Source organism: Viridibacillus arvi, assembly GCF_001274945.1.
GTDB classification, from domain to species: Bacteria; Bacillota; Bacilli; order Bacillales_A; family Planococcaceae; genus Viridibacillus; species Viridibacillus arvi.
In genome coordinates, this window is the sequence record NZ_LILB01000007.1 from 1 (window position 1) to 54256 (window position 54256).

Annotated in this window: 56 protein-coding genes and 2 tRNA genes; 4 read left to right on the forward strand and 54 right to left on the reverse strand. The window is 37.2% G+C overall.

The genetic code is table 11. The annotated features are described in order from the left end of the window. Positions 1–508 precede the first annotated feature (508 nt). From lysS to AMD00_RS17520, 15 genes are all read right to left on the reverse strand, one after another. A complete protein-coding gene (gene lysS, locus AMD00_RS17450; RefSeq protein WP_053418350.1) occupies positions 509–1993 on the reverse strand; it encodes a lysine--tRNA ligase in 1485 nt (494 codons plus the stop codon). A 285-nt stretch (positions 1994–2278) separates the two neighbouring features. Next, a complete protein-coding gene (locus tag AMD00_RS17455; protein ID WP_053418351.1) occupies positions 2279–2518 on the reverse strand; it encodes a helix-turn-helix domain-containing protein in 240 nt (79 codons plus the stop codon). Then, complete coding sequence (gene folK / locus AMD00_RS17460; protein ID WP_053418352.1) at positions 2470–2991, reverse strand: 2-amino-4-hydroxy-6-hydroxymethyldihydropteridine diphosphokinase; 522 nt, start codon at positions 2989–2991, stop codon at positions 2470–2472. The genes AMD00_RS17455 and folK overlap by 49 nt, the downstream gene beginning before the upstream one ends. Then, a complete protein-coding gene (folB, locus tag AMD00_RS17465) occupies positions 2988–3356 on the reverse strand; it encodes a dihydroneopterin aldolase (RefSeq protein WP_053418353.1) in 369 nt (122 codons plus the stop codon). Before folB ends, folK begins: the two co-directional genes overlap by 4 nt. A 50-nt stretch (positions 3357–3406) precedes the next feature. Beyond that, on the reverse strand, positions 3407–4258 hold the full coding sequence (gene folP, locus AMD00_RS17470; protein WP_053418354.1) for a dihydropteroate synthase: 852 nt from the start codon (positions 4256–4258) through the stop codon (positions 3407–3409). Continuing rightward, complete coding sequence (gene pabC / locus AMD00_RS17475) at positions 4258–5094, reverse strand: aminodeoxychorismate lyase (protein WP_053418355.1); 837 nt, start codon at positions 5092–5094, stop codon at positions 4258–4260. The genes folP and pabC overlap by 1 nt, the downstream gene beginning before the upstream one ends. Next, positions 5094–5687 carry an aminodeoxychorismate/anthranilate synthase component II gene (pabA, locus tag AMD00_RS17480; RefSeq protein WP_053418356.1) on the reverse strand — a complete coding sequence of 198 codons (594 nt, stop codon included), beginning with the start codon at positions 5685–5687 and terminating at the stop codon, positions 5094–5096. The genes pabC and pabA overlap by 1 nt, the downstream gene beginning before the upstream one ends. Continuing rightward, on the reverse strand, positions 5684–7063 hold the full coding sequence (locus tag AMD00_RS17485) for an anthranilate synthase component I family protein (protein WP_053418568.1): 1380 nt from the start codon (positions 7061–7063) through the stop codon (positions 5684–5686). The genes pabA and AMD00_RS17485 overlap by 4 nt, the downstream gene beginning before the upstream one ends. Before the next feature lie 216 nt (positions 7064–7279). Beyond that, positions 7280–8209: a cysteine synthase A gene (gene cysK, locus AMD00_RS17490; protein WP_053418357.1), complete on the reverse strand. Its 930-nt coding sequence runs from the start codon at positions 8207–8209 to the stop codon at positions 7280–7282. A 350-nt stretch (positions 8210–8559) separates the two neighbouring features. Beyond that, positions 8560–9441, reverse strand: a complete 882-nt coding sequence (hslO, locus tag AMD00_RS17495) for an Hsp33 family molecular chaperone HslO (protein WP_053418358.1) — start codon at positions 9439–9441, stop codon at positions 8560–8562. Positions 9442–9459: 18 nt separating this feature from the next. Beyond that, positions 9460–10224, reverse strand: coding sequence for a type III pantothenate kinase (locus AMD00_RS17500; protein WP_053418359.1), 765 nt, complete (start codon positions 10222–10224; stop codon positions 9460–9462). Positions 10225–10344: 120 nt separating this feature from the next. Continuing rightward, the gene (gene ftsH / locus AMD00_RS17505; protein ID WP_053418360.1) at positions 10345–12366 is read right to left on the reverse strand and encodes an ATP-dependent zinc metalloprotease FtsH; all 2022 of its coding nucleotides are present in this window, start codon (positions 12364–12366) and stop codon (positions 10345–10347) included. A 129-nt stretch (positions 12367–12495) separates the two neighbouring features. Next, positions 12496–13038: a hypoxanthine phosphoribosyltransferase gene (gene hpt, locus AMD00_RS17510; protein WP_053418361.1), complete on the reverse strand. Its 543-nt coding sequence runs from the start codon at positions 13036–13038 to the stop codon at positions 12496–12498. A gap of 29 nt (positions 13039–13067) precedes the next feature. Beyond that, on the reverse strand, positions 13068–14480 hold the full coding sequence (gene tilS / locus AMD00_RS17515; RefSeq protein WP_053418362.1) for a tRNA lysidine(34) synthetase TilS: 1413 nt from the start codon (positions 14478–14480) through the stop codon (positions 13068–13070). 16 nt (positions 14481–14496) lie between these two features. Continuing rightward, positions 14497–16911 (reverse strand): SpoIIE family protein phosphatase, encoded by a 2415-nt coding sequence (locus tag AMD00_RS17520; protein ID WP_053418363.1) that lies wholly within the window; start codon positions 16909–16911, stop codon positions 14497–14499. A 183-nt stretch (positions 16912–17094) separates the two neighbouring features. Between AMD00_RS17520 and AMD00_RS17525 the strand changes: the two genes are divergently transcribed. Together AMD00_RS17525 and AMD00_RS17530 are read left to right on the forward strand one after the other, a co-directional pair. After that, positions 17095–17168 (forward strand) — tRNA-Met (locus tag AMD00_RS17525). A 39-nt stretch (positions 17169–17207) separates the two neighbouring features. Beyond that, positions 17208–17279: transfer RNA gene (locus AMD00_RS17530), tRNA-Glu, on the forward strand. A gap of 243 nt (positions 17280–17522) precedes the next feature. Here AMD00_RS17530 and AMD00_RS17535 read toward each other — a convergent pair. The 7 genes from AMD00_RS17535 to AMD00_RS17565 form a co-directional block, all read right to left on the reverse strand. Next, positions 17523–17954 (reverse strand): S1 domain-containing RNA-binding protein, encoded by a 432-nt coding sequence (locus AMD00_RS17535; RefSeq protein ID WP_038179287.1) that lies wholly within the window; start codon positions 17952–17954, stop codon positions 17523–17525. 125 nt (positions 17955–18079) lie between these two features. Beyond that, on the reverse strand, positions 18080–18502 hold the full coding sequence (locus AMD00_RS17540) for an FtsB family cell division protein (RefSeq protein ID WP_053418364.1): 423 nt from the start codon (positions 18500–18502) through the stop codon (positions 18080–18082). A 78-nt stretch (positions 18503–18580) separates the two neighbouring features. Then, on the reverse strand, positions 18581–19045 hold the full coding sequence (yabQ, locus tag AMD00_RS17545) for a spore cortex biosynthesis protein YabQ (RefSeq protein WP_083446291.1): 465 nt from the start codon (positions 19043–19045) through the stop codon (positions 18581–18583). Next, on the reverse strand, positions 19042–19341 hold the full coding sequence (gene yabP / locus AMD00_RS17550) for a sporulation protein YabP (protein WP_038179281.1): 300 nt from the start codon (positions 19339–19341) through the stop codon (positions 19042–19044). Before yabP ends, yabQ begins: the two co-directional genes overlap by 4 nt. A gap of 461 nt (positions 19342–19802) precedes the next feature. Continuing rightward, complete coding sequence (locus tag AMD00_RS17555) at positions 19803–20093, reverse strand: RNA-binding S4 domain-containing protein (RefSeq protein ID WP_053418366.1); 291 nt, start codon at positions 20091–20093, stop codon at positions 19803–19805. Next, positions 20090–21562, reverse strand: coding sequence for a bifunctional methyltransferase/pyrophosphohydrolase YabN (yabN, locus tag AMD00_RS17560; RefSeq protein WP_053418367.1), 1473 nt, complete (start codon positions 21560–21562; stop codon positions 20090–20092). The genes AMD00_RS17555 and yabN overlap by 4 nt, the downstream gene beginning before the upstream one ends. A gap of 17 nt (positions 21563–21579) precedes the next feature. Further along, positions 21580–23184, reverse strand: a complete 1605-nt coding sequence (locus AMD00_RS17565; RefSeq protein ID WP_053418368.1) for a putative polysaccharide biosynthesis protein — start codon at positions 23182–23184, stop codon at positions 21580–21582. 235 nt (positions 23185–23419) lie between these two features. On the opposite strand from AMD00_RS17565, the gene AMD00_RS17570 reads away from it, so the two are divergent. Then, positions 23420–23737: a hypothetical protein gene (locus tag AMD00_RS17570; RefSeq protein WP_053418369.1), complete on the forward strand. Its 318-nt coding sequence runs from the start codon at positions 23420–23422 to the stop codon at positions 23735–23737. A gap of 40 nt (positions 23738–23777) precedes the next feature. Here the strand turns inward: AMD00_RS17570 and spoVT are convergent, their stop codons facing one another. The 23 genes from spoVT to metG form a co-directional block, all read right to left on the reverse strand. Beyond that, positions 23778–24314: a stage V sporulation protein T gene (gene spoVT / locus AMD00_RS17575; protein WP_038179271.1), complete on the reverse strand. Its 537-nt coding sequence runs from the start codon at positions 24312–24314 to the stop codon at positions 23778–23780. A gap of 82 nt (positions 24315–24396) precedes the next feature. Further along, a complete protein-coding gene (gene mfd / locus AMD00_RS17580) occupies positions 24397–27924 on the reverse strand; it encodes a transcription-repair coupling factor (RefSeq protein WP_053418370.1) in 3528 nt (1175 codons plus the stop codon). A gap of 145 nt (positions 27925–28069) precedes the next feature. Continuing rightward, complete coding sequence (locus tag AMD00_RS17585; protein ID WP_053418371.1) at positions 28070–28297, reverse strand: anti-sigma-F factor Fin family protein; 228 nt, start codon at positions 28295–28297, stop codon at positions 28070–28072. A gap of 61 nt (positions 28298–28358) precedes the next feature. Further along, positions 28359–28916: an aminoacyl-tRNA hydrolase gene (gene pth / locus AMD00_RS17590; RefSeq protein WP_053418372.1), complete on the reverse strand. Its 558-nt coding sequence runs from the start codon at positions 28914–28916 to the stop codon at positions 28359–28361. A 150-nt stretch (positions 28917–29066) separates the two neighbouring features. Further along, positions 29067–30242, reverse strand: a complete 1176-nt coding sequence (gene dltD, locus AMD00_RS17595; RefSeq protein ID WP_053418373.1) for a D-alanyl-lipoteichoic acid biosynthesis protein DltD — start codon at positions 30240–30242, stop codon at positions 29067–29069. After that, the gene (dltC, locus tag AMD00_RS17600) at positions 30239–30472 is read right to left on the reverse strand and encodes a D-alanine--poly(phosphoribitol) ligase subunit 2 (RefSeq protein WP_038179260.1); all 234 of its coding nucleotides are present in this window, start codon (positions 30470–30472) and stop codon (positions 30239–30241) included. The genes dltD and dltC overlap by 4 nt, the downstream gene beginning before the upstream one ends. A 17-nt stretch (positions 30473–30489) precedes the next feature. Next, entirely contained in the window at positions 30490–31659 is a 1170-nt protein-coding gene (gene dltB, locus AMD00_RS17605; protein ID WP_053418374.1) for a D-alanyl-lipoteichoic acid biosynthesis protein DltB, read from the reverse strand. Beyond that, on the reverse strand, positions 31656–33176 hold the full coding sequence (gene dltA / locus AMD00_RS17610; protein WP_053418375.1) for a D-alanine--poly(phosphoribitol) ligase subunit DltA: 1521 nt from the start codon (positions 33174–33176) through the stop codon (positions 31656–31658). The genes dltB and dltA overlap by 4 nt, the downstream gene beginning before the upstream one ends. Positions 33177–33193: 17 nt before the next feature. Next, positions 33194–33340, reverse strand: a complete 147-nt coding sequence (locus AMD00_RS22955) for a teichoic acid D-Ala incorporation-associated protein DltX (protein WP_083446292.1) — start codon at positions 33338–33340, stop codon at positions 33194–33196. Between the two features lie 232 nt (positions 33341–33572). After that, complete coding sequence (locus tag AMD00_RS17615; protein WP_053418376.1) at positions 33573–34184, reverse strand: 50S ribosomal protein L25/general stress protein Ctc; 612 nt, start codon at positions 34182–34184, stop codon at positions 33573–33575. Between the two features lie 84 nt (positions 34185–34268). After that, positions 34269–35228, reverse strand: a complete 960-nt coding sequence (locus AMD00_RS17620; protein ID WP_038179251.1) for a ribose-phosphate diphosphokinase — start codon at positions 35226–35228, stop codon at positions 34269–34271. Between the two features lie 22 nt (positions 35229–35250). Next, the gene (glmU, locus tag AMD00_RS17625) at positions 35251–36621 is read right to left on the reverse strand and encodes a bifunctional UDP-N-acetylglucosamine diphosphorylase/glucosamine-1-phosphate N-acetyltransferase GlmU (RefSeq protein WP_053418377.1); all 1371 of its coding nucleotides are present in this window, start codon (positions 36619–36621) and stop codon (positions 35251–35253) included. Positions 36622–37105: 484 nt separating this feature from the next. After that, positions 37106–37402, reverse strand: coding sequence for a septation regulator SpoVG (gene spoVG, locus AMD00_RS17630; RefSeq protein ID WP_053418378.1), 297 nt, complete (start codon positions 37400–37402; stop codon positions 37106–37108). Between the two features lie 275 nt (positions 37403–37677). After that, the gene (locus AMD00_RS17635; RefSeq protein ID WP_053418379.1) at positions 37678–38052 is read right to left on the reverse strand and encodes a RidA family protein; all 375 of its coding nucleotides are present in this window, start codon (positions 38050–38052) and stop codon (positions 37678–37680) included. Positions 38053–38069: 17 nt separating this feature from the next. After that, positions 38070–38882, reverse strand: coding sequence for a pur operon repressor (purR, locus tag AMD00_RS17640; protein WP_038179243.1), 813 nt, complete (start codon positions 38880–38882; stop codon positions 38070–38072). A gap of 56 nt (positions 38883–38938) precedes the next feature. Continuing rightward, positions 38939–39805 (reverse strand): 4-(cytidine 5'-diphospho)-2-C-methyl-D-erythritol kinase, encoded by an 867-nt coding sequence (ispE, locus tag AMD00_RS17645; RefSeq protein ID WP_053418380.1) that lies wholly within the window; start codon positions 39803–39805, stop codon positions 38939–38941. Positions 39806–40042: 237 nt separating this feature from the next. Then, positions 40043–40225 (reverse strand): small, acid-soluble spore protein, alpha/beta type, encoded by a 183-nt coding sequence (locus AMD00_RS17650; protein WP_053418381.1) that lies wholly within the window; start codon positions 40223–40225, stop codon positions 40043–40045. A 128-nt stretch (positions 40226–40353) separates the two neighbouring features. Then, positions 40354–40617: a biofilm formation stimulator Veg gene (gene veg / locus AMD00_RS17655; RefSeq protein WP_038179237.1), complete on the reverse strand. Its 264-nt coding sequence runs from the start codon at positions 40615–40617 to the stop codon at positions 40354–40356. Between the two features lie 157 nt (positions 40618–40774). Then, a complete protein-coding gene (gene rsmA / locus AMD00_RS17660; protein ID WP_053418382.1) occupies positions 40775–41656 on the reverse strand; it encodes a 16S rRNA (adenine(1518)-N(6)/adenine(1519)-N(6))-dimethyltransferase RsmA in 882 nt (293 codons plus the stop codon). After that, complete coding sequence (gene rnmV / locus AMD00_RS17665) at positions 41649–42215, reverse strand: ribonuclease M5 (protein WP_053418383.1); 567 nt, start codon at positions 42213–42215, stop codon at positions 41649–41651. The genes rsmA and rnmV overlap by 8 nt, the downstream gene beginning before the upstream one ends. 178 nt (positions 42216–42393) lie before the next feature. Further along, a complete protein-coding gene (locus AMD00_RS17670; protein ID WP_053418384.1) occupies positions 42394–43443 on the reverse strand; it encodes a 3D domain-containing protein in 1050 nt (349 codons plus the stop codon). Positions 43444–43573: 130 nt separating this feature from the next. After that, positions 43574–44344, reverse strand: a complete 771-nt coding sequence (locus tag AMD00_RS17675) for a TatD family hydrolase (RefSeq protein WP_053418385.1) — start codon at positions 44342–44344, stop codon at positions 43574–43576. Between the two features lie 341 nt (positions 44345–44685). Further along, positions 44686–46653: a methionine--tRNA ligase gene (gene metG / locus AMD00_RS17680; RefSeq protein WP_053418386.1), complete on the reverse strand. Its 1968-nt coding sequence runs from the start codon at positions 46651–46653 to the stop codon at positions 44686–44688. A 351-nt stretch (positions 46654–47004) separates the two neighbouring features. Here metG and AMD00_RS17685 point away from each other — a divergent pair, with 351 nt between their 5' ends. Continuing rightward, entirely contained in the window at positions 47005–47283 is a 279-nt protein-coding gene (locus AMD00_RS17685) for an AbrB/MazE/SpoVT family DNA-binding domain-containing protein (RefSeq protein ID WP_038179230.1), read from the forward strand. Positions 47284–47428: 145 nt separating this feature from the next. Here the strand turns inward: AMD00_RS17685 and rsmI are convergent, their stop codons facing one another. The 9 genes from rsmI to tmk form a co-directional block, all read right to left on the reverse strand. After that, positions 47429–48301 carry a 16S rRNA (cytidine(1402)-2'-O)-methyltransferase gene (gene rsmI, locus AMD00_RS17690; RefSeq protein ID WP_053418387.1) on the reverse strand — a complete coding sequence of 291 codons (873 nt, stop codon included), beginning with the start codon at positions 48299–48301 and terminating at the stop codon, positions 47429–47431. Beyond that, positions 48298–48561 carry a GIY-YIG nuclease family protein gene (locus tag AMD00_RS17695; protein WP_053418388.1) on the reverse strand — a complete coding sequence of 88 codons (264 nt, stop codon included), beginning with the start codon at positions 48559–48561 and terminating at the stop codon, positions 48298–48300. The genes rsmI and AMD00_RS17695 overlap by 4 nt, the downstream gene beginning before the upstream one ends. Further along, positions 48545–49294, reverse strand: a complete 750-nt coding sequence (locus AMD00_RS17700) for a tRNA1(Val) (adenine(37)-N6)-methyltransferase (protein ID WP_053418389.1) — start codon at positions 49292–49294, stop codon at positions 48545–48547. The genes AMD00_RS17695 and AMD00_RS17700 overlap by 17 nt, the downstream gene beginning before the upstream one ends. 64 nt (positions 49295–49358) lie before the next feature. After that, positions 49359–49724, reverse strand: a complete 366-nt coding sequence (gene yabA / locus AMD00_RS17705) for a DNA replication initiation control protein YabA (RefSeq protein WP_053418390.1) — start codon at positions 49722–49724, stop codon at positions 49359–49361. Positions 49725–49746: 22 nt separating this feature from the next. Then, a complete protein-coding gene (locus AMD00_RS17710) occupies positions 49747–50565 on the reverse strand; it encodes a PSP1 domain-containing protein (RefSeq protein ID WP_053418391.1) in 819 nt (272 codons plus the stop codon). Then, positions 50558–51562, reverse strand: a complete 1005-nt coding sequence (gene holB, locus AMD00_RS17715) for a DNA polymerase III subunit delta' (RefSeq protein WP_053418392.1) — start codon at positions 51560–51562, stop codon at positions 50558–50560. The genes AMD00_RS17710 and holB overlap by 8 nt, the downstream gene beginning before the upstream one ends. Before the next feature lie 67 nt (positions 51563–51629). Further along, a complete protein-coding gene (locus AMD00_RS17720; protein ID WP_053418393.1) occupies positions 51630–52067 on the reverse strand; it encodes a YaaR family protein in 438 nt (145 codons plus the stop codon). Between the two features lie 19 nt (positions 52068–52086). Continuing rightward, positions 52087–52416: a cyclic-di-AMP receptor gene (locus AMD00_RS17725; RefSeq protein ID WP_038179221.1), complete on the reverse strand. Its 330-nt coding sequence runs from the start codon at positions 52414–52416 to the stop codon at positions 52087–52089. A gap of 72 nt (positions 52417–52488) precedes the next feature. Then, entirely contained in the window at positions 52489–53115 is a 627-nt protein-coding gene (gene tmk / locus AMD00_RS17730; RefSeq protein ID WP_053418394.1) for a dTMP kinase, read from the reverse strand. Between the last annotated feature and the right edge of the window lie 1141 nt (positions 53116–54256).

Sequence of the window (54256 nt, forward strand, 5' to 3'; positions counted from 1 at the left end):
TTTTGATCCACCAACAGAGTTGATGTTCAAAACTATTTATTGATTAACGTCTTGCATGTTCAGTTTTCAAGGTTCATTATGTTTGCCACTTCATTAGCGACATTTAACATTATATCATAATAACATTTCGTTGTCAACAACTTTTTTAAGTTATTTTCAAATCGTTGTTTCGAAATTGTTATCGTCGCTTGTTTGTCAGCAACTTTTATATCTTATCAAATCAACCACTCAGTGTCAATAACTTTTTTAAGTTATTTTCAAATCGTTTTGTTAGCTAAATTAGCAACTCAATTAATATATCACTATATTAATTCTAACGCAACCCCTTTTTTTAAAAAAGTTAAATCTTATTTATTAGTTAGCGATAGATGCTTACAAAAATAGCTTATCTTCTATTGTAATGAACTTCTTAGTAATTTTCAAACAATAAGCTAAACACTCTAATAGAACGTAAATAAAAAAGACTCTAGTATTAACTAGAGTCTTTTCTATAAGAAAACCTTAGTATTTAATCGCGAGGACGCATTGTAGGGAATAATAATACATCACGTATAGTTTGTGAATTCGTTAACAACATGATTAAGCGATCGATACCGATACCTAATCCACCTGTTGGCGGCATACCATACTCTAACGCTTCAATGAAGTCATCGTCCATTTCGTGCGCTTCATCATTACCTGCTTCTTTTTCAGCAAGTTGCGCTTCAAAGCGTTCACGTTGATCGATTGGATCATTTAATTCAGTAAAGGCATTTGCATGCTCACGACGTACAATGAATAATTCAAAACGATCTGTGAATCGTTCGTCTTCAGGGTTCTTCTTAGCTAATGGAGAAATTTCCACTGGGTGACCATAGATAAATGTAGGTTGAACTAATGATTCTTCTATTTTTTGCTCGAAGAATTCATTAATAATATGACCTACTTCCATAGAGTCTTTAATTTCCACACCGTGCTCTTTTGCAAGTGCTCGCGCTTCTTCTTTCGACATTGGAGTCCAGAAGTCTACACCTGTTGCTTCTTTAACTGCATCTACCATGTGCAGACGAGTCCAACCTGGCGCTAAACTAATAACATCATCGCCATATTGAACATCAGTTGTGCCTAAAACTTCTTGGGCTACGTGAGATATTAAATTCTCTGTAAGTGCCATGATGTCACCGTAGTCAGCGTACGCTTCATATAATTCAATCATAGTGAATTCTGGGTTATGGCGTGTTGACATACCTTCATTACGGAATACACGACCGATTTCATATACCTTTTCAAGCCCACCAACGATTAATCGTTTTAGATGAAGTTCAATTGCGATACGCATATATAACTCCATATCTAACGAATTGTGATGTGTAATGAAAGGACGAGCGGCTGCTCCACCTGCAATTGTGTGTAGCATTGGTGTTTCTACTTCAAGATAACCATTGCCATCTAAGTAACGGCGGATAGCTTGAATAATTTTTGAGCGAGTAATGAAAGTTTGTTTACTTTCTTCACTCGTCATTAAATCTAAGTAACGTTGACGATAACGTTGCTCTACATCTTTTAAGCCATGGAACTTCTCTGGCATTGGGCGTAATGATTTAGTTAGGAAAGTAAATTCTAATGCTTTAACAGAAAGTTCTCCTACCTGAGTGCGGAAAACATTACCGCGAACACCTACGATATCTCCTAGGTCTGCTTGTTTAAACAATTCGTATGCTTCTTCACCAATAGCATCTTTTCGAACATAAATTTGTACTTGTCCACCTAAATCTTGAATATGCGCGAAACCAGCTTTACCTTTACCGCGTTTTGTCATAATACGACCCGCGATTACAACTTCATGTAAATCTTCTTCTAATTGTTCTTTAGTAAAATCTACATACTGTTCTTTAATTTCGTTTGATAAATGCGTACGTTCAAAACGGGCACCGAATGGATCTAAGCCGTTTTCTCTAATAGAAGCCATCTTTTGGCGTCTCACCAAAATTTGGTCATTTAATTCTTCAGACACGATATTCACTCCTCATTTTTTGTTCCGCTATGCAGTCCATAATGTACTTATTGTACACAATTTTGCTTGACGATTCACGTCTTTATCATCATTTACTAGTAAATACTTCATAATCCATTAGCTCCTAAAGAAAAAAGCCGTCACTTTAAAGGCGACGACTCGGAGTTTTATTAAATAATATGGATAGCTTTTTCTTACTTCTCGTTCTTCAAATTCTGCCACTAAGGTATTGAGCAATGTTCTTAATTCGTACGCCGTCTCTGTTGGTTAATGACATTAGCGCTGTCATACTTTGTTTCCACCTTGTATAGTTGAAGGCTTTTCTCCACCTTTTAATTCGTCCATATTTATATCAAGTGCTGTCGCTATGATTTGTAACTGTTCTTCTGTTGGCAAACGGTCCCCACGTTCAATTTTACCTAAAATAGAAGTAGACATACCAACTTTTTTCGCAAATTCGACCTGCTGAATTCTTTTTAGTTTTCGAAATGCACGAATTCTTCTACCCCAGCGATCGTTTTCCATTGTCGTACGCCTTCTTTCCCAACACTAGATAGCATCGATTGCAACGCTTCGTTTGTTTTAGGATAAATGAGATCTGGAGCGATTTCCAATAATGGTACAAGAACAAAAGCACGTTCATGCATTCTAGGATGCGGAACAATTAATGTCTCTGTTTCAATATTGTCGTGATTATAAAGCAAAATGTCAAGGTCTATCGTTCTTGGACCCCAACGAATTACGCGAACACGCTTTAACTCGTTCTCAATCGCTTGGCACAATTCAAGTGTTTTTTCCGGATTCAACGAAGTGCGAATTTGCACAACTATATTAAGGAATGCATCCTGGTCTGTAAAGCCGACAGGATCAGTCTCATATACAGAAGACACAGCAACAACTTCCACTTCTAGATGCTCAGTTAGTAACTTGACTGCATGTTGCAAAGTCTGCAACCGCTCTCCTACATTTGAGCCTAGAGAAATAAAGGCTTCGTTCATTGAAACTCACCTCTTGTCAACTCAACAGATACTTCCCGGTAATGACCTGGAATCGGCGGGTCAGGTTTAATCATTTCTACACGCAACCCTTTTACTCGTCCCTCATATGTAGCCAGAATGCGTGTCGCAATTTGCTCTGCAACAGCTTCGATTAATTTATATGGTTCGCCTTCAACTATTTCTTTGCAAATCATATAAACTTCCGCGTAGTTCACTGTATATTCAAGCTCGTCCGTCTCACCAGCTTGATGTAAATCTACCGCTAGTGTTATCGATACCCTAAAACGCTGACCAATGGCGGTTTCGGCAGCTAATACACCATGATAGCCATAAAACTCCATATCTTTTACATGGATATAATCCATAGTTAACACTCCACTTCATCATTAGAAATATTATTTTAAACTAAACCTTATCATTCTACATTTGGTTGTTTATCTAACAAGACATCCATCATTTTTGTCATACGGGTGATTTCCTTAACATCATGTACACGTACCATATGGCAACCTTTATCAATTCCAAAGCAGACTGTAGCACCCGTACCTTCCACCCGTTCTGTAACAGGGAGGTCTAAGACGTTACCAATCATTCTTTTGCGAGAAGTCGCAAGTAATACAGGATAACCCATTTCTACTAATTGCGGTAAAGATTGCATCATCAATATATTTTCATGGTGCGATTTCGCAAATCCAATCCCTGGATCTAGCCAAATATGTGCATCAGGTACCCCAGCAACTTTGGCGATTTGCAAACTCTTTTCCAGATCGGCTTTGGCTACCTCCCAAAAGTTTGCCCCGTATTCTTCATTTTCGCGGTTGTGCATTAAAATAATTGGTACATTTAACTCTGCAGCCACACTAGCAATTTCAGGATCGTACTTAGCTCCCCAAATATCATTAATTATATGTGCTCCAGCTAAAACAGCTTGTCTTGCTACTTCTGCTTTATATGTATCAATTGAGATCAATACATGCACCTCTTTACGAAGCTCTTTAATAATAGGTATAACACGAGATAATTCTTCTTCGACTGAGATTTGAGTATGTCCAGGACGGGTTGATTCACCGCCGATGTCAATAATTTTGGCACCATCCGCGACCATTTGCTTTGCTTGAGCTACCGCTGCTTCTAAATCATTATATTTTCCGCCATCTGAAAAGGAATCTGGCGTTACATTTAATATACCCATCACAAACGTCTCTTTATGGAAATCGAGTATATGCCCATCGATAGTTAATGGTGTTGTGTAATTGTCTAGGTTCATCAAGATCTCCCCTTCGCATCATTTATCCTTTTAACATACTGCTCATGAAGAGCTTTGTAAACCGGCCCGTTATTCCCCAGGAAATTTTTCCCTTGCAAAGAACGGATCGGGATAAGCTCTTGAATAGAAGTTGTTATAAAGCATTCATCCGCTTGTTCTAACTGCTCCCGAGTATAGAATCCTTCTATAACAGTAATTTGCTGCATCACTTGCCCACGCGTAATGCCTGGTAAAATACCTGTTTCAATAGAAGGTGTGTATACTTTACCATCCGTCACCCAAAAAATATTTGAAGTAATACCTTCTGCTACAAAGCCATCTCCATTCACGAAAAAACCTTCCAACTCTGCTAAAGATGGTACTTCAAATCGAGCTATTACATTATTCGCGTAATGATGAGATTTATGGCGGATTGATTGCTCCGGTGAATTACGTTCTGTATTCAACCATACCGCTGATTTCTCTTCCCCTCTCACCATTGTAGGTAACGGCTTACGGAATACAATAACAGTCGGTTCAGTATAACTTGTTGGTTTTAATCCAATATCATGCACCCCCGCCGATACATTCAAACGAAAATAACCATCTTCTCCATTACAACGATTATCCAACTCACGAATAACTGCTAACAATTCATCAAAGCTATAAGGTAAAACGATATGGTAATCATCTAATGCTCGTTGCAGCCTTTTACAATGATCTTCCCATAGAAATACATACCCGTCATACGTACGAAATGTTTCAAAGAATCCTAATCCATACAAAAAGCCGTGATCAAATGGCGAAATCCTTAAATCCTCACTGTGCACATACTCCCCGTTCATCCAACACCACATTAGTTACCACTTCCTTCAGTAACCTCGCAATAGCACTCAATAAAGTTCTTTAATATCTTCTTACCATCCTCTGTCATAATCGATTCCGGATGGTACTGAACACCTTCAATCGGATAATCCTTATGACGAATCCCCATAATCTCACCTTCTGCTGTCGACGAAGTAATTTCTAGGCAATCAGGTAAAGTTTCACGTTCAACAATTAATGAATGATAACGCGTTGCTTGGAACGAATTTGGTAACCCTCTATTTACACCTTTATTATCATGCTGTACAGGTGACGTTTTACCATGCATTAATCGTTCTGCACGAATAACCTTCCCACCAAACACTTGCGCAATCGATTGATGCCCTAAACAGACACCAAAAATCGGAATGCTCCCCGCAAAATGAGCAATGATTTCCAAACTCCTACCCGCTTCATTTGGACTACAAGGTCCTGGAGAGATAACAATCATAGCAGGCGAAAGCTTTTCAATCTCCTGCACTGTTAACTCATCATTTCTTTTCACAATAAGTTCTTGTCCAAATTCACCAAAATATTGCACGAGATTATAGGTAAATGAATCGTAGTTATCAATCATTAAAATCATACGTTACACTCCTCTGCCATCGCCTTCGCTTGCCATAAAGCTTTTGCCTTGTTTAGCGATTCAATATATTCATTTGCAGGAATAGAATCTATCACGATACCAGCACCCGCTTGTATATACGCCATCTCTTCTTTAATAAAAGCCGTACGGATGACGATATTAAGTTCTAAATCACCATTGTATCCTAACCAACCGATCGATCCTGTGTATAATCCCCTACGAACCGTTTCCAGCTCCTCAATAATTTCCATCGTACGAATTTTAGGTGCACCTGTTATCGTGCCACCAGGGAATAGCGCTCTTACAACATCTGCATTCGAACAATTTTCATCTACAATGCCCCTTACATTTGAAACAATGTGCATAACATGCGAATATCTCTCAATCACCATAAACTCATTTACTTCAACTGTTCCATATTTTGAGACACGCCCTAAATCATTACGCTCTAGATCAACGAGCATAACATGTTCAGCGCGTTCCTTTTCATTATCAATTAATTCCTGTGCCAATCGTTCATCTTCTACGACATCTTTCCCTCTCGGACGAGTTCCAGCTATTGGTCGAGTTGAAAGCTCTTGCCCTTTTTTCTTCACAAGTAATTCAGGAGAACCTGAAACGACAGCAAATTCAGGGGAATGGATAAATGCCATATACGGAGAAGGATTAAACGAACGTAACGCCTCATACATTTGCATAGGTTCCGCACCAAGCTCTTTTGCCTGTCTAACGGAAAGATTCACTTGGAACACATCACCTTGCGCAATATAATTTTGCACTTTACGGACAGCCTCTTCAAAAACATCTGACGATAGTGATACTTGTAGCTTTGTTACATCATGCACAACATCAGTAGCCGCTCCCGCCGCAAACATCTGCGATTTCAGACCACTTTCTACAGCATGTTGCCAATCACGCGCACGTTGTTCAAGATCTACATTGCTAGATGAAAGCTTCATCAAATGCACTTGTTCCTCTACTACATCAAATACAGCCCATTCATCAAATAGATAAAAATATAAATCCGGTATTTGCAGATCATCCTCTGCTAGATTTGGTAGGTTCTCTATTTTTCGTGCATAATCATATGAGATAAATCCTGCTGCACCACCCTGGAAATCCGGAAAATCTGCATTAGCAGGCAATTTATATTCTGCTATTAAATCTTCCAACAAATGCAACGATTCACCTACCCGTTTTTCTTCTTGTCCATCACGCCAAGAAATAAGTATGCCGTCATCTGTTGAACGTACTACAGCCATCGGGTTCCACCCTACTACTGACTGCTGTCCACCTCGGCCACTCTCTAATAACAAATGATATTGTTCACTTTTTACAAGCTCCTTAAACGCATAAAAGAATGACTGCTTGTCCATCGAAAAAGATGGATGATTGATTAACGATAAACTCAAGAACTCTTCCTCCAATTAATTAAATTTATATTTTAATTTCACAAATTTTGTTTTAAAAATTGCACCAACATCTAACAGTATATGAAAATGAAAGTCAGAGAGCAAAGTTCTAGAGAAAATATAGACAAAAATAAAAAACGGAGCACATAAATGCCCCGCTAAGAATTTAATGAAGTTGAATTAGTCGTCAAAGTGGTAAAGAGGCGTACTTAAGTATCTTTCACCATTCGATGGAAGAATCGCTAAAACGTTTTTACCTTTACCAAGACGTTTTGCTGTTTCGATTGCTGCGAAAATAGCTGCTCCAGATGAAATACCACCTAATACGCCTTCTTCTTTAGCAATTTTACGCGCCGTATCAAATGCAGCGTCATTTTCTACAGGGAAGATCGAAGTATAGATTTCTGTATTCAACACTTTGGGAACAAAACCTGCTCCGATCCCTTGAATTTTATGAGGTCCCGGTTGTGCCCCAGCCAAAACTTGAGAATCTTTTGGTTCTACTGCGATAATTTCAATTTCAGGATATTTTTCTTTTAATACTTCTCCTACACCTGTAATTGTACCACCAGTACCAACACCTGCAATAAATGCATTGAGATTTAAGCCATCAAATGCTTCAACTATTTCTGGACCAGTTGTTAAACGGTGAACTTCAGCGTTTGAAGGATTTTCAAATTGCTGAGGAACAAACCAGCCATTTTGTTCAGAAAGCTCATTCGCCTTTGCAATTGCACCTTTCATCCCTTCAGCGCCAGGTGTTAAAACAAGATCCGCTCCGTAAGCACGTAGTAAATTGCGACGTTCCATACTCATTGTATCAGGCATTACTAACACCGCTTTATATCCTTTAGCAGCTGCTACCATTGCAAGACCAATACCAGTATTACCACTTGTCGGCTCAATTAATGTGCTTCCTTCTTTTAACTTACCCGCTTTTTCAGCAGCTTCAATCATCGCTAAAGCAATACGATCTTTAACACTACTGCCCGGGTTAAAGTATTCTAGTTTTACGTAAACATTACCGTCATTTGGTCCTGTAACATTATTCAATTTCACGATTGGTGTTTTACCAATTAAATCTGTTACTGAATTAACTAATCTACTCATCTTTTACTCACTCCTAATTCCTAGTAATTTTATAGGTTTTAAATTATCTTAATTTTACAACCTATTGGTTATGTTTGTCAAACAAAAAACTATTTACTCTACTAAAAATGTAAACTATTTTCCTGAGTGACATATTCTGCTCAATAAACCCAAAAGATTATTCCTTGTAGACGTTATATTCATTCCACTCGTGTAAAAAAAAGACTACTCCACACGCAGTAAATGTAGAGTAGTCTAGAAATCAGTATTTTTTTATCATGTATCAATATGTCTCCACAATATAAACATTGTAGGCAATTTAGATACAGACCAACTTAAATCACAGTTATCAGAATAGATTTACTAACTTTTTAAGAATTAATTTCTGTTATAAATCCTTCTAATTCTTCTTTTGAGTATTGGTACTTTTCTTGGCAGAAGTGACAATGCGCCTCTGCTTTTCCATCTTCTTCGATCATATCACGAATTTCTTTTTCGCCTAAACTAATAATCGCCGCACCAAAACGCTCTTTTGAACAGTTACATTCAAATTTCACCGGTAATGTATCTAGCATTTGAACATTATCTTCACCTAACACGGCTTTTAAGATTTCTTCAGGAGTGAACCCTTTTTGAATCATTTTAGAAACCGGTTCGATTTTCGATAATTGATTTTCAATTTGCGTAATCGTTTCATCATCTACACCAGGTAATAGTTGTATGATAAATCCACCAGCCGCCAGAATAGAATCATCTGTATTTACTAACACACCAAGACCTACTGATGAAGGTACCTGTTCAGATGTAGCAAAATAATATGTGAAATCTTCTGCAATTTCCCCAGAAACGATCGGCACTTGTCCAGAGAAGAAATCACGTAAGCCTAAGTCTTTCACAACTGTTAATGCGCCCTCAGTACCCACAGCACGGCGAACATCCAGTTTTCCTTGTGGGTTCAAATCAAATTCTACATGAGGATTTGTAACATAACCACGAACTTCACCTTTTGCATTCGCATCTACGATCATCGAACCAATTGGTCCATTACCTTCAACTTTAACAGTGATTTTATCTTCACCTTTTAACATAGCACCCATCATCACTGATGCAGTCATTGTACGACCAAGTGCCGCAGAAGTTGTTGGCCAAGTATCATGACGACGTTGCGCTTCCCCAACCGTTTCAGTTGTACTCACCGCAAATGCACGCACACTATTATTAAATCCTAATGCTCTTACTAAATAATCTCCCACTCTAATATTCCTCTTTTCTTATTGATTTCTCTTATATATTATACGCAATCCCTTTAAAGTTAAAAACGGATCAACAATATCGATAATCGTGGATTCTTTCGCAATTAATGAAGCAAGTCCACCGGTTGCAATTACAAGCGGTTCCTTCTTACTCTGCATCTTTATTCGACTAACGATGCCTTCGACTTGACCAACATAACCATAAACGATACCGGATTGCATAGCAGATACCGTATTCTTTCCAATAACATTGCCCGGTCGCATAATTTCAACACGCGGCAATTTAGAAGCACGTGCAAATAACGCTTCTGTAGAAATATTAATCCCTGGAGCAATCGCCCCACCCATATAGTCACCTTTATCATTCAAATAACAATAGGTTGTTGCCGTACCGAAATCTACAATAATCAGTGGCGATTCATACTCATGAAGTGCAGCTACAGCATTCACGATACGATCAGCACCAACTTCTCTAGGGTTTTCATATTTGATATTCAGACCAGTCTTCACACCCGGCCCAACAATCAAAGGCTCTAGCGAAAAATACTTACGACACATTGCCTCTAATGAAAACATTATCGGAGGCACTACTGAAGAAATAATAATACCATCTATATCAGTAAAAGATAAATCCACATGTGTGAACAATGATTTAACCTGCATTGCATATTCATCTTCTGTCTTATGCGGGTCTGTCTCCATACGCCAATGATGCATAAGTTTGTCATCATTAAATATACCAAGGGAAATATTCGTATTCCCTGTATCCATTACTAAAATCATCGAACCTAGCCTCACTTACATACAGTTTTCTGAAAGAATCATACCATATATAGGACTAATAAAAGAAGCTGATTGCCTTATGCGAGAGCAAAGGTCAATCAGCTTCTAATTTAATAGCTATTATTTTCGTTCTTCTTGAATACCATCATTTGATGTTCCATCCTGCTTTTCAGTAGGTAGGTCACTTGATGTTGGATCAGCAGTTCCAAATACATCAAGCTTTTCTTCTTTAACTAAAGTTACATTTTTAGATTCATTACTTTCAATTACTAGATCAGCCTTTTTACCATTACTTTGGTTATAAGGTCTGTCTGGCAATGTTCCGTGCTCTTTTAGATGTTGAATCTGTTCTGCATCTAATGTTTCAACTTCAAGTAAAGTTGTAGCAATTAAATTTAGAAGATCACGATTTTCAGTAAGAATACGTTTTGTACGGTCATATTGCTCTTTTACCATGCTTTGCATCTCTTGATCAATTTCGTAAGCAATTTTATCTGAATAATTTTGTTCAGAATTGATATCTCGGCCTAAGAAGACGTTGCCTCCTTGACTTGAACCAAATTGCAATTGACCAAGTTTATCACTCATACCGTATTCGGTAACCATTGAGCGAATAATACTCGTTACGCGTTGGAAGTCATTATGAGCACCTGTTGAAACTTCACCAAAGACGATATCCTCAGCTACACGTCCACCAAGTAAACCTGCTACTTTATCTAGAAGCTCTGGTTTTGTCATGAAGTAACGATCTTCTTTTGGAAGCATTACAGCGTAACCGCCAGCTTGACCACGAGGTACAATTGTTACTTTATGAACTTTTTCAGCTTCATCTAATATTAATCCAATAACAACGTGTCCTGCTTCATGGTATGCAACAATATTACGTTCTTTTTGTGAGATGACACGACTCGTTTTAGCAACACCAGCAATTACACGGTCAGTTGCTTCATCGATATCTCCCATGTCAATTTTCTTCTTATTAGTACGAGCAGCGACAAGTGCAGCTTCGTTTAATAAGTTTTCTAAATCTGCACCAGAGAATCCCGGTGTACGTTGAGCAATTGCTTTTAAGTCCACTGATTCATCTAAAGGTTTTTTACGAGCGTGTACTTTAAGAACCGCTTCACGACCTTTTACATCTGGGCGTCCAACTGTAATTTGACGGTCAAAACGACCTGGACGTAATAATGCAGGATCTAGAATGTCCGGACGGTTCGTTGCAGCGACGATAATGATACCTTCGTTTTCACCGAAACCATCCATTTCAACAAGTAATTGGTTTAATGTTTGTTCGCGTTCATCATGACCGCCACCTAAGCCTGCGCCACGTTGACGACCAACTGCATCAATTTCATCGATGAATATGATACATGGTGCGTTTTTCTTCGCGTTTTCGAATAAATCACGAACACGTGAAGCCCCCACACCAACAAACATTTCAACGAAGTCAGAACCACTAATAGAGAAGAATGGTACACCAGCTTCACCGGCTACCGCACGCGCTAGTAAAGTTTTACCAGTACCAGGAGGTCCTACAAGTAGAATCCCTTTCGGAATACGTGCTCCAATATCATTGAATTTAGTAGGATCTTTTAAGAAATCTACTACTTCAACAAGCTCTTGTTTTTCTTCGTCGGCACCAGCTACATCTGTAAAACGAACTTTTTTCTTCTGATCGTCATACAGCTTAGCTTTACTTTTCCCGAAGCTCATTACACGATTACCGCCACCTTGTGCCTGATTCAATAAGAAGAAGAACAGGATAAAGATGATGATGAATGGAATAATTCCAGTAAAGAACTGAATCCATCCGCTCGTTTCAGGAGCAGGTAAAAAGTTGATTTTCGAGTTGTTTTTTGCCGCAGCATCAATTTTATCCATTACTGCTTGGTTATCACGAGGTACATTTGTTACGAAAGATTCACCTTTTTTGTAACCCTCTAATTCACCTTTAACGACATAAACCAATTTGTCAGGCTGTAACTCCGCACGGGTTACTTTGCCTTTATCTAGTGCTGTTATAAACTCGTGATACTGTATTTCTTTCGTCGGTTGGTTCGAGTTATTAAACGTACCAAAAATCCCGATGATCACGAGGAAAATTAATAAATATAATATGGTGTATCGAAATATTCGATTCATCCCCAGCCTCCTCACAAGGTAAACAGAAAAACTATAGTAAATCTTAACATATGAACATTAAGGCGTACAACGAAAAGCATTTCGAAAAAGAAGTTTCAATGTAAAATTGTCAAAATTTTAACATTGTTATTAAAATGAATAAACTTCTTTCTTTAGCACCCCAATGTATGGTAAGTTACGGTATTTTTCTGCGTAATCTAATCCATATCCTACAACAAATGCATCTGGTACTTCAAAACCTACAAAATCAGCTTTTAAGTCTACTTTGCGACCAGTTGGTTTGTCTAATAATGTAACGATTTTAATTGATTTTGCTTTGCGATATTTGAAAAGGTCTACTAAGTAGCTTAGCGTTAGACCACTATCAATAATATCTTCTACAATTAAAATGTCGCGGCCTTCAACACTTGTGTTTAAGTCTTTAACGATTTTCACTTCACCAGAAGATACAGTAGCATTACCGTAACTAGTTACATCCATAAAATCTACTTCAACGTAAGTGTCGATTCGTTTCATTAAATCCGCCATGAATGGCATCGCACCCTTTAGTACACCAATCATTAAAGGAAACTTCTCTTGATATTCCTCAGTTAAGGATTCCCCAATCTCACGGATTTTAATTTGTAAATCTTCTTCTGAAATTAATACTTTTTCGATGTCTTTTTGAAGCATCTTAGTTCCTCCTTGATTGTATATAGACACTACAAAGTTTGTTGATCTACGATGAAGAACGCATCATCAGTAGATCGTTCGCAATAAGAAAAACAATTACCTATACGAAGACCAGGAAGTGCAATGACCTCATCTTCTTGCGTAACAATAACTGGCCATTCATCTCTAAGCGCCATTGGTACCTTCTCGTCAATAAAAATACGAGATATGCGCTTATGTTGATTCAAACCAAGTAAATTGATGCGGTCTCCATTCATTCTCGTTCGGACATATAACGGCAATGACAGCAGCTCAATTTGAAAAAAATACGTCTTTGCGGACGGGGTAGTATCAGATGGCCTTTCATCAGATAGCTTTCCTATGTATACACGCAAATTGTTCGTCAAATTCGTCCATGTATTAAGCGTAACCATTAAAGGCGACTTTTCTACATTTAAAATTTGTTTTTTCTTGATAATTAGCTCATCATATTGACGAATTGCTACAACACCTTTCGGTAAATGCAAAATTGCATTTCCCGCCGTTGATGAAGTCTGTTCGAGAATAGAGTTCCACAGGGTATAACTTTGTACAATGGTTGTATCTTTATATAGATATTTTAATAGTAGTAGAATGATTCTTCTTTGTAAAGCGAGTGGCTTATTTTGGAATGCTTTTATGCAAATTCTCCATGAATCTTCATCTATTTTAGCCACAACTTCATGAAAAGCATCATGCGCTAAACTTTGCAATAAATCTTCATCTGCTTGTGCCTTTTCGGTATACTGACGAACTGCATCAGCAACACGTGGATTTTCACCTTCTAATAACGGCACAACATGATGGCGAATTCGATTACGTGTATAAGAATCCTTTTTGTTACTAGAATCTTCTCGATAAGCCTGTTCATTTCGTTGTAAATAAGTATGAATGTCATTCTTTGTCACTGCTAAAAATGGACGTATTAGATGCCCGTTTGCAAATGGACGCTCTCTTTTAATACCCGTTAGACCAGAAGCACTTGTGCCTCTTGTAAGCGCCATTATGACACTTTCTACTTGATCATCTGCATGGTGAGCAACAACAAGATGCGTACTTGAACTTTCTAACATGATTTTCTCGAAATAATTATAACGCTCTCTACGGCATATATCCTGTAGATTCCCTTTCTCATGTTGTAAAATTTCAGGAATAGGTATGTCAATAGCATAAACAGGAATCTCTCGTTCTTGGCAAAAAGCTTCAACAAATCGACGATCCCCCTCAGCATCTTCCCCACGCAACATATGATTCACATGAATTGCTGCAACAGAGACACCCAGACGGTCTTTCTCTTTATACAAAAAATGCAGAAGTGCCATTGAATCAGCACCTCCCGAACAAGCTACGAGAAGACGGTCACCTTCATTACATAAATGATACTGTTTCATGTATTGATAAGCTTTTTGTTCGAGTTGTTCCATCTTCTCACCTCATTCACTATCTTACCATTCTTTGCTCAGAAATAGCCGCCGAAGATGGTTTAAATAAAGACCAATTCGATATTTTATGTTCAATTCGGATTGCGACGAGTGTACAATCATCATTCGGTACATCCGGACCTCGAAATGCACGAACAATAGATGCACACATTTCCTCAGCTGGACAATTCTCTAGCTCTCGTAAATGGCGAATTAGTTTACTTTCTTGCTCTTCCCAAGGCTTATTTTCAAAGAACAGTCCATCAGTACACATGAAAATAATATCACCTGCTTTTAGCGACACTTGATCTGCTTCTACTGAAAATGATGTTAAAAATCCTACTGGCTCACTCTTACTCTCTAGTCGAATACACTTTTCCCCTCGCACTAAATAAGTTGCCATACTTCCTGCTTTCCAAGACCATAAGGTGCCGACTTGTAAATCAACAAGCGCAAAATCCATTGTCGCGTACATATCACTATCATTTTTCAAAGACATGACATAATGCAATGTATGCATCGCTGTTTCGGGTGCCATTTGATGATGCATGCATTCTCGCATTAATCGAATGAGACGTCTGCTCTCCTGATGCGCCTTTTTACTATGTCCCATTCCATCTGATAACATAACGGCCGTAAGCCCTTGATGAAGAGGAAAAACGGCGTGTGAATCACCAGAGTAAATCGTATTCTGCTTTGAAGACGTATATACATCATAAGACATATGGAAACGAACTGAAGATTGGAATGTCATCTGTAAATGTGGATACGGACTGTCCTTCATAGCAGTTCGTGCGATTTCAAACGGCTCATTAAACACACTTTGTAGAATAGGTAATACTAAGCGTTCTGCTAAAGTTTGATCTGTTTCCCACATGGCCTTTTTCTCTGGTAAACAGCAAACAATTTTTCGATTCCCTGCCTCATTTGATAAAATATCTACTTGAAAATGTTCGATACCAGCAAGCTTTAGCTCTTCTGATAGCTCGTCCTCTTTATGTTGAAAAGACACTGCTTCTCCCGTCATATCATTCATCACCATATCGATATGCTGACACATATCTCTCAATTGCAATGCAATCATCTTACGGCCGTGGTAAAACTGGCCACTAAGTTGCTTTTTCGAAACTTTTTCCTCAAGCGCTGACAAAAACGGAGCGGACTTCACACATTTATAACGAATCTTCTCATCAAGTTGTAGTCTTGTAGCTGCATTTGCAGTAGCACTTGCATCAAGCCATCTCTGCGTTAGGTCTGGCATCTCACTTTTACTATTGCTCCAACATTTGTCATACTTAAAACAAGATTGGCAAACTGCGAGCGGCTGCTCTTGCCTCTCTTCCGCTACATGTTTATTAACATTCCCAAAACGATCATGTACAAGTTCTTTCATAAAATCTACGAAGTGATGAAAATCTTCAAGCTTTGTATTGAGCCTTTCCGTTAACCACTTCTGCCTTTCTAAAAGTACTTCATCCCTATTTGGATATAGTTGATTTTGCCAATACAGAACCCATTTCTGTGGGAAGATAAAAAATAGTAATGTAGCAAATGCAATAGACATAAAAAATGTGTAATCAAGTGGCAGTGTCGCATCATACAATGCAAAAAAGACGCTAGCCATTATGCCACCTGTGGCGATCCAAAACCTACCGACATTTTTACAAACTCCTGCAAATAACCCTGTTACCGCGTAAACTGCCATCATTCCACTAAAAGATAATTGAGATAAACTAAGTATCATACCGGTTAGCACTGCAACAGCCGTTGCTAATGTGACACCACCAACTAATGCTGATACAAGTATGAGTAAATGCATGGCGATACGCGATACTGATAAGAAGCTAAGTACAACACCATCCATAGCCGTTAATACCACAGCGCCTACGATCAATGCTGCACCGAGTCGCTCAAAAGACCATTTGGCGGTCATTAACTGATGCATCGGTAAGAAAATGAGACCCAAAAAAAGTGTCATAAAGATAGCTAGTGCACCTTCATATCCGACGTATAGCCATACAAGAATTGGAGGATGACCACTGTACGAAATATATTGCCAAACTATTTGAACCGTCAAAATACTAAATCCGACTATTACAGGAAGTGGCAATCGTTTAAAAGGGGTTTTTAAAAGGAGTAATAAAAACAACAATTCCAATATATGAATTGTTGTTTGCCCGAAACCTAATGTAAGACTTCCACATAATCCCCCTACTAATGTCCAACTCATCCACCTTGGATATCTAGTAAATGCAATTGCTGCAATCGGTAGGAAGAATGGTACCGTTGCTTCAAATAACACGGCCTGAGATAAGTAAAAGGAACAAAATAAAAACAAAACAGATAGCCATATTCGGTATTTTCTCTTAGCTACACTTGCCCATGTATTCTTGATTGCTTGATTTTGCGCTATTCCTTCATGCCACATCTTCATAAAACAACCTCCTCCTGAACATTGCCATCATTATAGACTGAATATTCCAGAAAGTTTGTCTTTTTGTGTTTTCATGAAAAAAAACTTTTCGACGAGAAATTGCTTTTTTAAAGAAAATATTTTCATAAAACAGCTTGACACTTACATACTTTATCTTGTATTATTTATTATGTTGTTTAAAACGGCGGCGTAGCTCAGCTGGCTAGAGCGTACGGTTCATACCCGTGAGGTCGGGGGTTCGATCCCCTCTGCCGCCATAATTTTTTCATTTAGGCCATCTGTGCCAATATTTTTTTGGCCCCTTGGTCAAGCGGTTAAGACACCGCCCTTTCACGGCGGTAACACGGGTTCGAATCCCGTAGGGGTCATCATAATAAGCAACTTTCTTATCATGAGAAAGTTGCTTTTTTGTTTGTCAAATTAAGTACTATATATAAATATAAGTGGCAAATCATCTGCAGAGGTGTCGTTATTAGCGAATTTTAGTTTGTTTGTATTGCATTTAATAGTACAATTCGTCAGGTATAAACAATAAAAAAGCAATCCACGAAGTACTTGGATTGCTCAAAAATCGATTTCACACTTTTTCTACGATTAAAATAGCCAGCAAGTTACCCTCTTCTTGCGCCACGGCCACCACGTTTAGATTCTGTAGCGCGTTTTAATGTTGCAAGACGATCTTCACTGTCTTTTAAGAAACGTGCCATTTTCTGTTCAAAATTTTCCTTCGGTTGATGACGATTATCATTGCGATCATTTGAACGATTATTATGACGTGGGCGCTGAGGACGCTCTGGTCGTTCTGCTTGAGGTTTTGCTTTTCGAATAGACAAACCAATTTTGCCATCCGCTTCGACATTCATTACTTTAACCTCAACCATTTCTCCAACTTTCAAATGTTCGTTGATGTCTTTTACATAATTGTCTGCAACCTCACTGATGTGCACCAGACCTGTTGAGCCATTTGGCAGCTCTACGAATGCTCCAAAATTTGTGATACCTGTTACCTTACCTTGTACCTTGCTGCCTACTTCAATTGACATAAAAAAAATGCTCCTCCTTAATAAATAAAGCGACTTTGTAAGTCATGTAATCAATTTATGAATCTTAAAAAAAGGTTAGATTCTCACTTCTAATTATAGCCAACAAAAAAAGAGTGTCAATAAGACTACTCTTTCGATTTCCCATTTTTCTCATCTTTTTCAGTATTTTCTGGAATCGAGAAAATGATCTCACCTTTTTCAGAAAGGAAAAGTTCTTTACGTGCTAGTTTGGCGATATAATTATCGTCATTTAGCTTCGAAATTTGAATTTTCAATTCCTCTTGTTGGTCTTGGGCGTCTGAAAGTTTTTGGGTTAGCTCGATTTTTTTTTGTTCTTTAATAGCGAGCGTCTTCTTTTGATTTATTAATGTAAATATTAGGGATCCCATAACGAGAACAAACGCGATTGCGAAAAGTGCCAGTCTTCGATAAAGACGTATTTTCATGGCTCTTTTTTTCTTTTCCTGCCGTTCCATGGACTCGATGTATTCTCGACGAATGGCAGCAACTGAATTTTCTCCACTAGCTTTTTTGTTACGATTATTCATCCTCGTTATCCCTCCCTAATTAATAATACTTCTAGCTTCTTAGTTGTTATTGTATGTGTATTCTCCATTATAGCGAATTTACCCTTTTTTTTTAAGTCTTAACTGTTTAGTTTTTTTAACCAATGGCCTAAATGGTAACAGCAGGAGCCTTACAACACGCATTAGGGCGCGGATTATCCACCTTATGATCGAAACGAAAAAATTAAAAATCAACCATAATGGTCTAAGCAAAATGATGTATATTAGACGACCTCCAAAGCGAAATACCGATTGGAAGTATAATTGATAACAATAAAAACCTGCGAGCTGCGCTATTGGATCAACAATACGCCATTCACCAGCTCGCACTTTAAATAGTAAATAAAAACTAGCTATACCGAGTATAAGCCAAGTTATCAACTCTAACGCAATATAGCCTTTTCTTCTAATTGACCTCGGTGGTGCATAATATTTAATCGTACGTACTAGGTCTATACATGCTGCTCCTACAATTCCACTAGCAATCATGACGAGAAGGCTGAGAAATTGCGCTGTTAAGGTCATCCAAATATTTTATGAAGGAAGCTTTTAGACAAGCCGTTGTCTTCGTCATCATACTGTAGCGTCTTCACTGTTCCTTCAAGTGTCAATAAACCCTTATCTACATCCAAATGGACAATACGTAATTCCTCACCTCTGATGAGTAAATGTCCTTGCGAAGTGTGCACTAAAAACTCTTCTTGATCAAAGCGCTCGATTGATTTCACCGAAGTGACATCCATTCGTTTGCGATTTCTGACCGTTAGCAAATGATCCCCTGTTGGAATTGTGTACGTTGCATTATCCGGCTGTAACGTCAATGATTCCCCTCCCTTGTCCTGTCTTTAAACTATATGCTGCGGACAAACCCTTTATGATAAAACTGCTAATTTCCATTCAGAAATTTGTTTATAGATAGTTTTTCCTTATCGATTTGCAGGCATTTCTATACTATATTTAACGTTAGATCTTACAACATTCACTCTTCACATAGATAGAAGAAATCCCTATAAAGATGCATTACTGCATATATCTGCTCATTTCTATGGATCCTTATATAAGATATTCTTATCCACTAATAATTTGTAACTTCTACCCTATCGTGTTTACTGATCAGTGATACTTTGAAAAAATAGCTTTGGAATTGTCTAATTAAAAAGATTGTCCTAAAATTTAGCGAATACTAATTTTCAGGACAACCTCATATAAGATCATTCAAATAAAACATAGATCAATGCCTAAAATACTACTTCTCTATAAGCAAAATTACTCTCAAAATCAGCTAGTTCTCATCATCGATAAATTGCGGTTCAATCTTCTCTAATTTTTCTTCTTTTAAAATCGTAAACATTCTTGCAGCGTCTTCTTTTTTCACTGTATCTTTCAACTCTTCAACACGTGCTGTTACTACTTTTTGACCGAAGCGGATTGCGAGTTCATCACCTGCTTTTACAGCAGTACTTGCCTTCACTACCTTACCATTAATTGTAATACGCCCTTGATCAGCAACTTCTTTTGCTAATGTACGACGTTTAATCAAACGCGATACTTTCAAAAATTTATCTAATCTCATACTTTATTCCCTCCTTGTAATTTAGCCTCATTCCAAAAGGCATCCAGCTCTTCAAACGTATAAGCTTTAAAATCTTTTTTTCCAGCCATTACTTGAGCTTCAACATACCCAAAGCGACTAGCAAATTTTCTGTTAGCGTGGAGCATGGCATCTTCAGCTGAAATTTTATATACACGTGCGATATTCACTAATGTAAATAGCACATCGCCAAATTCATCGAGACGTGTTTCATTCGTTCCATTCGTTACCTCAGTTCGGAATTCCTGCCATTCTTCGGAGAATTTTTCCCACACACCATCTGTCGAAGACCACTCAAATCCGACTTTTGCCGCTCGTCTTTGATAGTTATAAGACGTTTGTAGTGAAGATGTTGCGCGGTACTCACCTTTCAATAAAGGTTCCGGTATCTCACCATTAGCATTTTCTTTTCTTTTAATTTTCTCCCAGTTAGCATTTACTTCTTCCACACTATCTACAGTAGTATCACTAAATACGTGAGGATGTCGACGAATCATCTTTGTGCTTATAGCTTCTAATATATCTTCAAGGTTGAAGAATCCTTCATCTTCACCGATTTGTGCGTGTAAAAATACTTGTAGTAGAACATCACCAAGTTCTTCAATCATATGCTCATCGTCTTGTTCATCGACCGTTTGCAAGAACTCATGCACTTCCTCTAGCATATATCTTTTCAAACTTTCGTGCGTTTGCTGTTGATCCCAGGGACAACCATTAGGGCCACGCAATGTTGAAATAATCTCACGGAAAGTTGACCATTCACGAAGGGCTTCATCACGATTCGTTACTGGAGGTACGTAGACAGTTGTTAAGTTATCAATTTCGGCTGCACGGTCCAATTCGTATAAAGGAACTGTACGTAGCTTTTCGTCTTTTGAGCCTGCTGCAGTAACAATTGTAACTGGATAATCCTCACTGTATTTTTCCATCAAAGTCAGTTTTACTTCTGAAGCGCTAAAAGTATCATATACTTGTGCAATTAATAGATGTTGCTTCATATTCACTTCATGTGCTGAGAAAGTTGTTCCATCTACCAGTTGGAAGCCATCGATTGGGTCGATACGTAATGCGCCGAAGATTGGATCTAGAAAACTTTGACCTCCCTCAATATTCAGTTTTACTTTCCCTTCTTTTTCAGCTTCGATTAAAAGTTGAACAGTTAACTCTGCTACGAGTGGATGTCCGGGTACTGCGTACATTATATCTTCTTTCTCCACGTAACTTAAAAGAGTGGCTACAATTTCTTCATAAACTGGTCGAAAATCATCGTGCTTTTCATAAACATGATCAAAGCTTTCAAATTCGATTCCTTCAGTTGCTAACTCATTTAATACCGGGTGGTCTATCGTTCGTACATATATTTTCTTAGCCTGCTGTAGCTTGCGATAAACACCTATTTGTAATTGCTCAAAGTCACTAGCTCCAAGACCTATTATTGTTAATTGATGCATAATTTTTCCACCTATCCTTATTTCTTTCTTTGAAGCCATAATTGATAACTAGCCATTCTGCGCCCAAACGGTAGTAAAAACCAATCCCTACTTGTTAGAACTCTATACTTTGCAATGATTGTCAAAAAGACAAAGGCTCCTATCAACGCTGCTGAACTACCAGTCAACGCAGCATTCAATCGCGAAGGTAAAGATGCAAAGAGCATCTGCTCAGCAAAATAACGCCACAACACCACAAAAGCTATCATGGCGACTGAAGCAAATCCCGTGCATATATAAAAACGTAAAGGTGCGAAGCGAATTGGTCTAATTTTTTTAAAATAATAGATCAACCCAATAGCTGAACATATTAAACCTAAATTACTAGCATACACCGCGCCTATGATACCCCATCTTATAATAAACGACTCATTACAAATCACTTTCACTATAAAGCCTACTATTAATATTAATGTCGGTATTTTTAATTTCCCTAACCCTTGAAGCATAGCTGTTAATGTTAAAATAAGCGACAGCCATATAATTTGCGCCACAAAGACTATTAGTACGTTAGATAATTCACGTGTTTCAAATAGCATCTCATTTACATAAGGCATAACAAGCATTAAACCAAGCGTCGCAGCAAAACCAAATAACAAGGACGTGCGATAGGTCAGTTGAATAAACCGTTCAGTTCTTCGCCCATTATCCTTTTTTGATGTATGAGCAACAAGAGGTACAATGGCAAGGGATAGCGATGTCGCAATGACAAGTCCTACTTGCACAAGTGGCTGCCCTCTATCATAAATCCCCTTCGTTTCCATTGCCTCTATGGTTGGTACGCCACTTTTTGTAAGGGTTTCAAAAACAGTAAATGAATCAACTAGTTGAAAAAATAATAGTAAAAGTCCACTCATACTGACCGTAATACTTAAAACTGTCAATTCCTTTAATACAGGAAAAATAGCTACCTTTTTTCTTACAACTATTTTGTCCCTCTGCTTGAACTTTTTATAATACATCCACAATAAAATAATACCTGCTAATTCGCCAACAACAGTGCCTGCCATAGCCATTTGTCCAGCTTGATAAAGGGAAGAGGTTGTCGTCATCACAAGCCATGTGCCACCTAAGATGACAAGGACACGTACAGTTTGTTCTACCACTTGTGCATAGGCAACTGGCGTCATCATGCCACGCGCTTGGAAGAACCCTTTATAAACAGCAATTGCTGGCATACATAGCGTAACAAACGCCCCTGTACGTAAAAGGGAAGCCAATTCAGGATCTCCCATCCATTTTGCGAATAGATCAGCGCCACCAAATAAAATTGCGAAGAAAAGGATGGATAAGATACTTAAATAATAAAATACCACTCGCAATAATTCTTTACGCCATACTTCATCGCGCTCTTCAGCCTCAGCAAGAATTTTAGAAATAGCGACAGCAAAACCACTCGAAGTCCAAACAACGAAAATTGCTACAAATGGATACACTTGTTGATAAATATAAAATCCCTGGTCCCCCACTAAATTTTGAAAAGGGACTCGGTACAACATGCTCAGTACTTTGACAAAAAGAGCAGCAAGCGTTAATAACGCGACTCCCTTCACATATACCTTCATTCCCCACTTCTCAGGCATTTCAAATCCTCATTCCTATACATCGTTCACTAAAATCCATAATAATCTAAATGTCATCAGTATAGCATATTGATGCATATCCATAAAAAACAGGTTAATGTATATCCAAAGGACTATACTTATTAGAAAATCATTTCTTTATATAGTAATGGATTATAAATAAGTGACTTTTAGTTCAATTTTAGTAAAAGAATCCGATAAAATCCTTAATTAAGAGTATAGAGGAGAGATTACTTTGAAGATGAATGTCACGAATATCAAAACATTTCATAACGCGGCGAAATTTAATCAGCCACATATTCTACAAAGCTCATATATCTATGCTGCATTAAAATCAAAATCTAAAAAAAATCAGGTTATAACTGAAAAAGAAAATGGTTATGTACGCCAGTATCTCGTCAAAGAAGACGGCACTAAAATATTGATTTCCGAAATGCGGGAAGATACCACAAAACAGGCCCCTATTCATAATGAATCAAATACCAATGATTTAATGAAGATGCTTAATTTTTCAACAAATGTACATCCTTCTAATATTAAAAAGATAAAATAAAAAAGTCTTCCTCGCTTTTGCGAGGAAGACTCTTTTCATGTTAATCAAGCATTTGCTTCGCAAGAAAGTGAGCTGCGGTTTCAGCTACTTTTTGCTCCGAGTCGCCAATAAAGTGTACCTTTGACAATATATAAACAGCGCCAATTGGGTCACCTGATACGATAATTGGTGCCACACAGTAAGATTTTATTTGCTCAACTTGACCTGGAACTAACTCTACAGAGCTTTCATGCTTCTCTACAAGAATGGATCGTTGCATAATACTTTCTTCAGCAAATGACGATAGCTGTCTATTAACATAATCCTTCTTTGATACACCTGCTACAGCAATCATTTCATCTCGATCACTAATTAAAGCAGCCGTACCCAGCGTTTCATATAACGTTTCTACATACGAAGTTGCAAAGTCACTCAATTCGCTAATAGGTGAATATTTCTTTAAAATAACTTCCCCTTCGCGATCCGTGAAAATCTCTAACGGGTCGCCTTCACGAATGCGTAAAGTCCTTCTTATTTCTTTTGGGATAACGACGCGCCCTAAATCATCAATACGTCGTACAATGCCAGTTGCTTTCATTCGTGTTGCCTCACTTTCGACAAAATATAGTTATACTTGTCCTAGTATGGTTCACAAATGGGCAATCTATGCAAAAAGGGTATTACTCAGCAACAGGTGCAGATTCTTCCCTTTTTGCAGTTGGCAAAAGTTTCATGATTTCTTCTAAAATATCAAACGGTAATTGTTTATCCGTTTTGCGTTCATCTATTGTAAGTAATAGCTGTTGCCCATCCATCCGGAAGCCCACAGCACGCCCGAACTTCAATGATTCTGAGACAACTTTTGCCCCATCTATATTCGCTGTACCCTGCTCTGAAATTTGAATAGTAATCACTTTATTCGTTTCCTTAATTGAAGTGACTCCTACTTCTTTCGCCCAAACTTTCATTCGTGCAATACGCAATAAACGTTCGGTCTCAAAAGGTATATCACCAAATCGATCTTGTAATTCATCAATGATTTCAAGATAGTCATTTTCATTTTCCATCGCTTTTACACGTTTATACATTTGAATTTTTTGATAGCCATCTGGAATATATTGATCTGGAATATATGCGTCATACGGTAAAATTATTTCAATTTCAGGAATATCTTCTTTTTTCGTACCACTACGTCGTTCTTCTATTGCTTCTTCAAGCATTTGTGAGTACAAGTCAAATCCGACAGAATCGATAAAGCCGTGTTGTTGAGACCCAAGTAAATTTCCTGCACCCCTAATTGATAAATCACGCATGGCAATTTTAAATCCAGAGCCAAGTTCAGTAAATTCTTTGATCGCTTGCAAACGTTGCTCAGCTACCTCTGTCAGTACTTTATCACGTTGATACATGAAATAGGCGTAGGCTACTCTATTGGAACGCCCAACGCGTCCTCGTAATTGATAAAGCTGAGATAAGCCCATACGATCCGCATTGTGTACAATTAATGTATTCACATTAGGAATATCCATACCTGTTTCAATAATTGTTGTCGTGACTAACACATCATAATCTCCGTCCAAAAATCCAAGAATAACAGATTCTAGCTCAGACTCAGTCATTTGGCCATGTGCAAAGCCGACACGCGCTTCAGGTACGAGCTCTTGAATCTCTTGCACCTTTTTCGCCATATCTTCAACACGATTATATAAATAGAACGTCTGCCCACCGCGTGACATTTCACGCTCAATAGCTTCACGCACCAGCGCACCACTATGCTCCATGACATACGTTTGGACTGGGAAGCGATTTGCAGGTGGTGTTTCGATAACAGATAAATCACGAACACCAACCATCGACATATGCAATGTACGAGGTATTGGTGTTGCTGTTAACGTTAATACATCTACGTTCGTTTTTAATTGTTTGATCTTTTCTTTATGCGTCACACCAAATCGTTGTTCTTCATCGACTACGAGTAATCCTAAGTCACGATACACCACATCCTTAGATAAGAGACGATGCGTACCGACAACAACATCTATCGTGCCGTCTTTTAACCCTTTTAGTGTTTCTGCTTGCTGTTTTTTTGTACGGAAGCGGCTAAGTAAACCAATAGAAACTGCCTGCTCTTGGAAACGTTCTACCATCGTTTCATAATGTTGCTGAGCTAAAATGGTTGTAGGTACAAGGAAAGCTACTTGCTTACCATCCATAATTGCTTTAAAGGCTGCACGAATGGCAACCTCAGTTTTACCATAACCAACATCACCACAGACAAGTCTATCCATTGGGCGCTCACGTTCCATATCGTGTTTAACTTCACGAATAGAACGTAATTGATCTTCCGTTTCCTCATATGGAAACGCCGCTTCAAAGGTGCGCTGTTCATCGCCATCTGGAGTAAAGGCAAAACCTTTTTCAGCTTCACGTTTTGCATATAGTTTGATTAAATCATCGGCAATATCTTGTACTGCAGATGAAACTTTACTTTTCGCACGTTTCCACTCTGCTCCACCTAGCTTATGTAGCTTCGGTTCACGGTCTTCAGAAGCAACATATTTTTGGATTAAATCAATTTGATCGACTGGTACGAATAGTTTATCATCTGCTCTGTAGCGGACATGCAAATAATCTTTATGTGACCCTTTTACTTCTAAAGTTTCGATACCGATATATTTCCCAATACCATGGTGAATATGAACGACATAATCTCCAGGTTTGATTTCTGTATAACTTTTTATACGCTCGGCATTTGTCATTTTTTTAGGGCGCGATTTCTTTTTTTGCTTTTGCTTAAATAGCTCCTCTTCCGTAACAATCGCTAAACGCTGTAACGGGAGTTCAAAACCAGCTGTTAATGCTCCTTCAATTGCATAAACACCTGCTCCATTCGGTTCCCCGAGTTGTATATGAATATCGTAATCATCCAGCACTGTTTGCATTTTTCGTAGACGATCTTTACCTTCCGCCACAAAGAGCACCGTAAATTTCCCTTGCTCCCATCGCTCCATCTCATTTTTCAATAGAGGTATTTGTGCATGGAAATGTTGCATTGGTTTGCATGAAAAACTTGTAGTTTTCTTAAACTGCACACCAGAAAATGCACGCGTAAATAGAGCAAAGAATAGTTTCGGTTGTTTTACCATCGCTAAAATTTCTTTTAGTGAATATGAAGGTTTCACGGCATGCACCATTTTCCCTTCTTCTAGGAGGCTCAAGAACCATTCTTTCTCTTCTTTCTCCCACGCATCCATTACTTCTTGAACTCTGCCTAATTCATCAAATACAACGAGAGCATTTTGGGCAAAATAATCGCCTAAATAAGATGGCTTATCATATAAAAGCGAGCCATACTTATTGGCGTAATCAGGTAAGTTACCTTGCTTTAGCATTTCAATATCTGCTTGGATATTTTGGTAGAGTGCTTCTTTAACATCTTGCGCTTTCACTTTACGTAAACTTTCTGCCAACGCATTCTCTAGTTTTTCAGCCAGTATTACTCTATCAGCTTGCGTTAAAACGAATTCTGTCGCAGGCAAAATACGTACATCTTGTAGTTTATCAATTGAACGCTGATCATCCGCAGAAAATGTTCGTATTGAATCTACTTCTGTATCGAACAATTCAATACGCACTGGCACTTCCATATAAGGTGGATAAATATCTAAGATACCACCACGTAATGCAAATTCTCCTGGTGTTGTCACCATCTGGCCACGTGTATAGCCCATTACAATAAGCTGATTCAACCAAGCTTCTACATCGACATCGTCACCGATTGCCGTTTGAAGACGTAAATCAAGCCATTGCTCTTTTGGAGACATCATTTTACGTAGACCTGCTACTGGAATAATGTAAATTCCCTTTTGTTCATGTAACATATGGTCAATTGTTTCAATTCGTTGCGCTCTTAACTCAGGACTTGCTATCGACATATCAGCTGCAATAAATTCATCAGCTGGATAATAATGCACAAGTTCCTCGCCCATCAACTTCACTAAATCATCATACATTTTCTGCGCTTGCAATAGATTTGGCGAGATGATATACACTGGTTTTTCTATCGCCCCATAAATCGTATCTAAAAAAGCTGGACGCGCACTCCCAGAAAGGCCCGTAATTAACTGAGGACCATTATTTTGCTGCAAATCTTCCAATAATTTTGTTATATGCATATCTTGAGAGAACAATTTACGTAATATCTCCAAATGAAGCCCTCCTTCCTTCAAAAAATATAATGAAACTATTTGCTCTATCTATATTTTACGAGTAAATAGTCTATCTATTTCATATTTCTTTTCATTCGTATACAGAAAAAGGCCTTGGACGCATAGCGCACCAAAGCATCTTTCATTATTGTAGCCATTTTTTTAACGCGTAATAGTCTGGAAATTGTTTTAAAGATTCTTCACAATGTTCACAAATACAATCGACCGTTGTATCTCCATTATGGTCTTTATGAATGTATTGTTCTGCCTCTTCTTCATTTAATTGATGTAACTTGCGGACACTTTCCTCTGAATCGAAAGGCAGTAGCCCAACCTCAGTTTCACAGTGCCGACAGCGATAATGAATTGCCATATGCAACATGCCCTCCTTTATAAAAAGTATAGACAGTCACATAGCAATTTATGCTCATTCATTAATTAAATTGATTCATAACATCTATAAACGGCTTGTTCAGTGCATACTCACAAGCATCCGCCGCTTTTTCAAAAGCATCTTGCATTACAGGCTGATCTTCCTTCGAAAATCTTGCAAGAACATAATCCGAAACCTTCATACCCGCAGGTGGGCGGCTAATACCAATACGAATACGGTTAAAGTTTTGAGTACCTAAATGCTGGATTAATGATTTTATACCGTTATGACCGCCCGCACTGCCTTTTTGACGCAAACGTAATTTTCCTTTATCCAAATCTAAATCATCATAAATAACAATGATATCCTCTACATCGATATCAAAATAATCCATGATTGGACCCACACATTCACCAGAAATATTCATATACGTAAGTGGCTTCAATAGCATGACTTTGCCTTCTGGACGGTGAATAGTACCGTACATACCATTAAATTTTGATTGATTTAATGATACGCCCCATTTAGCTGCCAATATGTCGATGGTATCAAAACCGACATTGTGATGTGTATGTTCATATGTTTTGCCCGGATTGCCGAGACCAATTATTAGTTTCATAATAGCATCTTCCTTTTCTGCCTAATCCATGCTATTTTATCACATACCGTTGGATATTATGAAAAAATGCAATTATTAGTGGTTTTTCGACTTTTTCCTAAGAAAAAAATCGCTCTATCATAAAATGATAAAGCGATTTTCTCTATTCGACTATTGTTTCCAATAATCGGCCATTTCTCGGTCGAGATATACCCAACCTTTCCAAGAAATATGAATTGTATCACTAATAAAATGCGGTTCGTACTCGTAACCAGTAAAATCAACAAGTGGGAAACCAGCACTTTGCACCTGCTTATTAATTTTCGCATAATATTCTTCTCGACGTTCTTGTGGGAACCCTGCATAATCGTACCATTTTCCATTCACAGGAATAGATACGAACATTGGCTTAGCACCAGCATCTTTTAATACATCCAAGACCATTTGAAAATCTTCATATTCAGGCGACTCTGTATAGCTTTCGTGTTTACGGAAGCCTTTGAGTTCATCTAACTTAAACTCTAATTTCTTTTTATAATATTTATCGTTAATAGATAAATTATTTGTTGTAATTCGCTGACTACCATATTCATTTGCATACTTCGTCAACTGCTCAAAAGATTTTCCCGCAACCATTTCTGGATTTGCATGCAATTTTTCACGCGGCTTTCCCATGATGGAGTAATACAAATCTTTTTTCTCCATTAACTTTTTATTTATTAAAGCTACTGGTTTTGCTAAAGCTGCTTTTATCGGATATTTTGCACCATCTGTTACTTCATTTTCATAAATTGTTGATAAAACAAAGTCTCTTTGTACACTATCAAACTGCAAAAGACGCTCCATAGCTTTTTTCTTCAACTGAGGATCCATCTTATTATTTAACGCTAAATCGTAAGATTGCAACATTGAATAGTTAGGTGAGAAATGGAATTCATCAACGCCTGTTTCTGTAAACCATTGCGGCGAAATAATAAATACTAATTTCTTGTTTTTTAAATTTTCCTCGTGCGCAGCAAAGTTCAAAAAGTGATGAATCGATTGCGTACCACCACGGCCATATAAATATGACGTAAAGCCTTCATCATTCGCTTTAAAATAGTTATATGGATGGAATGGATCAAAGCGATTTAACTCAGACGAGCCATAGATTGGGAACATATTCGGCTCTTGTAGTAAACGATCTTGGAAATACTCCCCTTGGAACATTAAAGGATTCAGAGCTGTTTTAGCATGTTCTACATCTTTATCTGAAATTAAAAAACCTAGCCATTTATTTGGTATAAACAAAAATACTAAAAACAGAATTACCGCAATGAAAAGCGGTAAGAAGGCATACTTTCTCATACACGCTCAGCTAACTGCTCTGCGATACGATTCGGTGTATTCCACTCCTCGCGCGTAAACTCTGTAATTGATACTGAAATACCAAACTTCTCTTCTACTTCAACTAGAAACGTAATGATACCAAACGAATCAAGTAAACCTTCTTCAAATAAATCGATATCAGGTTGCTCAACAACAACATCTTCCTGACATACCTCTGCTAATAATTCATATACTTTTTGTTTTTCCATCTTAATCTAACTCCTTATTATTTAAATAGTTGTCCAGAGAAAATATAAAATCCAAAGCAAATAAAGTTGAATGTTATAAACACGGATACAACATGTGTAAATTTATTTTTCGGCCATAGTTTATGTTTTCGATTCCATCGATCGAAGTAGTCATATCCAATGATTAGGGCTGCTTGGTACAAGCCATAAATAATAAAATGCCATTCTAATCCATGCCAAACACCCATGATGAAGAATAATAGGAAATAACCAATATTAGAAACTGTATAGCGATTTTTAATCCATTTTTTCTTCGTCATCCAAAATACAAAACGCATATATACATAGTCTCTAAACCAGAATGATAGACTCATATGCCAACGATTCCAAAAGTCTTTAATATTTTTACTAATGAATGGCATGTTAAAGTTTTCTGGTGTTTTAACTCCCATCAAGTAGCTGACCCCTATAGCAAAGGCACTATAACCCGCAAAGTCAAAAAATAGATAGAAGCTGTAAGTATACATATACGCTACATTAGCCCAAAATGGCGAATGAATATAAGTTGCGTGATCTGGTAAGTAAACAAGAATTTTGTTGTAAATTAAAAACGCTAAAATAAATTTGTATAAGAACCCTCGGAAAATACTATTAATCCCTAAATATAAAAGCTCTTTATACTCCTCTTTTGAAAAGGTCTTATTAACATCCTTTTCAAATCTTCTCCAACGATCAATTGGACCTGATGATACAGTTGGGAAAAATAGTAGGAAGTAAATAAGCTCACCAATCGGTAGTGTCTGCTTCTTCATCATGCCGTCACGTGTTTCAATAACTATCTGTACGGACTTAAATGTAATATACGAAACACCCAGGAATCCAAATACATGATTCAAACCGAGTAATGGTAGTACTTTCACAAGCACTAATGGTAATATCGCTAATACAACCATCATACAAAATACAACTGTATTATTACGTTCTTTTCTATAATGATGGTAACCTTTAATTAAAACAATTTGAAAAATCGTAAACAAAATAATAGATATTGCACCGGTCTTCGAATTCCCAAAGATGACGGCCAATATAACAATAGACACAAGCATATTATAAATTTTTGATGATTTACCTAATAACCCAAGAACGATAGTAGGTAAAAGAAAAATACCAATTAAAAAGAAAAATATAAACGAGCCATATGGAATCATACCATAACCTCAGCTATTAATTGTTTTCGATTTATTTTACCATTAGATGTCATAGGTAACTGATCACAATAATTAAATTTTCTCGGAATCATATATGCTGGTAAACTTTTTGCTAGTTCTTTTTTTATAGCGCTTGATAATTGATATTCTTTTTCAAAAGAGTGTTCTTTAGGCACGATATATGCTGCTAAAAAATCAATAGCCTCATTTTTATAAACTGGTACAACTACACACGAATCTACATACTGGCATTGCAATAGATTGTTTTCGATTTCTTCGATTTCCATTCTATAGCCATGAACCTTCACTTGGAAATCCACACGCCCACTATAAAAATGTAATCCTTTTTTCTGATATCCAACATCACCTGTTCGATACGCTTGTTGTCCTTTATATTCAAAAAAGGCCTTTTCAGTTAATGTTTCTTCTCCTAAATATCCTTTACTAACACTTGGTCCAACAATAATCATTTCACCTTTTTCGCCATCAGATAATATTTGATCATCCTCATTGATAATAAGCATCTGAGTATCACCTTTTATATAACCTATTGGTAAAGAACTATGATCATTTAATAATTCTTCGGTTACTTCTATTGCTGAAACTGCTACTGTTGCCTCTGTTGGTCCATATGTATTGAAAATGCGTGCGTCCGGGAACAATTTCAATAACTTATTTGCAACTTCTGTCGGCAATACTTCTCCACAAAATAGGAAAGTATTTAATGAAGGCAGCATCTCACTAGTAAATTCAGGATTCATTAAACACATTTGTACAAATGATGGCGTAGATGTCCAAACATTTGTTTTTGACTGTGTTAATTGCCCAAATAAAATCTTAGGATTTGCTATCATCTCTTTTGTAATTGCGAATAATGTAGCACCCGTCGTTAGTGCAGGATAAAGGTCCATTACCGACAAATCAAATGAAAATGGTGCTTGATTTAAAAATACCTTGCCCTCTGTTATCGGGAAATCTTCATGCATCCAACTAACAAAGCTCTCTAAATTTCGAGCTGAAATTTGAACACCTTTAGGATTCCCTGTACTACCTGAGGTGTAAATAATATAAAAATCATCATTCTCTTTCACCCAAGTAGATGTTGATGCTCCATTGGAGTGTTCAGCAACTATATTTGTTAATTGACCTTCAGACATATAGGGAATTGATGACTGCTGAAGTGAATCTCTTTCTAGATTCTCTGTTTCAATGAGAAAAGCTGCACCTGATCGCTCTATAATTTTTTGAATGCGTTCTTTTGGAATTGATACATCTACCGGAATATATGGGTGACCTGCTTTTACTACTCCTAAAAAGGAGCTAACCATCATGGGTGCCATATGACCATATACTATAATAGGTGCTTTCTTCGGGAGATTTAAAGTGGTTAAATACGCGGCTAATGATTCTGACTGTTTCCATAAATCTCCGTAACTTAATGTCGCATCTCCATTTTGAAATGCAATAGAATCTTCATTATTCAAGGCTATATTTTGAATAGCCGAAAGTATATTCAATGGAAACCCTCCTAACTTTAAAATTCTGTATATATGAATGGACCGGCATTCATATCATGAAAACCATATAAGAGAACGAGTAAAATGAGAATCGCCAAGTAATAAATCGTCCGCATACCCACATACGTTACAGTATGATTCCAAAGCTTTCTTACTTTCTCCATCCTATTTACCTCACATTTCTACAATTTAATCATTTACGATACACCATTTCTTCTATTATTACAATATCATGTCAATACCATTACATTAGACGTAATATAGCAAAAGTTGTTCCTACCCACAACAAGAAGAAGACCTAAAGACTACATTTTTTCAAATAAATAGTAGCAAGGGTAAAGAAAAAGGCTTACCATCGTTATCGATAGATGGTAAGCCCTTTTTTTGAAATTTATTTTATCTAGCACCTATAATCTCTTCAGAAGTTGCTTTTTCATCAACTTCTGTTGACTCAACCTCAACTGTAGGCACAGATACGGTAACAAGAAGAAAGTCATCCGTATCAAGAATTTCGAATGTTGAAGTGCTACGAATATCACCAACAGCTAAAGTGTCACCTATTTCTAAAGTTGAAATATCAACCTCTATAGATTCTGGAATATCTGATGGTTTTACCTTAACTGTTACTTCACGATTAGGCTGTTGGAGAATGCCGCCCTCTTTTACTCCTACTGAATCGCCAATAAGATTTACTGGTACACTCACTTCTAATGCATCTGACATATTAACCGCTAAAAAATCTAAGTGAACTAATGTCCCCTTCAATGCACATTTTTGAGCTTCATTTAATACGGCGTTTAATTTTTTACCATCAATTTCTAATGTTACTATGGAGTTTTTACCATCTAAACGTAATGCTTTTTCATACTCTCTTGCATTAATCGTAATTGGAGTTGCCTCTGTTTTATAACCATATACCACAGCTGGCACAAAACCTCTTTGTCGAAGTTCAGTTAGTGCAGAATGATTTTCAACCTTACGCTTTTTTGCATGAACTACAGTACTCATATAGATACATGTCTCCCTTCCTAGTTAACATAGTCACATTAATATATGTACCCTGTTAGCTAGGAATTCAAACATTTACCATTATTAATCGAATAAAGTACTTACTGATTTGTTCTCGTAGATTCTTACAATTGCATCAGCTAATAAAGTTGCTACAGATAGTTGTTTAATTTTCGGTGATTTTTTCTCATCCGGTAATTGGATAGAGTTTGTAATCACTAATTCTTTAATTACAGAGTTATCAATACGCTCGATAGCTGGACCTGATAATACAGGGTGCGTACAGCAAGCGTAAACTTCTTTAGCACCTGCTTTAACTAAAGCGTCAGCACCGATTGTAATTGTACCTGCCGTATCAATAATATCATCGATTAAGATTGCTACTTTACCATCAACACTACCAACAATATTCATAACTTCTGCAACATTTGGACGTGGACGACGTTTATCGATTATAGCTATTGGAGCTTTTAAGCGATCAGCCATTTTACGTGCACGTGTTACACCACCGTGGTCTGGTGATACGATAACAACGTCTTCTGATTTGAAGCCTTTTGCTTTGAAATGATCAGATAATAGCGGTACACCGATTAAGTGATCCATTAAGATGTCGAAGAAACCTTGAATTTGTGGAGCATGCAAGTCAAGAACGATTGCACGAGTAGCTCCTGCAGTTTCTAGTAAGTTAGCCACTAATTTAGCCGTAATTGGTTCACGTGCACGTGCTTTACGATCTTGGCGAGCATAACCATAGTAAGGTAATACTACGTTTACTGTGCGCGCTGAAGCACGTTTCACGGCATCAACCATAATAAGTAATTCCATTAAGTTTTCGTTTACTGGAGCTGAAGTAGACTGTACGATAAATACGTCACACCCACGAATACTTTCCTCAATATTAATTTGAATTTCTCCATCACTGAAATGTTTAACGGAGCATTTTCCTAGCTCGACACCTACTTCTTTAGCAATTTCTTCAGCTAATGGTATATTCGAGTTTAATGAAAAGATTTTTAACTTTGAGTTGGCATATTGATACGGCATGATGGCCTCCTGGTAATTTTAATTATTTTAATTTTAGTTTGGTAACATAATTATCTTTGTTTTCTTGTCTAGAACGTGCAATTGCTAGTGCGTCAGCGGGTATGTCTTTTGTAATTGTTGAACCAGCTGCTACATATGAGCCTTTTCCTACCGTTACGGGTGCAACTAAATTAGAGTTACAACCCACAAAAGCATTATCTTCAATCACTGTTTTAAACTTGTTTTCACCATCATAATTGACAGTAATCGTACCGCAACCTATATTGACTTCAGTACCTACTTCAGCATCTCCTAAGTACGATAGGTGAGACACTTTACTACCATTATCTATCTTTGTTTTCTTCACTTCAACGAAGTTTCCAATTTTCACATGATCGCCCAAATCAGAATCTGGACGTATATGCGCAAATGGACCAACAGCTGTATCCTCACCGATAATGCTTTCACGTACTACAGAAGAATGGACAGTCGTACGATTTCCAATACGGCTATTTTGAATATGGCTATTTGGACCAATGATGCAATCTTCTCCAATGCTAGAAGCACCTTCAATGATAACACCTGGTTGGATAACTGTGTCTCGACCAATTTGTGCATCAACACTTATATATGTGTTATTAGGGTTAATAATCGTCACCCCATTACGCATATGTTGTTCGTTAATTCTAGCACGCATTGTTTCTTCAGCTTGAGATAAAGCAATACGGTCGTTAACACCAAGCGTTTCAGCAAAGTTTTCAGTTACATATGCCGCAACTACTTCACCTTGTTTTTGTAAAATTTCAATGACGTCAGGTAAATAGTATTCACCTTGCGCATTATCATTTTTCACAAGTTTCAACGCAGCAAATAACGCTTTATTATCAAAGCAATATGTGCCAGTGTTGATTTCTTTTACTTGTCGTTGTTCAGGTGTTGCATCTTTTTGTTCAACAATTTGAGCAACCTGTTGATCTGTAGAGCGAAGAATTCGGCCATAGCCAGTAGGATCTTCAGCGATAGCAGTTAAAATTGTTGCTTTTGCATGATTTGACTCATGATGCTCGAACAACGCTTTCATTGTTTCGGGGCGAATTAAAGGTGTATCCCCACAAATAACAATCGTTGTGCCTTCTAATTCTCCAAGGATCGGTTCCACCTGTTGAACGGCATGTGCAGTACCAAGCTGTTCAGCTTGTAATACATACTCACTTTTTTCACCAAGTTGTTCCTTTACCTTTTCAGCACCATAACCTACGATTGTTACTATACGTTCTACATCTAATGTTTGAATATGATCAACTACATGCTCAACCATTGGTTTTCCACAAACCGGATGAAGAACTTTATATAATTTGGACTTCATACGCGTACCTTGGCCGGCAGCCAGTATAACGGCATAAACATTCGTCATTTCGCAAGTCCTCCATTTTAGCTGATTTTCTCTTTTGACTATAAAGCAAATTTAGTTAATTTTCAAGACTTCCTCACTTGACAAAACTATGACAAACAATTTATTATTAAAATCTTTTGTTTTTTTATAAAAAAATTCCAGTAGCTATACTTTTAAGTAAAAACAAACTTTTTAATTAACAGTCTCCCAATAAAAAGCAATATTCAAATAATCTTTCCTAATCTGTCGCCTATACTCCTTTATATATATGCCTAAGAAATAAATTAAGTGTAAGTCTCAAAAAAACTCAAAAAAGAGGAATTATTGGATCTAACTCTTTCAGACAATTTCTCATTTTGTTGTATTACAAGTATGAAAATATATCAATTATCCCTTATCTTTGTAAGTTTCAGATTCTCATTCTATTTACTAAACTAGCAAACGAAAAGGTTTGATATATACAAAAAAGAGCCCATTCAATATGAATGGGCTCTAAATTTACGGGTTATTGAATTTCTTGGTGTTCTTCATAAACCGTCGCATCTTCATCACTCGACTCTTCATAAGCTTTAAGTACAGCTTCTTGAATTTTTGTACGAGTTCCAGAATTAATCGGATGTGCAATATCACGAAATTCTCCGTCTGGAGTGCGCTTACTAGGCATTGCTACGAATAGCCCTGCGTTACCATCAATGACGCGAATATCATGCACTACAAATTCGTTGTCAAGTGTGATGGAAGCAATGGCACGCATACGTCCATCAGTTTGTACACGACGTAATCTTACATCTGTAACTTCCATTCTCTCACCACCTCTCATCTAAGATGCCAAAATGACTCTATCTACTTTATTCTATGTAAATTTATAGATTCCTTCTTTTTCCTTATTTATTTTTTAAAAATTTAGAATGTTTACAATCCTATTATACATTAGTTACTAATTGACTTTAAATCACATATCTATTACGTCCAATTTTTACAAACAAAATGATTATATACAAAAAAAGACTATCAATGAGCTTACTAGCTCATTGATAGTCTTTTTATATTTCATCGTTTCTTAAAACTACTCTTTACTTAGTCAATTACTGCAATGACTTCAATTTCTACTTTAGCATCTTTAGGCAGACGTGCAACTTCTACTGTTGTACGAGCAGGTTTATGCTCTCCGAAGTGTGCAGCATATACTTCATTCATCGCTACGAAGTCATTCATATCTGCGATAAATACTGTTGTTTTAACTACTTTTTCTAAAGAAGTGCCTGCTTCTTTAAGAACTGCTTTTAGATTCTCAAAAACTTGGTTTGTTTGTTCAGTGATGTCACCATCTACAAACTCTCCGGCTGGTGTTAAAGGAATTTGACCTGAGCTATAAAAAACATTATTTAAAATCATACCTTGTACGTATGGGCCAATTGCAGCTGGCGCATTTTTTGTTGCTACTACTTCCATCTTTCATTTCCACCCTTCTAAAAATAGTTTCCCTCACTTAAAGCAATTGTACGATCCTTTTCATTCACTTCTTTTAATTTTACAAGTGAATAATAATCATCTACTAAGCGCTCGTCTAGATGTTCTGCCTCTACTAACACAGCGATGCCAGCTAGTGTACAGTCGAATTCTTCTAGCAAGTTTTTCATACCATTCATTGTACCGCCAACTTTCATAAAGTCGTCTGTAATAAGTACACGTTGGCCACTTTGCATGCTACGCTTTGATAGCACCATCGTTTGAATACGACGCGACGATCCAGATACATAGTTAATACTTACAGTGGAGCCTTCTGTTACCTTGTTATCACGACGTACTACAACTACAGGTACATTCAAATGTCTCGCAATAGCATGGGCAATTGAAATACCTTTTGTTGCTACTGTCATAATAACATCAATTTCTTTATCGCAAAATGCCGAAGCAAATACTTTTCCGACGCGATTCATTAATTCGGGATTACCGAGTAAATCTGTCATAAATAAATATCCACCTGGCAATAGTCGATCTGAATGACTTAACTCTTTTAAGAGCTCTTGCATAACTTCTTTAACAGCCTCTTCTGGCATTTTAGGAATATATTTTACTCCCCCAGCAGCTCCTGGAACAGTCACAAGAAGGCCAATCCCTCTTTCCTCAAATGTATCTTTAACAATCGATAAATCCTCACTAATAGAAGATTTGGCCGATTGATACAATTCTGCGAAAAACGTTAGAGGGATCAACTGCTGTGGATGCTCCAATAAATAATGCGTCATGTCTACAAGACGTTCGCTACGCTTCCATTTCATGAAATCCTCTCCTGAACACGAATGATTTATACAAAAAATACCACAATTATACGTATTTAATCAAGGGAATCGCGATCCCCAAGCATACGAATTGCATATACTTCATCACAAAAGCCTCTTAATCCATTGTAAATACGACTTACACGAGCCTCATTCTGCACGAGGCCAAACACCGTTGGACCGCTACCACTCATTAATACGGCATCCGCTCCAAAACGCTTCATTTGTTCTTTTATCACTGCTACTTCTGGATGCAATTTTAATGTAACCGTTTCTAGTACATTCCCGACAGTATCACAAAGTAATTCATAATCATCCTCTTCAATGGCTTGAATCATCTGTTGTGTATTCGGATGGACAACATCATCCATGTTTAAACCACCATAAACAGCCGCTGTTGAGACACCAATCGTTGGCTTAGCTAATACTACCCAGCAACTTGGAGGCGCAGAAATCGCCTGTATACGCTCTCCTCGACCTGTTGCAAGTGCAGTGCCACCGTAAACACAAAAAGATACGTCAGAGCCGATTTTAGCTCCTAATTCCGCTATTTCATCCATAGATAGGTTTAAATTCCATAATGTATTTAAACCTTTCAAAGTTGCGGCAGCATCGCTACTACCTCCAGCTAGTCCAGCTGCTACTGGAATATGTTTATCAATAGTAATAGATACACCTTTATCTATATTGTATGTATCTTTTAATAACTTAGCTGCTTGATAAGCTAGGTTTCTTTGATCATCAGGTACAAAACGATCTGTCGAATGAATTTTAATAAGCCCATCTTTTCTACTTCTAAGGCCGACTCTATCAGCGAGATCAACCGTTGTCATAATCATCTCTACCTCATGATAGCCATCGGGACGTTTGTAGAGTACATCTAATGTTAAATTAATCTTGGCAGGTGCTTTTACGTAAAGCATAACGCTGCCCCCTTCCTAGCAGGTTTTTATACAAAAAGTGATTCTATTATTCGTGCTTTTTTCACTGATTATTATTCTACCACAGGAAGACCTTTGTAAATAAGCTTCTACCTTTCCAATCGGGAGATTTTTATGCTCCTAAATCTTTATATTAAAAACGAAAAGCTACCTCACAGTTGAAAGCTCAAGCTGTGGGGCAGCCAATTGTCAGTTCATCAATTTTGGACAATCATCAATCTACTTTGTTTTTGCTTCTTCAGCTAATTGCTGTTGTGCCATTTCGATTGCTCTTTTGACCATATTACCGGCATCTCGTGATTTGATCCCGCCCCATCCTTCTCGCTCTACTACATCGTAAAATCCAAGGTCTTTTGCGATTTCTTCTTTCAAACGATCCGACATGATACGTTTTCTCGCCATTCGAAATTCCTCCTTAGATGACTGACTGTTATAGTATGTTCAATAAAAAAACAAAAACACTCATAAAATATTCTTACGCAAAGAATACGTTACAAGTGTCCGAAAAAAATATTCGATTATAAATGCACTTACTTGGCAATGACCAATTCTTTGATGTCATCGTCAAATGTAATCTCTACTGCTTCTGTTAAAATATCTGTGTAGCTGTAAGAAACTCGCTCAAAGGCGTTTTCATCTTGATCAAGATCAACTACAAATACTGCGCGATATGTTTCACGTAATATTCCAGCGCGCTCAACCGTTTTCTTGCGACCACCGTTTGCTTTTAATTGCAAACGTCTACCCAAATGACAATCTAACGACTTCTTAATGTCGGCTAAAGTTTTTGGCATTTTCGCTTACACCTCACTATAAACCATTATACATGAGGATGTTTAATTCGTCAAGTTAAATAAATTATTTTATCAATCCATCTTAGTGATGTCAATTGTTTTTTATTCGAAAATCTATATTTTTTTTACGAGTGTGCTAAGAATGTAACAGAAACGTTTATTGACGGAAGGTAGGATAAAGTGCATCAGCCAATTGACCAAACTCAATAATAGACAAAGTTTCACCACGGCGCGTTGGATCAATACCACACTCAGCTAGTGCTTCCAGAATTTTTTCTTTCTTTTCTTTACCTTTTGGCAACTGTGATTGTAAGTTATTTAATATAGTTTTACGACGTTGCGCAAAAGAACTTCTCGATACTTCAAATAAGAATTCTTCATCGATTACATGCACTGGTGGCTCTGCATGACGAGTTAGGCGAATAACAGCTGAATCTACATTCGGCTGTGGCATGAAGACAGTTTTCGGTACAGTCATCACTACTTCAGCCTTCATATAATATTGGATAGCAATCGAAAGTGAACCATACGCCTTTGTACCAGGATTTGCAGAAATACGATCTGCCACTTCTTTTTGCATCATCACAACCATACCGCGTATAGGTAATTTCTCCATTAATAATTTTAGTAAAATAGGAGTTGTTACGTAATAAGGTAAATTTGCTACTACCATAATGTCTTTATACTTCGCAAATTCCGAACTTAACTCCTCAGCTACATTCGCTTTTAAAATATCCGAATGAACAACTTTCACATTATCATATGGGCTTAATGTATCTTCTAGAACCGGTAATAAACGTTGATCAATCTCAAATGATACGACCTGTCCTGCAGAGCGAGCTAAATGCTCCGTCAGAGCACCTATACCTGGGCCAACCTCAATTGCCACACTATCTTCTGTTAAATCAGCGTAGCTCACAATGTTACGAAGAATATTAGGGTCAATTAAAAAATTTTGCCCTAAACTTTTTTTGAATGAAAAACCATATTTCTTTAAAATTTCTTGCGTGCGTAAAGGCGTTGCAATATCTTTATGCATTTTGTTCCTCCTGATTTATCTGTGCAATCGCTTCACCGAATTGCTCTAAAGTTATTTGAAACATTTGTAATCGCTTGTGCAATTGTTTGCCGTTAGTTGAACCTATATTTAATAACTCACCTAAACGTTCTCTACGTGCTTTCGCATTAGGATGTGACAGTAGCTGAGCTACAATTAAATCATCTAATGTGATAATCTGCACGTCCTCTGATGCCACTCTAGGTGTATAAACGTTTGAGAGGGCATAACGGATATCACTGTCTTTCGCATGTTCTATACCAAGACTTTTTCCGTTTTTAGCAATAGTTTTCTTTTTCGGCAAAAACGCATGTTTTACATCTGGCACTCTTTGTTCAATAATTGCCCGAATACGTCTCCCTGGATAATCCGGATCCGTAAAGACGATAACTCCCCTTTTTTCTTGGGCATGTTGAATTCGTCGTAGAACTTCCTCTGAAATAGCAGAACCGTTCGTTTCGATTGTATCTGCATGAACAGCCCGTTTAATTGCTGTCGTATCATCTTTTCCTTCAACCACAATAAATTCTTTTATTTCCACGGATACCTTATCCTCTTTTCTAAAACGTCCTTTGACTATTTTACTGCTATATTACTTATATTGTACAGTAGCTTAAGTAAGAAGGCTCGTTTTCAATCAGTAAGAGTGTCCCTATAAAAAAAGCTTTCCTTACAATTGCAAGGAAAGCTTTTCATATCTATATGTTAAACGACATGTATTAGTTTAATACTTTTATTTTAACTCTTTTGCGACCCCAATTATAAACAGACTGCTTATTTGAAATAAAGACATCGATCTTACTCCCTTTAATTGCACCGCCAGTATCCCCAGCAACCGCATAACCGTAATCTTCTACCCAAACTTTAGAACCTAATTTAATAACCTTTGGATCAACCGCAATTACTTTTATATTTGGATTCTTGCGTAAGTCGATACCTGTAGCCGTTTTACCCGAACAACCATTACAGAAAGCAGTGTAAGCTGTAGCTGTTACATACATAGTTCGACCACTAGACGGCTCATCTGAACGAGATGGTGTCTTAGGTTTTGAAACTTTTTTAATTGATGTTAAATATTTTGATGAAACATAGCCCGTTTTACTTTTATATTTCACCTTATACCAAGAGCCTTTTTTGCCTTTGTACGTCACTTTTTTACCTTTAGGAATCGTCAGAAGCACTTTATATTTTGTGCTTGCACCTTTTCGTAAATTAAGACGACCTTTAGTTTTATAGGTTTTGGCTTTGCTAACTTGTGTAATTTTCATATTGCTAACGTCAGTTGTGGAGCCTTTAGAGCCTTCCACCACATCGGTGACTTTTTGTACTCGAACATCATCAAAAGCCGTTGTGTTAGGTGTTTTAGCTAGCGCCTTAGTGTCTTGTTGAGCGCGTCCTATCTCGCCTGACTCAACTATTGGTTGCTTTAAAAAGTCAGCGACCGTAGTCGAAGTGGTTCCTGCTATCTTGTTACTACCATCACCTTGGATGGTTAAATTTAATGCCTGTTCATACGAATTTGTATTATTATTTTTAAAATTCGTATTCACTGAGGTTTGTATTATATCATTGTCAGATGATTTAACTCCAACAATATTGTTTTGTGCTGTAACTTCTTGATGGTCACCGTTTGCCACGGCTGTGTTTGTACTTTCGAATAAATTCGAAGCTACGAAAGCAATTACTAGTGCGATTGATAATACCATCATCACTGTTTGCTTATTCCTCAATGATCTTGAGAACAGGTTTTTCATGGAATTTTTTGTCATGAAAAACGCCTCCTTATCACTCGTTGGATTATATAGACCTTCTTTTTAGCTGTCAACACCTAAGATTTTTTCCTAATTTTGACAACGAAGCAAGTTTTCCTATCCGAAGTAAGGGAGGCGACCTTGCATTTTATTTTGTAATTTTATAAAAACGGTGGGCATTGGCAGTTGTTGCCGATGCTACTTCTTCTACCGATATTTCCTTTAGGCGCGCTATTTCTTCCGCTACTAGCGGTACTAAAGATGGCTCATTTCTTTTACCTCGATGTGGGTGAGGTGCCAAGTAAGGAGCATCTGTTTCAATCATCAAATACTCAAGTGGAATTTCTGTTGCAACTTCTTTTGGTTTTTTGGCATTTTTGAAAGTAACGGGACCGCCTAAGCTAATCATGAAATTCATGTTAATACACTCTTTTGCAATTTCTACACTTCCGCTATAACAATGCATAACTCCACCCGTAATTTCTGCATGTTCTTCTTTCAAAATGCGCACACAATCTTCTGTTGCATCACGATTATGAATAACAATTGGTAAATCCAATTTTTGTGCCAATCGAATTTGTTTACGCAATAATTCCTGCTGTATTTCCTTTGGAGATTTATCCCAATAATAATCAAGTCCTGTTTCACCGATTGCTACTACCTTTGGATGAGCTGCTAATTCCTCAATCCATTGTAAATCCGCTTCTGTGCAGTCAATTGCATCTACAGGATGCCAACCGATTGCTGCATACAAAAATGGATATTCATCAATCAATTCCATTGCCTTCTCAATTGTTGGTCTGTCAAAACCTACGACAACCATTTCTTTTACATCAGCATCTAATGCGCGTTGGATCACTTCTTGTAAATCCTCTTCGTATTGGTCAGCATTTAAATGCACATGTGTATCGATAAACATCGTCATTCTCCTCACAGTAGTTTTATTTTAGACAAAGAACAGATTTCAGAGTTGTCATTCATATTACAATTTGATTACAAGGCTCTCCGGATTATTTCATTAACCATTAAAAGGGATATTTATGGGTATAAAAATATCACCGTGTTATTTTTATACTAATAACAGATCTCTGAAATGCAGTTCCACAAAAAAATATCATATCCATAAATAGAACCAAGAGCCTACTATTTCATACAGTAGGCTCTTGGTTTTTCAGTAAACTTAAGAAAAATCGCGATATTTAAGGAAATTTAGACTTCCTTCATTATCAATAAGATGATTCTTTAGTTGTTATTAAATTTTTATTTTACTTTTGCGCCGTTTTCTAGTTTTTCATCGACAGTCGCTAAAGTTAAAATACCATCTTTACTTCCTGCCAAAACCATACCTTGAGAAAGTTCACCACGAAGTTTTACTGGTTTTAAGTTAGCAACAACGATTACTTTACGCCCAACTAATTCTTCCGGTTTGTAATACTCCGCAATACCCGATACAACTTGGCGTTGCTCATATCCTAGCTCTAATTGTAATTTTAATAATTTATCTGCTTTTGGCATTTTTTCGCATGCAATGACAGTTGCAACACGAAGATCCACTTTCATGAAATCTTCAAAAGAAATTTCAGGTACATCTTCTTCTTTTTTTGCTACCGCATCTTTTTTAGGTTCTTCAATTGGCTTAACTGAACCTTGCATTTGTTCGCGAATATAGCCAACTTCTACTTCATTATCTAGACGAGGGAAAATTGGCACACCTTTTTCGATGACTTTTTTACCAGATGGTATTGCACCAAATGTATCTAGTGTATCCCAAGCTAATAATTCTTCATCTAATCCAAGCTGTTCCATAATTTGCTTTGGTGCAATTGTCATAAATGGTTGAATCATAACAGCAATTTGTCGTAAGCTTTCTGCTAAATTAGCCATTACAGTTGCTAATTGACCTTTTAGTGCTTGATCTTTCGCTAATACCCATGGTGCTGTTTCATCAATATATTTATTTGTACGTGAAACTAATGCCCATACGTCAGAAAGAACTACACTAAATTGCATTTTTTCCATGTTTTCTTCATATTTCACTTTTGTATCCGTAGCTTGTGCGATTAATGCTGCATCAAATTCTGTTGGTTCTAAACCTTCAGTCGGTATATGTCCATCGAAATACTTGTTCATCATAGAAATAGTTCGGTTTAATAAGTTACCAAGATCATTAGCAAGATCAAAGTTTGTGCGTTCTACAAATGATTCTGGTGAGAATACCCCATCTGATCCAAATGGTAACTCACGTAGTAAGAAGTAACGTGTCGCATCTAATCCATAACGCTCAACTAACATTTCAGGATATACAACATTACCTTTAGATTTCGACATTTTACCATCTTTCATCATGATGAAACCATGTGCAAACACTTTTTTAGGTAATGGTAAATCTAAAGCCATTAAGAAGATTGGCCAATATATAGTATGGAAACGTACTATATCCTTACCAACTACATGTACATCTGCTGGCCAGTACTTTTTAAATAATGTATCGTCCTCAGATAAATAACCTAACGTTGTAATATAATTTGTTAAAGCATCAACCCACACATAAATAACATGCTTTGGATCTCCAGGAACTTTAATTCCCCAGTCAAAAGAAGTACGAGAAACAGATAGGTCTTCTAAACCAGGTTTGATAAAGTTATTAATCATTTCGTTTTTACGAGACTCTGGTTCGATAAATTCAACATTATCCTCATAATATTTCAAAAGGCGATCAGCGTATTTCTTCATATTAAAGAAGTACGATTCTTCTTTTACTTTATGAACAGGGCGACCGCAATCAGGGCAGTTACCATTATCCAATTGTGACTCAGTAAAGAATGATTCACACGGCGTACAATACCAACCTTCATATTCCCCTTTGTAAATATCACCGTTGTCTAAGAATTTTTGGAAAATCTTTTCGACAGCGTCTGTATGACGTTTTTCTGTTGTCTGGATAAAATCGTCATAAGAGATGTCCATTAACTTCCAAACAGCTTTTGCTGATTCAGCAATTTCATTCACATATTGCTGTGGTTCTTTACCTGCCTCAGCTGCTTTTTCTTGAATTTTTTGCCCATGCTCGTCCATACCCGTTTGGAAACGTACGTCATATCCTCTCAAACGTTTATAGCGTGCGATCGTATCAGAAGCTACAGTTGTATATGCAGTTCCAATATGAAATTTACCACTAGGGTAATAAATAGGTGTTGTTATATAGAATGTTTTCTTTTGATTGTCCACGAAAACTTCCTCCAGTGTTCTACAGTATACTTTCTATTCTAACCAAGTACGAAAAACCTTTCAATCAAAGTTTATTAAATGACTTTTTGACGAAAAATGTCGAATATTACATTTCGAATTCAAGATACTTAAATATAGCAAAAAACTCATGCTATTTATGCTTTTTCGAGGAAATTAATCAAATTCGTATGTAAATTCTACTTAAAGAACGGAATATATTTGAAATAAAATATCATTTTTCAAACAAAAATAATTGACGTTTATGGCATTAGTTGGTATGATATTCAACAGACACAGAATATATGTCGAAATTTGACGAAAAATAATAATAATATAGGAGGAATTCTTGTCATGAAATCTACTGGTATCGTCCGCAAAGTTGATGAATTAGGTCGCGTGGTTATTCCTATCGAACTTCGCCGTACTCTAGGCATTGCAGAAAAAGACGCTCTTGAAATCTACGTTGATGATGATAAAATCATCTTAAAAAAATACTTACCTAATATGACTTGCGCTGTAACAGGCGAAGTATCTGATGATAACTTCCGTCTTGCTGGTGGTAGCTTAATCCTAAGCCCTGAAGGCGCTGAAATCCTTGTAAAAGAAATCCAATCTAAATTAACTAAATAATTTAGAGGATTTAATTATATTCGAGTAACAAGTTATACAATAACAAATAGATTATTACCTATCTTGTTTTTCAAATGTGATTTCATATATAGAAAACATCCGAAATATTCGCCATTTCGGATGTTTTTTTAATTAACAGATCTTATTATTCCACATGATAGGCTTGATACACTTCTCGCTTTGCAAGACCTCTTACTTTCGCCACTTCTTTAATAGCATCTTTAGAAGATAGTTGCTGTTCTTCTATTAGCTTATTTATGTGATCGACAACCGTTAGCTCATCCCACCAAGCTGCTTCCTCTTCTTCATCAGCATTTACATTACCTTCTAAAACAATACAAAATTCTCCGCGAATTTCACTTTCAACTGCCCACTCTAATGCTTCATCAATTGTACCTCTTAAAAACTCTTCGAATTTCTTCGTCAATTCACGTGCTAAAACAATTCGACGATTACCAAGAATCGTTTGCATATCCTTTAATGTATCTTTCAAACGGTGAGGAGCTTCATAAAATAGAATCGTCTCTTGTCTCTTACTTAATTTTTCTAAAGCTTCTTTTCGCTCCTTCTTTTGACGACTCAAAAATCCATAGAAGAAAAATGGTTGAGGGATTAAACCTGAAGCTATTAAAGCGGTGATAGCCGCATTAGCACCAGGTATCGGTACGACCGCAAAGTCTTCTTCAATTGCCTTTGCAGCAATATCTGCACCCGGATCTGAAATACACGGTAGTCCTGCATCACTTACTAATGCTACTGTTTTACCTTCACGTAAATAATTAAGAAGCTTTTCACCACCATACTCTTTGTTGTGGTCGTGGTAACTAACAAGAGGTGTATCAATTTCAAAGTAATTACAAAGTTTCTTAGTATTACGCGTATCTTCTGCTGCGATGACATCCGCTTCTTTTAGGATACGAATAGCCCGCATAGTCATGTCTTCTAAATTGCCAATAGGTGTAGCGACTAAATATAAGCAACTCGTATTTTCATGCATGGTACTTTTTTGTGATTTCACAGTTCTCCGCTCCTTATATGGTCTATCTTCTGTTTACGTGTTAATTGTTTAAATGCGTATTCAGCTCGCATCGCTTCTTGCTTTGTCTCATATTCTTCAAAGTAAATGCAACGTACAGGTAAACGTGCCCTTGTATACTTGGCACCTTTTCCTTGATTATGCACGCCAAGTCGATGTTCTAAATCATTTGTGTAACCTGTATAGTAAGTCCCATCACCACATTCTAGTACATACATGAGATGCTTATTGTTCTTTTCCATATAGCATCTCTCTCACTTCAGCTGTATATTCACCATCTTCTCCATATACATAAAGTGGGGGTAAAACTTTTAAATCTGGCTTGCCATCTTTAATTCCTTCTATTAATAATGTATTTGCTTCTTTACCAGCTTTCGGATAAACAAAGCGGATGCGTTTGGGTTCCAATCGATTTGCACGCATCGCCGTTATAATATCAAGTAAACGACTCGGACGATGGACAAATGCTGCCTTTCCACCTTGCTTTAACAATTTACTTGCGGAATAAATCATTTGATCTAATGTTAAATGGATTTCATGTCTAGCAATCGCGACATGCTCCTTCAAGTTTTTATCACTCGCTTCATGCGCAGGGAAATAAGGTGGATTACATGTCACAACATCATACTTTTCCGCGCCTAAAACAGATGCAATTGTCTTCACATCACCTTGCATAATCTCAATTTGTAGTTCTAATTTATTATAATGAACACTTCTCTTGGCCATATCAACAAGACGATCTTGCAATTCTACGCCAGTAATATGCCCTTTTGTCCGAGCACTCAAGAACAACGGAATAGCTCCATTACCAGCACATAAATCAACAAGCTTTCCCCTTTGATAAGGTACATTCACAAACTTTGCAAGCAACACTGCATCAAGAGAAAATGAAAACACCGACGGACTCTGGATAATGCGTAATTCCTCTGCTAAAAGATAATCGAGTCTCTCATCTTCTTTCAACCACTGTTCCATATAATTACCTCCAACATAGCAAAAGACTGACCTCCACTTTTTAAAAAATGGAATCAGTCTTTGTTTAGCCGTTTTGTTTATTTAAAAATGATAGGCAGAATAAACAATCCTCACCTTTACGTGATCCTCCAAAATGGACATGACATACATGGTATCCTTCATGATAAAGTCTTGCCAAGTTATCATAACCCTCACCGACATCAATGATTTCTACTTTTTTCGCCGAAACGTCTTTAACAACCTTCCCCTCAGGTTTAGAAGAGAGTACTTCCTCTAGACGTGTGCGAAGATGACGATTCTCCATTTGGAGTGTTTGATGCTCTTCCATCATGAGTGCAACGAATTTCTTCAGTGCCTCAAATTGTTTTTGCATCGATTCTAGCTGTTGTTCGAACTCCATAACAGTATCTAAGAAATTACGGTCCTCCACTCAAGCCACCTCATTATTTCCACTATTGGACAGAACTTTTTTCGTGTTGTAAAATTTCTTCCAATGTATAATCCAAAATACGTTGTTGCTCAGAAAGCTCTACTTGTAGCACGCGTTCTAATATATTCATGCCTACTACTTTTCCACTACCATCTGGTGTTGTAATTACAGCACCAATATCAGGCATTTGCTCCCTTGCTTCTTCATACTCGTCGTTTTCATATTTCAAGCAACACATTAAACGACCACATAACCCTGAAATTTTAGAAGGGTTAAGCGATAAGTTTTGATCTTTAGCCATTTTTATAGAAACTGGCTCAAAATCACCTAAAAATGTAGAACAACATAACATCCTTCCACACGGACCTATACCACCAAGCATCTTCGCTTCATCTCTCACACCAATTTGACGAAGTTCGATTCGTGTGCGGAAAATAGCAGCTAAGTCTTTTACTAACTCTCTGAAATCTACTCGACCTTCCGCTGTAAAATAAAAAATAATTTTATTGCGGTCAAATGTATATTCAACATCAACTAATTTCATTTCTAGTTCATGTTCTGAAATTTTTTCTGTTGCCGATTCAAAAGCACGTTTAGATTCTATAGCATTTTCTTCAACTTGGAATCGGTCGCGTTCATCAGCTGGGCGTACGACTTGCTTTAATGGTAGTACAACATCGCTTTCTCCTACTTGTTTCATTGGAACAACAACTTTGCCATACTCAATACCACGCGCAGTTTCGACAATTACATATTGACCCTTACTTAATAAAAATTCCCCAGGATCAAAATAATATATTTTACCCGCTTTTTTAAAGCGGACACCAACTACATTATACAAAGGATTTTCCCTCCTGCAGATTCAGCATAAGCTGCTCCATCATCAGCGTTCGGTTCATGTTGCGCTGTAATTGCTGACGAGCTTGTAATATCGCTTGTAACTGCGTCGATAAACGAGCATATGTCGTCTGCAATGCAACTTTCTTCCAGTACGATAACCAATCCGGATACGTACACACTGCTTCGGGATTTGCTTTAATCGCAACAATGTCACGAAATGCAAATAGCAGTAAATCTAATGCCAACTCCATTTGCTCTTTCTCTTTAAATAGCGGCAGCCAATCTTCATGTACTGATAACATAGATTCATGCACATTAGTAAAGGTTGCTTCAACCAATTTTAACACTGTTTTTCGGGCCTGCGCAAACTCATCGTCTTTTGATAGAGAAAAAGCTTCCTCTAAATCGCTTGTCACCATGCTAACCGTAGCAGCCATTGAAAGCGTAATGCCCTCTGCTACAAGCTCTTTAATCATAGTGTCTTTCGATATTCCTTGAAACTTTATATGCTGGCAACGTGAACGAATAGTCGACAACATAGCATTTATATTATCTGTAATGAAGATTGCCGTCACAATACCTTCAGGCTCTTCAAGAAATTTTAATAATTTATTGGCAGATTGCGGATTTAGACGGTCAGCCTCATGAACGACATATACTTTCCGCCCTGCTTCTAAGCCTGTCTTATTCATTTCATGTAACAAAGCCTCGATGGCTGCTACTTTAATAAATTGACCATCCGGGTATATTTGGTGGAAATTTGGGTGATTTCCTGATTTAATACGCTGACAATTTCGACATGTTTCACATGGAACATTTTTCCGAGGTTCCTCACAAAACATTAATTGCACAAAGAAATGCATTATAGCTTCAGTTCCAGAGCCTTTTCCACCTTCAAATATGTAAGCATGACCCAGTCTTTTTTTATCGAAAATTGTTTGGAGCTGCTTCATCACTACAGGTTGTAATTTCAGTAGCTCTTCAGCTGTCTGCACCATCATTCATCACCTTTTCATTGTTTGAAAAAATCCCGTGCTCCGGGGTTCCGAAAGGCACGGGGTTTATTTACGTATATAAGTTGATTAACAACCCTTTAATTTCGCCTATTTTACTTAATAAGTCAACGGAGTCTTTCTCCTGGTCTAAAATGTCCTCTGTCAATTCGATAAGCTTTTCATCAATTGTTGATACTACTTTCAATCGTCGACCTTCACCAAAACGATTCCATGTATGCGATTGTTTAAGCTCCATACCATAATCAACTGCCTCTTGTAAGAAGCGTTTTACAAGCATTTTAAATTTAGCTAAGTCACGTAAATTACGAGATTTGGCAATGCGATCGCCAGCTGTCGAAATATCACCTAATAGTCTTGTTAGTTGCTCTGTTTGCAATCGCTGCCCCTGCTTCACTACTACATCACCAAAACGTGTTACGGGTTGATGATTTTGTAGTGGCTGACGTGATTGATCTAAGCCAGTTCGTAAGTCTTGATTAATTTTCAATTACCAGTCGCCTCCACTACTAGAAATGGTGGAACTGTTCAATCGGTAATACGAAAACGGTAGCTCCCCCAACCTCAACTTCTACAGGATATGGGATATACGAATCCGCATTCCCACCCATCGGTGATATTGGTGCTACCATTTGCTCACGAGCACGACAATTATCACGAATGATATCTAAAGCTTTTGGAACCAATGAATCTTCAGTACCTATAAGGAATGTCGTATTTCCTGAGCGCAGGAATCCTCCAGTACTTGCCAATTTTGTTGCACGAAACTCATTTTTCGTCAAAGCGTTTGAAAGACGGTTACTATCCTGATCTTGTACAACTGCTACAACTAATTTCATCGGCACTCACCCCTTAATTAAATAGGTTCTTTAAATAATTATAACACAAACAAGCTAATTTCTTCATTTTCTTTATAATTCATTTTTCAAAATTTCCCAAACGCTCTCCACTACTTCATCTAAACTTTTACTTGCATCTATTATACGAAAACGTTCTGGATTTTGATCGGCTAATATTTTATAAGCTTCACAAACTTTTGTATGGAATGCTAAGCTCTCCACATCTAAACGGTTTATCTCACGCCCACTATGCGCATTAATTCGTGCAAGACCCACTTCTGGTTTCAGATCAAATAATATCGTCAAATCAGGCATTCTATCCCCAATAGCAAACTCATTGATAGAACGCACCCCTTCCATTCCAAGACCTCTGGCATGTCCCTGATAGGCTAATGAAGAATCTATAAAACGATCACATAAGACCGGGATGCCTAAAGCTAAAGCTGGTTCTACCTTTTCCGCAAAATGCTGGCTGCGAGCAGCTGCATATAATAGAGCCTCCGTCCGTGCATCCATTGCTGTATGGGCAGGATTTAAAATGATATCGCGAATCTTTTCAGCTATTTCGTTGCCTCCAGGTTCACGGGTTGCAACGAACTTCTTGCCCTCCCTTTCTAGCCTTTCAACGACCATTTTCAAAACCGTAGTTTTCCCTGCTCCTTCTGGTCCTTCAAATGTTATAAATAAATTTTTCTTCATTATTATATGTTCCTCCGATAACGGATTAGTTTCGATTAATTTCGATTAACTCTATTATACAATATCTATTCTTAAAACCCGTCACTCATTCGTAATTTCACCAATCAAAAAGTTTAATTACACATTAGATAAATTTTAAAAACACCCTATTCAATATTTTAGAACCTTTATTAATTACTCTTCATTTTTTTATGAGATGAAAATCTTTTACTCATAGTTAATACAAATACTTTCATATCGTTTAATCCATAATGCAACGGGTATTTTAATAGCCATCTATATATAATGTATTAAAACAAGTAATTATTATTCTCAATTAAAATAGTCAAAATCACTAATCTCTTTCTATAAATAAAACTATTCAACTCCCCCCTACCAAATTGTACATATTACACTACTACATTATATTAGGCTTTTCAGACTTAATACCACAAATTGAAATGTTTTAAACAACCTAAAAAGCTTTAAGCGAATTTATCATCTACTTAAAGCTACTCTTTTAACATATTACTGGGTGGCATAACCCCATCTACAATAATGGCGAACCTTGTCATACCTATTGTTGATTCATCTGTAATGTTATTACTAAGTCCGTTATAGCTTTATCGTTCATTAATGTTTTCTGCAGAACTAGAGGATACAAAACTTCTTATAATACTTAATCAACTTCAATACCCCTATTTTGGGATAAGTAATCAAGTTAATTTTTCGCAAGTAGTTTTCTCCACATATGAACTTCCTGAGTTATCAATTTTTTCATGGACCACAATTGTAATGATGATATTACTTTATCCATACCATCTAATCCAACGATTACTGCTTTATTCGTAATAGCAATAATAACTAGCCTTGCCCAACATCAATATGGAGTAGTACCTAATACTCGGTAGGAATCCAGTTTGAGTCTCTATTGATTCAACTGATTTAGTTAAACAAAGATCCATCAATTTGAATACACAAAGAAAGCAACTACAGATAAGCTTGTTTTTACCATAAAGGAAAAATCGCTAAGGCTAGCGTAAACAATCTATTTGATGAATGTAATATATTTTTCAAAAACAATAAAAAAAGCACAACTGATTAAATCAGTTGTGCTTTAATGTGCCTAGCAACGTCCTACTCTCACAGGGGGAAACCCCCA

Coding starts and splice junctions, on each gene's coding strand:
- AMD00_RS17725 (WP_038179221.1), bottom strand. CDS start 52,416: ATGAAATTAGTTGTAGCAGTTGTACAAGATCAGGATAGTAACCGTCTT.
- AMD00_RS17485 (WP_053418568.1), bottom strand. CDS start 7,063: ATGGACAAGCAGTCATTCTTTTATGCGTTTAAGGAGCTTGTAAAAAGT.
- AMD00_RS17500 (WP_053418359.1), bottom strand. CDS start 10,224: ATGATTTTAGTAATGGATACAGGGAATACGAATATTTCCCTTGGTATA.
- AMD00_RS17455 (WP_053418351.1), bottom strand. CDS start 2,518: ATGGAAAACGATCGCTGGGGTAGAAGAATTCGTGCATTTCGAAAACTA.
- rsmA (WP_053418382.1), bottom strand. CDS start 41,656: ATGCATAAAGATATTGCAACGCCTTTACGCACGCAAGAAATTTTAAAG.
- AMD00_RS17650 (WP_053418381.1), bottom strand. CDS start 40,225: ATGGCGAGAAAACGTATCATGTCGGATCGTTTGAAAGAAGAAATCGCA.
- AMD00_RS22955 (WP_083446292.1), bottom strand. CDS start 33,340: ATGGAGAAAGTAAGAAAGCTTTGGAATCATACTGTAACGTATGTGGGT.
- AMD00_RS17685 (WP_038179230.1), top strand. CDS start 47,005: ATGAAATCTACTGGTATCGTCCGCAAAGTTGATGAATTAGGTCGCGTG.
- AMD00_RS17675 (WP_053418385.1), bottom strand. CDS start 44,344: ATGTTTATCGATACACATGTGCATTTAAATGCTGACCAATACGAAGAG.
- yabN (WP_053418367.1), bottom strand. CDS start 21,562: ATGCATCAATTAACAATAATAGGTCTTGGAGCTAGTGACTTTGAGCAA.
- dltD (WP_053418373.1), bottom strand. CDS start 30,242: ATGAGAAAGTATGCCTTCTTACCGCTTTTCATTGCGGTAATTCTGTTT.
- AMD00_RS17520 (WP_053418363.1), bottom strand. CDS start 16,911: ATGAAGATGTGGCATGAAGGAATAGCGCAAAATCAAGCAATCAAGAAT.
- dltC (WP_038179260.1), bottom strand. CDS start 30,472: ATGGAAAAACAAAAAGTATATGAATTATTAGCAGAGGTATGTCAGGAA.
- AMD00_RS17615 (WP_053418376.1), bottom strand. CDS start 34,184: ATGAGTACTGTAGTTCATGCAAAAAAGCGTAAGGTTGAAAATCATTCT.
- veg (WP_038179237.1), bottom strand. CDS start 40,617: ATGCCAAAAACTTTAGCCGACATTAAGAAGTCGTTAGATTGTCATTTG.
- AMD00_RS17585 (WP_053418371.1), bottom strand. CDS start 28,297: ATGGCAATTCATTATCGCTGTCGGCACTGTGAAACTGAGGTTGGGCTA.
- AMD00_RS17695 (WP_053418388.1), bottom strand. CDS start 48,561: ATGGAAAAGAACAATAAGCATCTCATGTATGTACTAGAATGTGGTGAT.
- AMD00_RS17540 (WP_053418364.1), bottom strand. CDS start 18,502: ATGAATAATCGTAACAAAAAAGCTAGTGGAGAAAATTCAGTTGCTGCC.
- spoVT (WP_038179271.1), bottom strand. CDS start 24,314: ATGAAAGCAACTGGCATTGTACGACGTATTGATGATTTAGGGCGCGTC.
- ftsH (WP_053418360.1), bottom strand. CDS start 12,366: ATGAATCGAATATTTCGATACACCATATTATATTTATTAATTTTCCTC.
- folB (WP_053418353.1), bottom strand. CDS start 3,356: ATGGATTATATCCATGTAAAAGATATGGAGTTTTATGGCTATCATGGT.
- AMD00_RS17565 (WP_053418368.1), bottom strand. CDS start 23,184: ATGCCTGAGAAGTGGGGAATGAAGGTATATGTGAAGGGAGTCGCGTTA.
- holB (WP_053418392.1), bottom strand. CDS start 51,562: ATGGTGCAGACAGCTGAAGAGCTACTGAAATTACAACCTGTAGTGATG.
- yabQ (WP_083446291.1), bottom strand. CDS start 19,045: ATGACCTTAACAGCGCAATTTCTCAGCCTTCTCGTCATGATTGCTAGT.
- folK (WP_053418352.1), bottom strand. CDS start 2,991: ATGAACGAAGCCTTTATTTCTCTAGGCTCAAATGTAGGAGAGCGGTTG.
- tilS (WP_053418362.1), bottom strand. CDS start 14,480: ATGGAACAACTCGAACAAAAAGCTTATCAATACATGAAACAGTATCAT.
- tmk (WP_053418394.1), bottom strand. CDS start 53,115: ATGAAGAAAAATTTATTTATAACATTTGAAGGACCAGAAGGAGCAGGG.
- AMD00_RS17620 (WP_038179251.1), bottom strand. CDS start 35,228: ATGCCGTATCAATATGCCAACTCAAAGTTAAAAATCTTTTCATTAAAC.
- AMD00_RS17535 (WP_038179287.1), bottom strand. CDS start 17,954: ATGTCAATTGAAGTAGGCAGCAAGGTACAAGGTAAGGTAACAGGTATC.
- pth (WP_053418372.1), bottom strand. CDS start 28,916: ATGAAACTAATAATTGGTCTCGGCAATCCGGGCAAAACATATGAACAT.
- ispE (WP_053418380.1), bottom strand. CDS start 39,805: ATGCTTTACGTAAAAGCACCTGCCAAGATTAATTTAACATTAGATGTA.
- hpt (WP_053418361.1), bottom strand. CDS start 13,038: ATGCTTCAAAAAGACATCGAAAAAGTATTAATTTCAGAAGAAGATTTA.
- folP (WP_053418354.1), bottom strand. CDS start 4,258: ATGAACCTAGACAATTACACAACACCATTAACTATCGATGGGCATATA.
- pabC (WP_053418355.1), bottom strand. CDS start 5,094: ATGTGGTGTTGGATGAACGGGGAGTATGTGCACAGTGAGGATTTAAGG.
- purR (WP_038179243.1), bottom strand. CDS start 38,882: ATGAAATGGAAGCGTAGCGAACGTCTTGTAGACATGACGCATTATTTA.
- AMD00_RS17555 (WP_053418366.1), bottom strand. CDS start 20,093: ATGAGATTAGATAAATTTTTGAAAGTATCGCGTTTGATTAAACGTCGT.
- glmU (WP_053418377.1), bottom strand. CDS start 36,621: ATGACGAATGTTTATGCCGTTATACTGGCTGCCGGCCAAGGTACGCGT.
- AMD00_RS17635 (WP_053418379.1), bottom strand. CDS start 38,052: ATGGAAGTAGTAGCAACAAAAAATGCGCCAGCTGCAATTGGCCCATAC.
- AMD00_RS17670 (WP_053418384.1), bottom strand. CDS start 43,443: ATGACAAAAAATTCCATGAAAAACCTGTTCTCAAGATCATTGAGGAAT.
- dltB (WP_053418374.1), bottom strand. CDS start 31,659: ATGATTCCATATGGCTCGTTTATATTTTTCTTTTTAATTGGTATTTTT.
- pabA (WP_053418356.1), bottom strand. CDS start 5,687: ATGATTTTAATGATTGATAACTACGATTCATTTACCTATAATCTCGTG.
- spoVG (WP_053418378.1), bottom strand. CDS start 37,402: ATGGAAGTTACAGATGTAAGATTACGTCGTGTACAAACTGATGGACGT.
- AMD00_RS17700 (WP_053418389.1), bottom strand. CDS start 49,294: ATGGAACAGTGGTTGAAAGAAGATGAGAGACTCGATTATCTTTTAGCA.
- cysK (WP_053418357.1), bottom strand. CDS start 8,209: ATGAGTAGATTAGTTAATTCAGTAACAGATTTAATTGGTAAAACACCA.